This window comes from Cohnella sp. AR92, assembly GCF_003990975.1.
Classification (GTDB): Bacteria; Bacillota; Bacilli; order Paenibacillales; family Paenibacillaceae; genus Cohnella.
This window is the reverse complement of sequence record NZ_RZJR01000018.1, coordinates 57,672-106,874: the sequence shown is the minus strand read 5'-3', so window position 1 is coordinate 106,874 and position 49,203 is coordinate 57,672. Positions and strand designations below refer to the sequence as shown.

The 49,203-nt window shown below is 56.0% G+C and carries 41 protein-coding genes, 4 tRNA genes and 1 pseudogene (1 of these 46 cut by a window edge); 37 read left to right on the top strand and 9 right to left on the bottom strand.

Going from position 1 to position 49,203, the window contains the following annotated elements; translation table 11 throughout:
* The first annotated feature begins 480 nt into the window (after positions 1–480).
* The 4 genes from citZ to ELR57_RS24555 all read left to right on the top strand — a co-directional run bounded on the left by citZ (position 481) and on the right by ELR57_RS24555 (position 4,849).
* Positions 481–1,596 carry a citrate synthase gene (citZ, locus tag ELR57_RS24570; RefSeq protein ID WP_126961986.1) on the top strand — a complete coding sequence of 372 codons (1,116 nt, stop codon included), beginning with the start codon at positions 481–483 and terminating at the stop codon, positions 1,594–1,596.
* Positions 1,597–1,716: 120 nt separating this feature from the next.
* A complete protein-coding gene (icd, locus tag ELR57_RS24565) occupies positions 1,717–3,012 on the top strand; it encodes an NADP-dependent isocitrate dehydrogenase (RefSeq protein WP_126961984.1) in 1,296 nt (431 codons plus the stop codon).
* A 275-nt stretch (positions 3,013–3,287) separates the two neighbouring features.
* Positions 3,288–4,232 (top strand): malate dehydrogenase, encoded by a 945-nt coding sequence (gene mdh, locus ELR57_RS24560; protein WP_126961982.1) that lies wholly within the window; start codon positions 3,288–3,290, stop codon positions 4,230–4,232.
* 191 nt (positions 4,233–4,423) lie between these two features.
* Entirely contained in the window at positions 4,424–4,849 is a 426-nt protein-coding gene (locus ELR57_RS24555; RefSeq protein WP_126961981.1) for a hypothetical protein, read from the top strand.
* Between the two features lie 455 nt (positions 4,850–5,304).
* Here the strand turns inward: ELR57_RS24555 and yfbR are convergent, their stop codons facing one another.
* Positions 5,305–5,898 carry a 5'-deoxynucleotidase gene (yfbR, locus tag ELR57_RS24550; RefSeq protein ID WP_126961979.1) on the bottom strand — a complete coding sequence of 198 codons (594 nt, stop codon included), beginning with the start codon at positions 5,896–5,898 and terminating at the stop codon, positions 5,305–5,307.
* Positions 5,899–6,165: 267 nt separating this feature from the next.
* On the opposite strand from yfbR, the gene ELR57_RS24545 reads away from it, so the two are divergent.
* The 4 genes from ELR57_RS24545 to rsgA all read left to right on the top strand — a co-directional run bounded on the left by ELR57_RS24545 (position 6,166) and on the right by rsgA (position 11,968).
* Positions 6,166–7,713 (top strand): fumarate hydratase, encoded by a 1,548-nt coding sequence (locus ELR57_RS24545; RefSeq protein ID WP_126961977.1) that lies wholly within the window; start codon positions 6,166–6,168, stop codon positions 7,711–7,713.
* A gap of 53 nt (positions 7,714–7,766) precedes the next feature.
* A complete protein-coding gene (gene pnpS / locus ELR57_RS24540) occupies positions 7,767–9,566 on the top strand; it encodes a two-component system histidine kinase PnpS (protein ID WP_126961975.1) in 1,800 nt (599 codons plus the stop codon).
* A 152-nt stretch (positions 9,567–9,718) separates the two neighbouring features.
* A complete protein-coding gene (locus tag ELR57_RS24535) occupies positions 9,719–10,450 on the top strand; it encodes a response regulator transcription factor (RefSeq protein ID WP_126961973.1) in 732 nt (243 codons plus the stop codon).
* Positions 10,451–10,846: 396 nt separating this feature from the next.
* On the top strand, positions 10,847–11,968 hold the full coding sequence (gene rsgA / locus ELR57_RS24530; RefSeq protein ID WP_126961971.1) for a ribosome small subunit-dependent GTPase A: 1,122 nt from the start codon (positions 10,847–10,849) through the stop codon (positions 11,966–11,968).
* A 108-nt stretch (positions 11,969–12,076) separates the two neighbouring features.
* Here rsgA and ELR57_RS24525 read toward each other — a convergent pair whose 3' ends face one another.
* The 3 genes from ELR57_RS24525 to ELR57_RS24515 all read right to left on the bottom strand — a co-directional run bounded on the left by ELR57_RS24525 (position 12,077) and on the right by ELR57_RS24515 (position 15,348).
* Positions 12,077–12,799 carry an amino acid ABC transporter ATP-binding protein gene (locus ELR57_RS24525; RefSeq protein WP_126961969.1) on the bottom strand — a complete coding sequence of 241 codons (723 nt, stop codon included), beginning with the start codon at positions 12,797–12,799 and terminating at the stop codon, positions 12,077–12,079.
* On the bottom strand, positions 12,792–14,264 hold the full coding sequence (locus ELR57_RS24520; protein ID WP_238162677.1) for an ABC transporter permease subunit: 1,473 nt from the start codon (positions 14,262–14,264) through the stop codon (positions 12,792–12,794). The genes ELR57_RS24525 and ELR57_RS24520 overlap by 8 nt, the downstream gene beginning before the upstream one ends.
* Before the next feature lie 214 nt (positions 14,265–14,478).
* Positions 14,479–15,348: an AraC family transcriptional regulator gene (locus ELR57_RS24515; protein WP_126961967.1), complete on the bottom strand. Its 870-nt coding sequence runs from the start codon at positions 15,346–15,348 to the stop codon at positions 14,479–14,481.
* 151 nt (positions 15,349–15,499) lie between these two features.
* On the opposite strand from ELR57_RS24515, the gene ELR57_RS24510 reads away from it, so the two are divergent.
* The 3 genes from ELR57_RS24510 (at position 15,500) to ELR57_RS24500 (ending at position 18,805) form a co-directional block, all read left to right on the top strand.
* The gene (locus ELR57_RS24510) at positions 15,500–16,549 is read left to right on the top strand and encodes a Gfo/Idh/MocA family protein (RefSeq protein WP_126961996.1); all 1,050 of its coding nucleotides are present in this window, start codon (positions 15,500–15,502) and stop codon (positions 16,547–16,549) included.
* Positions 16,550–16,685: 136 nt separating this feature from the next.
* Positions 16,686–17,648 (top strand): sugar phosphate isomerase/epimerase family protein, encoded by a 963-nt coding sequence (locus ELR57_RS24505; protein ID WP_126961965.1) that lies wholly within the window; start codon positions 16,686–16,688, stop codon positions 17,646–17,648.
* A gap of 20 nt (positions 17,649–17,668) precedes the next feature.
* Positions 17,669–18,805, top strand: coding sequence for a Gfo/Idh/MocA family protein (locus tag ELR57_RS24500; protein ID WP_126961994.1), 1,137 nt, complete (start codon positions 17,669–17,671; stop codon positions 18,803–18,805).
* Between the two features lie 102 nt (positions 18,806–18,907).
* On the opposite strand, the pseudogene ELR57_RS24495 reads toward ELR57_RS24500, so the two are convergent.
* Both ELR57_RS24495 and ELR57_RS24490 read right to left on the bottom strand, forming a co-directional pair.
* Positions 18,908–19,438 (bottom strand): annotated as a pseudogene (locus tag ELR57_RS24495) (transposase); the annotation flags it as partial.
* An 860-nt stretch (positions 19,439–20,298) separates the two neighbouring features.
* Positions 20,299–20,706: a cupredoxin domain-containing protein gene (locus tag ELR57_RS24490; RefSeq protein WP_126961963.1), complete on the bottom strand. Its 408-nt coding sequence runs from the start codon at positions 20,704–20,706 to the stop codon at positions 20,299–20,301.
* Positions 20,707–21,176: 470 nt separating this feature from the next.
* On the opposite strand from ELR57_RS24490, the gene ELR57_RS24485 reads away from it, so the two are divergent.
* From ELR57_RS24485 to ELR57_RS24390, 20 genes are all read left to right on the top strand, one after another.
* The gene (locus tag ELR57_RS24485; protein WP_158630154.1) at positions 21,177–22,925 is read left to right on the top strand and encodes a pyrroloquinoline quinone-dependent dehydrogenase; all 1,749 of its coding nucleotides are present in this window, start codon (positions 21,177–21,179) and stop codon (positions 22,923–22,925) included.
* 76 nt (positions 22,926–23,001) lie between these two features.
* A complete protein-coding gene (locus tag ELR57_RS24480; protein WP_158630153.1) occupies positions 23,002–24,174 on the top strand; it encodes a carboxypeptidase-like regulatory domain-containing protein in 1,173 nt (390 codons plus the stop codon).
* A gap of 232 nt (positions 24,175–24,406) precedes the next feature.
* Positions 24,407–25,639, top strand: a complete 1,233-nt coding sequence (locus ELR57_RS24475; RefSeq protein ID WP_158630152.1) for a methyl-accepting chemotaxis protein — start codon at positions 24,407–24,409, stop codon at positions 25,637–25,639.
* A 197-nt stretch (positions 25,640–25,836) separates the two neighbouring features.
* Positions 25,837–26,769 carry a phosphate ABC transporter substrate-binding protein gene (locus ELR57_RS24470; protein WP_126961955.1) on the top strand — a complete coding sequence of 311 codons (933 nt, stop codon included), beginning with the start codon at positions 25,837–25,839 and terminating at the stop codon, positions 26,767–26,769.
* Positions 26,770–26,875: 106 nt separating this feature from the next.
* On the top strand, positions 26,876–27,805 hold the full coding sequence (gene pstC, locus ELR57_RS24465; protein ID WP_126961953.1) for a phosphate ABC transporter permease subunit PstC: 930 nt from the start codon (positions 26,876–26,878) through the stop codon (positions 27,803–27,805).
* On the top strand, positions 27,802–28,689 hold the full coding sequence (gene pstA / locus ELR57_RS24460) for a phosphate ABC transporter permease PstA (RefSeq protein ID WP_126961951.1): 888 nt from the start codon (positions 27,802–27,804) through the stop codon (positions 28,687–28,689). The genes pstC and pstA overlap by 4 nt, the downstream gene beginning before the upstream one ends.
* Positions 28,690–28,700: 11 nt before the next feature.
* A complete protein-coding gene (gene pstB / locus ELR57_RS24455; protein ID WP_126961949.1) occupies positions 28,701–29,459 on the top strand; it encodes a phosphate ABC transporter ATP-binding protein PstB in 759 nt (252 codons plus the stop codon).
* Positions 29,460–29,479: 20 nt separating this feature from the next.
* Positions 29,480–30,229, top strand: coding sequence for a phosphate ABC transporter ATP-binding protein PstB (pstB, locus tag ELR57_RS24450; RefSeq protein ID WP_126961947.1), 750 nt, complete (start codon positions 29,480–29,482; stop codon positions 30,227–30,229).
* A gap of 16 nt (positions 30,230–30,245) precedes the next feature.
* Entirely contained in the window at positions 30,246–30,905 is a 660-nt protein-coding gene (gene phoU, locus ELR57_RS24445) for a phosphate signaling complex protein PhoU (protein WP_126961945.1), read from the top strand.
* A gap of 305 nt (positions 30,906–31,210) precedes the next feature.
* Positions 31,211–32,050, top strand: coding sequence for a TerC family protein (locus tag ELR57_RS24440; protein ID WP_192896613.1), 840 nt, complete (start codon positions 31,211–31,213; stop codon positions 32,048–32,050).
* Between the two features lie 216 nt (positions 32,051–32,266).
* Entirely contained in the window at positions 32,267–33,607 is a 1,341-nt protein-coding gene (locus ELR57_RS24435; RefSeq protein ID WP_158630151.1) for a sugar ABC transporter substrate-binding protein, read from the top strand.
* 141 nt (positions 33,608–33,748) lie between these two features.
* A complete protein-coding gene (locus tag ELR57_RS24430) occupies positions 33,749–34,987 on the top strand; it encodes a carbohydrate ABC transporter permease (protein ID WP_202866428.1) in 1,239 nt (412 codons plus the stop codon).
* A 3-nt stretch (positions 34,988–34,990) separates the two neighbouring features.
* Complete coding sequence (locus ELR57_RS24425) at positions 34,991–35,836, top strand: sugar ABC transporter permease (protein WP_126961941.1); 846 nt, start codon at positions 34,991–34,993, stop codon at positions 35,834–35,836.
* 15 nt (positions 35,837–35,851) lie between these two features.
* Positions 35,852–36,985, top strand: a complete 1,134-nt coding sequence (locus ELR57_RS24420; protein ID WP_126961939.1) for a glycoside hydrolase family 53 protein — start codon at positions 35,852–35,854, stop codon at positions 36,983–36,985.
* Between the two features lie 213 nt (positions 36,986–37,198).
* Positions 37,199–38,056 carry an AraC family transcriptional regulator gene (locus tag ELR57_RS24415; RefSeq protein WP_126961937.1) on the top strand — a complete coding sequence of 286 codons (858 nt, stop codon included), beginning with the start codon at positions 37,199–37,201 and terminating at the stop codon, positions 38,054–38,056.
* Between the two features lie 148 nt (positions 38,057–38,204).
* Positions 38,205–40,871, top strand: a complete 2,667-nt coding sequence (gene polA / locus ELR57_RS24410) for a DNA polymerase I (protein WP_126961935.1) — start codon at positions 38,205–38,207, stop codon at positions 40,869–40,871.
* 94 nt (positions 40,872–40,965) lie between these two features.
* Complete coding sequence (mutM, locus tag ELR57_RS24405) at positions 40,966–41,910, top strand: DNA-formamidopyrimidine glycosylase (RefSeq protein WP_126961933.1); 945 nt, start codon at positions 40,966–40,968, stop codon at positions 41,908–41,910.
* 103 nt (positions 41,911–42,013) lie between these two features.
* On the top strand, positions 42,014–42,703 hold the full coding sequence (ytaF, locus tag ELR57_RS24400; protein ID WP_126961931.1) for a sporulation membrane protein YtaF: 690 nt from the start codon (positions 42,014–42,016) through the stop codon (positions 42,701–42,703).
* Positions 42,704–42,723: 20 nt separating this feature from the next.
* Entirely contained in the window at positions 42,724–43,320 is a 597-nt protein-coding gene (gene coaE / locus ELR57_RS24395; protein ID WP_126961929.1) for a dephospho-CoA kinase, read from the top strand.
* Positions 43,317–43,898, top strand: a complete 582-nt coding sequence (locus ELR57_RS24390) for a lytic transglycosylase domain-containing protein (RefSeq protein ID WP_126961927.1) — start codon at positions 43,317–43,319, stop codon at positions 43,896–43,898. The genes coaE and ELR57_RS24390 overlap by 4 nt, the downstream gene beginning before the upstream one ends.
* A 66-nt stretch (positions 43,899–43,964) precedes the next feature.
* Here the strand turns inward: ELR57_RS24390 and ELR57_RS24385 are convergent, their stop codons facing one another.
* Entirely contained in the window at positions 43,965–44,183 is a 219-nt protein-coding gene (locus ELR57_RS24385; protein WP_126961925.1) for an alpha/beta-type small acid-soluble spore protein, read from the bottom strand.
* Between the two features lie 147 nt (positions 44,184–44,330).
* On the opposite strand from ELR57_RS24385, the gene nrdR reads away from it, so the two are divergent.
* From nrdR to ELR57_RS24360, 5 genes are all read left to right on the top strand, one after another.
* Positions 44,331–44,792: a transcriptional regulator NrdR gene (gene nrdR / locus ELR57_RS24380; RefSeq protein ID WP_126961923.1), complete on the top strand. Its 462-nt coding sequence runs from the start codon at positions 44,331–44,333 to the stop codon at positions 44,790–44,792.
* A gap of 199 nt (positions 44,793–44,991) precedes the next feature.
* Positions 44,992–45,067: transfer RNA gene (locus ELR57_RS24375), tRNA-Ala, on the top strand.
* 8 nt (positions 45,068–45,075) lie between these two features.
* Positions 45,076–45,151: transfer RNA gene (locus ELR57_RS24370), tRNA-Lys, on the top strand.
* Between the two features lie 37 nt (positions 45,152–45,188).
* Positions 45,189–45,264 (top strand) — tRNA-Lys (locus ELR57_RS24365).
* A 32-nt stretch (positions 45,265–45,296) separates the two neighbouring features.
* Positions 45,297–45,372 (top strand) — tRNA-Lys (locus tag ELR57_RS24360).
* Between the two features lie 148 nt (positions 45,373–45,520).
* On the opposite strand, the gene ELR57_RS24355 is transcribed toward ELR57_RS24360, so the two are convergent.
* On the bottom strand, positions 45,521–46,936 hold the full coding sequence (locus ELR57_RS24355) for a sensor histidine kinase (protein ID WP_126961921.1): 1,416 nt from the start codon (positions 46,934–46,936) through the stop codon (positions 45,521–45,523).
* Entirely contained in the window at positions 46,933–47,619 is a 687-nt protein-coding gene (locus ELR57_RS24350) for a response regulator transcription factor (protein ID WP_126961919.1), read from the bottom strand. Before ELR57_RS24350 ends, ELR57_RS24355 begins: the two co-directional genes overlap by 4 nt.
* 176 nt (positions 47,620–47,795) lie before the next feature.
* Between ELR57_RS24350 and ELR57_RS24345 the strand changes: the two genes are divergently transcribed.
* A protein-coding gene (locus ELR57_RS24345) for an immunoglobulin-like domain-containing protein (protein WP_126961917.1) crosses the window boundary here: on the top strand, positions 47,796–49,203 show its 5' portion. The gene runs 2,885 nt beyond the window's last position; 1,408 of the gene's 4,293 nt are visible here — the first part of the coding sequence; the start codon lies at positions 47,796–47,798; the stop codon falls past the right edge of the window.

Below are 49,203 nucleotides of genomic sequence, written 5' to 3'. Positions count from 1 at the left end.
CATTAAAAGATATGCCGTGGTAGAGATCGCTTACCGTGAAGGTTTCAAAGATGGGTTGTCATTCAAATAAGGTTGAAATCAGAAAGCCCCAGTTAATTCCTGGGGCTTATTTTTATGCGACCACGTTTGACCACATATTGACCACATCGGAGTGTTAAAGATGTTCGGCATGTTATGAATTAAAACGAGTGCGCTAGTAAATAATGACGTATGTTTGTCAAATTACATATCAAAAATCGAAAATGAGAGCTTATTCTTATACCTTCGATAAAGCATTTTTATGTCTCGTTTTGTTCCAATCGAAGTTGAAATCGTTTATCATTGATTATGACTTGAATTCGTAACATTTTTCGATTTCAGCTTAAAAATAGGCAAAAACAGCTCTAAAGTTTGACGAAGTCGGGAATATTGCGATCATTCCAGCGGATTACGCTTTTTTTGAGTGATTTCTTAACCATTACGAACAAAGGAGAGATATCCATGACAGCAACAAAAGGCCTGGAAGGCATCGTAGCTGCGACGTCATCGATCAGCTCTATCATCGACGGCGTGCTCACGTACCGCGGCTATAACATTGACGAACTAGCAGAGAAAGCGACTTTCGAAGAAGTGGCTTATCTGCTCTGGCACGGCAAGCTGCCGAATTCGTCCGAGCTTGCTTCGCTCAAGGCTCAACTGGATGAATACGCGCAGGTTCCGGAAGCGGTTATCGCCGGCCTTCGTTTGTATCCTTCCGGCAGCAACTCGATGGCGGCTCTCCGCACGGCGATCTCCAGCTTGGCACTGTACGACGACGAGGCTCAAGACATGAGCCGCGAGGCTAACTTCCGCAAGGCCGTTAAGCTTCAAGCTCAGCTTCCTGCGGTCGTAGCCGCATTCGCCCGCATCCGCGAAGGCAAAGAGCCTATCGCTCCGAAGAAGGGCGCAAGCGTCGCTTACAACTTCCTCTACATGCTGTCGGGCGAAGAGCCTGCAGCCATCGCGGTAGAAGCTTTGGACAAGGCTCTTGTCCTGCACGCCGACCATGAGCTGAACGCTTCCACGTTCGCCGCTCGCGTCACGGTGGGCACTCTGTCCGATATCTATTCCGGCGTAACCTCCGCTATCGGAGCCCTTAAGGGCCCTCTGCACGGCGGCGCCAACGAAGCGGTCATGGTCATGCTTGACGAGATCGCTACCCTCGAGAACGTCGAGCCTTACGTGCAAGCCAAGTTCGACAAGAAAGAGAAGATCATGGGCTTCGGCCACCGCGTTTACAAGAACGGCGACCCTCGCGCGAAGCATCTTCAAGCGATGTCGAAGTCTCTCGGCGAGCTGAAGGGCGACATGAGGCTGTACGAGATGTCCGTCAAGATCGAATCGATGGTTGTCGGACAGAAGGGCCTTCGTCCGAATGTCGACTTCTATTCCGCTTCTTGCTACACTATGCTGGGTATCCCGCGCGACCTGTTCACTCCGCTCTTCGCGATCAGCCGCGTCTCCGGCTGGACGGCTCACATCCTCGAGCAATACGAGGATAACCGCTTGATCCGCCCTCGCGCCGAGTACGTCGGTCCGGTCGGCCAGAGCTACGCGGCGATCGAAGATCGCGCATAAGAACGAGTCGGTTATTTGCCGGCGGTCCGTCCTCTTCCCCGCATCTGTGGGCGGGGGAGGACGAGCGCCGGTTTCTTGCGGTAAAATACACATAGACGATATTTAGGAGGAGAATCATTCATGGCACAACTCGAGAAATTCGCGGCGCCGACTTCCGGCGAAGCCATTACCGTACAGAACGGCGTTCTGAACGTACCTAACAACCCAATCATTCCGTTCATCGAAGGCGACGGCACGGGCCGCGACATCTGGCGCGCTTCCCAGCGCGTTCTGGACGCAGCCGTAGAGAAAGCCTACAAGGGCGAGAAGAAGATCGCTTGGTACGAAGTGTTCGCAGGCGAGAAAGCATTCAATACTTACGGCGAGTGGCTGCCGGCTGACACGCTGACGGCTATCCGCGAATACATCATCGCGATCAAGGGTCCTCTGACCACTCCGATCGGCGGCGGCATCCGTTCCCTGAACGTTGCTCTTCGCCAAGAGCTGGACCTGTACGTTTGCTTGCGTCCGGTTCGTTACTTCAACGGCGTTCCATCCCCGGTTAAGCGTCCTGAGCTCGTTGACATGGTTATCTTCCGCGAGAACACGGAGGACATCTATGCCGGTATCGAGTATCAAGCAGAGACGGCTGACGCCAAGAAGGTAATCGAGTTCCTGCAGAAGGAAATGGGCGTTAACAAGATCCGCTTCCCTGAAACGTCCGGCATCGGCATCAAGCCGGTATCGTCCGACGGCTCGAAGCGTCTCGTTCGCGCGGCGATCGAATACGCGATCAAGCACAAGCGCAAGTCCGTTACCCTCGTTCACAAGGGCAATATCATGAAGTTCACGGAAGGCGCGTTCAAGAACTGGGGCTACGAAGTAGCGGAAACCGAATTCGCCGGCCAAACCTTCACGTGGGGCCAATACGACAAGATCAAGGCCGAGCAAGGCGAAGAAGCGGCTAACGCGGCGCAGAAGGCTGCTCTTGCCGAAGGCAAGATCCTCGTAAAGGATGCTATCGCCGACATCGCGCTTCAGCAAGTTCTGACTCGTCCGACGGACTTCGACGTTATCGCGACGTTGAACCTGAACGGCGACTACCTGTCCGACGCGCTGGCTGCGCAAGTAGGCGGCATCGGTATCGCTCCGGGAGCGAACATCAACTACCTGACGGGCCACGCGATCTTCGAAGCGACTCACGGCACGGCTCCGAAGTATGCGGACAAGGACGTTGTTAACCCGGGTTCCGTTATCCTGTCCGGCGTTATGCTCTTCGAGCACCTCGGCTGGCAAGAAGCGGCTGACCTCATCTACAAGGGCCTTGAAGATTCCATTAACGAGAAGGTCGTCACGTATGACTTCGCTCGTCTGATGGAGGGCGCTACGGAAGTGAAGTGCTCGGAGTTCGCGGACCAAATCATCAAGAACATGTAAGGGCGGTCCCCTACGATTCCCTATAAACCGTATTAAATAAATTCATGCCAAACAGCTCATTTCAATTCCGAACCCCCTCACTCCCCCTTCCAAGGGGGACTCCGAGGGCTGGGTTCATGCTCCCGAAGATGGTTTCCTGACGGAAACCTGTACCTCTGGACACCCGAACGAATAACGTCTGGGAGACAGAAGCGCAGGGAACAATAGGATTGGAGAAGAGAGTTTGGCATGTTTTTTTATTACCTAAATAAGCGAATCAGGAGGGAGTTCTTGACATGGCGATCAAACGAGCGAAAATAACGGTAATCGGGGCGGGGTTCACGGGAGCGACGACGGCGCTTATGCTGGCTCAGAAGGAGCTGGGGGACGTCGTTCTGTTGGATATTCCTCAGCTGGAGAATCCAACGAAGGGCAAGGCGCTGGACATGCTGGAATCGACTCCGGTGCAAGGGATCGATTCGCGCATTACGGGGACGGCCGATTATGCCGATTCGGCCGGTTCCGACGTCGTGATCATCACGGCGGGGATCGCCCGCAAGCCGGGGATGAGCCGGGACGACCTCGTAAACACGAATGCCGGCATCATGAAGGCCGTATGCGAGAACGTGAAGGCTACGAGCCCGAACGCCTACGTCATCATCCTCTCGAACCCGGTCGACGCGATGACTTACGTGGCCTACAAGACCCTTGGCTTCCCGAAGAATCGCGTCATCGGCCAATCCGGCGTCTTGGATACGGCCCGCTACAACACGTTTCTGGCGGAAGCTCTTAACGTATCGGTCGAAGACGTTCGCGGCGTCGTGCTCGGAGGCCATGGGGACGACATGGTTCCGCTCGTCCGTTATACGACGATCGGGGGCATGCCGGTCGAGAAGCTGCTCCCCAAGGAGCAGATAGACGCCATCGTCGCGCGCACCCGCGTCGGCGGCGGAGAGATCGTGAACCTGCTCGGCAACGGCAGCGCGTATTATGCTCCTGCTGCTTCTCTTGTTCAGATGACCGAAGCCGTCCTTAAGGACAAGAAGCGGATCCTTCCGGTTATCGCTCTGCTGGAAGGCGAGTATGGCTACAGCAACCTGTTCATCGGCGTCTTGGCGGTTCTCGGCGGGGACGGCATCGAGAAGATCTTCGAGCTGGAGCTGACGGCGGAAGAGAAGGCGGCGCTGGACAGATCCGCGAATTCTGTCCGAAGCGTTATCCAAGTCGTCGAGAACGGCTGAGCTTATTCCCGCGGAACTTAGCAGCCCTCGCATTCAGGCGATTCGGCCGAATGCGAGGGCTTTAATATGCGATTTGTCACCGTTTGTTCAGAAGTCGGCGAATCGTTGGAAGCGTTTTGTTTTGTTTGCCGCGAGAATTGTGTATACTGGACTTGGAATGTTGTATATTCTGCCAAAGGGGACTAGTGATCATGAATACGGTTATGTTGTTTCTGCACGTCGTCGGCGCCGTCGGGATGGGGATTTATGCGATTCTGCCCTTCCTGGTAGGCAAGTTCAAGCAGCTCTCGACTCCGGCCCAGGAAGGCCTTGCGAGCGGACTTCTGACGGCTGGCCGCGTCGGCCAATTCTCGCTGGTGCTGCAATTGCTGACGGGAGGCTATCTGATCTCCCAGGCTGACTATAAGACCGCATGGATGATCGTCATCATCGTACTGTTCGTCGCCATCGGAGCGATGGCCGGCATGGTTCAAGGACCGTTGAAGCGGATTCGCGCGGCTGCCGCCGGCAATCAGGATATCTCCGGCAACGTGTCCAAAGCCCGCACGTTCAGCGCGATCGCGTTCATTCTGTTTCTGGTCATTATCTGGTTGATGCAAGATCCGTGGTATGCGTAAAAGAGTACTTGCTTTAGCGGAACGAGAAAACAAAGGAGGCGCAGGGGGGGACCCCTGCGCCTCCTTTGTCGTTGACATGCGCGCCCGCGTTTGCCATATATATGAATTTTCGAATATAAATTTGCATAATCAAGCAAAATCGACAGATATATATGAAAAATCATATAGATTCTCTCATAAATATCCCTACACCATCGATTATATATGATTTTTCGAATATATTCTCCGGAACGACCAAAAGACGGGAAATTGTATTCGCATTTTCATATAGATTGAAGTCACACACCCACACACCCGCACACCCAAGCGGTCATCGGGCGGGGGTAGAGGTCAAGCAGTCAAGGTCAAGCGGTCAAGGTCAAGCAGTCAAGGTCATGCGGTCAAGGTCAAGCAGTCAAGGTCAAGCGGTCAAGGTCAAGCAGTCAAGGTCATGCGGTCGTGGGCTAAGGTCAAGGTCAGGCCTCGTCCTCCGCCAACTCGTCCAACGTTCTCTCGAAGCTGGAGGCGAGGCGGTCGAGGAACCATTCGACTTCGGGCAGATTCATGTCCCGCAGCCTTGCTTCCATCTGTCGGCGGGCCGTCGCGAACTCGCGGTTGCCCGCGGACATCTCGCTGACGCACTTAAGATAAGCGTCGAGCACGTCGGCCGCTTTGACCAGCTTGGCCAGCTCGGGCGATTCGGGGCCCCTGTGGAGCAGGGGGTGATAGACCTCTTGAAGCTCCTTCGGCACGGTGGCCAGGAGACGATCGGCCGCGATCGCTTCGATCTGCCGGAAGTTCGCGAGAATGTCCGGATTGTGATGCTTGACCGGAGTCGGAATATCTCCCGTAAACACTTCCGCGGTATCATGGAATAACGCATAGGATGCGGCTTCATCCGGGTTCACGTCCTTCCCGAACACATGCTTGGAGATGCTGCCGAGCAAGTGGGCGATAAGAGCCGCGTGGTAGGAGTGCTCCGCGACGTTCTCTCCGGATGTCTTGCGCATCAGGCTCCAACGTTCGATATACTGAAGCCGGTAAAGATAAGCGAGGAATGGACTGGACATGGGAGCCCCTTTCTCAATGACCGTCGATAGGAAATTATAAGAGATTATACCATATCGGATTGGCTCACTATCGAGGAATGTGGAAAGAACGCCGGCCGTTTTTTTCCAAACAGGTCATTGCGGGCAATTCTCTATAGGAATGGTTAGCGGACGAATTGTTCTCATTCCGTGAAGGATTTAGCTCCCTTTATGCATCGATGAATGGAAAAGCGTATGCTATTATATAGAAGTTGAGGATATGCGAAACGAGAGGAGCTTCGTGCTATTATGTCTAACTTTGAAGAGAGCATTTATAAGCTGGTCGTGGAGACTTCTACCAATCTTCCGGCGGACGTGCGCAGAACGATCGCCGCTGCCAAGGCGGCGGAAGACAGCGCTACTCGCGCGGGTCTGTCCTTGTCAACGATCGTCCAAAATATCGAGATGGCGGAGTGCAACGTTTCTCCGATCTGCCAGGATACGGGCATGCCTACTTTTATCGTTCATACGCCCGTCGGCGCTAATCAAATCATTATGAGAAGAGAGATTCAGCAGGCGGTTGCCCGCGCGACCAAGGACGGCAAGCTGCGCACCAACTCCGTCGATTCCTTGACCGGAGCGAATACCGGGGACAATCTCGGACCGGGAACCCCCGTTATTCACTTCGAGCAATGGGAGAAGGACGAGGTCGACGTTCGCCTTATTCTGAAAGGCGGCGGCTGCGAGAACAAGAACATTCAATACAGCCTTCCGATGGAGATCGAAGGACTCGGCAAGGCCGGACGCGACCTGGACGGCATCCGCAAGTGCATCATGCACGCGGTCTACCAGGCGCAAGGCCAAGGCTGCAGCGCGGGCTTCATCGGCGTCGGCATCGGCGGCGACCGCACGAGCGGTTATGAGTTGGCGAAGCAGCAGCTGTTCCGCCATGTCGAAGACGTGAATCCGATTCCGGAATTGGCCAAGCTGGAGGATTACGTGCTTGAGAACGCGAATAAGCTCGGCATCGGCACGATGGGCTTCGGCGGCAACGTCACGCTGCTCGGATGCAAAGTCGGCGTCATGAACCGCCTGCCGGCAAGCTTCTTCGTCTCGGTCGCCTACAACTGCTGGGCTTATCGCCGCCAAGGCGTACTGCTGGACGGCTCCAGCCACGAGATCAAGGAATGGATCTACGAGAGCGGCTCGAACCATCCGATGAACGCTTTCGAAGAGACCGCTTCGGCCGCCGCGGAGAAAGCGATCGGAGAAGGACGCCGCGAGGTCGTTCTGACGGCTCCGGTGACCGAGGAGCAGATCCGTTCGCTGCGCGTTGGCGACGTGGTTATCCTGAACGGCGAGATGCATACGGGCCGCGACGCGCTGCACAAGCACTTGATGGACCATGACGCGCCGATCGACCTGAATGGCGGGGTTATCTACCACTGCGGTCCGGTTATGCTGAAGGATGAAGAGGGCTGGCACGTCAAGGCGTTCGGTCCGACGACAAGCATTCGCGAGGAGCCTTACCAAGGCGAGATCATGAAGAAGTTCGGCATTCGCGCCGTTATCGGCAAGGGCGGCATGGGTCCGAAGACGCTGGCCGCGCTCAAGGAGCATGGCGGCGTCTATCTGAACGCCGTCGGCGGGGCCGCTCAATACTATGCGGAATGCGTCAAGAAGGTAAATGGCGTGGACCTGCTGGAGTTCGGCATTCCGGAGGCGATGTGGCATCTTCAGGTCGAAGGCTTCGCGGCCGTCGTCACGATGGATTCCCACGGCAACAGCCTGCATGCCGAAGTCGAGCGGGATTCCAAGGAGAAGCTGACTCAATTCAAAGATCCCGTGTTCGCGTAAAAATGGCAATGGTGCAAGCCCATCCGTTCCGATGCTGAGGAGCTCATTCGCGCATGCATAAATTTCGATTTAAACTGACGGCGTTGTTTATGCTGTTGATCGGACTTACCGTGCTGGCCGCGGGGGTTCTCATGAGTCATTCCTACAAGAAGAATCACCTGAGCTCGCTTGAGGATCACATGCTGTCGGAGATTCGCGTGCTGAACGAAGCCGTTCCTTGGCCTGCCGGCCAGACGCAGGAGCAGCAGACTGCTTATCTTCAAGAGGCGGCGAAGCATTATAAAGATATCGCCGACATGCGCATTACTTATATCCGTCCGGACGGCGTCGTGCTCGGCGATTCCGATCATGACCCCGGGACGATGGAGAACCATGCGAATCGCGAGGAAGTGAAGGAAGCGCTGGCTTCGGGCTTCGGAAGCAGCGTTCGCCACAGCTCGACCCTGAATCAGAACATGCTGTACGTCGCGATGAAGGTTCCGGCTGACGGGGAGCCGGAAGGCATCGTTCGCTTGGCGGTCAGCCTGAAGGATGTCGAGAGATCGCTAGGGAACATGTGGCTAGCGCTTGTCGTAGGGCTGCTCATTCTCTTCCTCGCGGCGACGGCGATCAGCTATCGGATTGCGCTCAGTGTCACGCGTCCATTGGAGAAAATGACGGGCGCAGCCAAGCGGATGGCGGATATGGATTACAAGCTGCGGATTCCGGACGGCGGCAAGGACGAGGTCAGCGAACTGGCTCGGGCTCTTAACGCGATGGCGAACAGCCTTCAGCAGCAAGTGAACGAGATCCGGCAGAACGAAGTGCGGCTTCAATCCGTTCTGGACAATATGACGAGCGGCGTCATCATGATCGGAGCGGACGGTCGGATCCGTCTCTACAACCGCGGGGCGGAACAGCTGCTCGGAAGTACCGCGAGGGAACGGACGGGGCGCAGCTTCGGCGAGATCAAGCAGCAGTACGAGCTAGTGCAGCTTATTCGCGAAGCGCTTCAGGTTCATGAACCGATTCATGAGGAGCTGACGGTGTATTACCCGGAGGAGAAGCTGTTGGAGCTGAATGCCATTCCGATGCGCATGAGTGAAGAGGAAGAGCAAGGGCTGCTGCTTGTCCTGCAGGACGTTACCGCCATTCGGCGGTTGGAGCGGATGCGCAGCGAGTTCGTCGCCAACGTGTCCCATGAATTGAAGACCCCGGTGGCGGCCGTCAAGGGCTTCGCGGAGACGCTCATGAACGGAGCGATGGAGGACAAGGAGACGGCCCAATCGTTCCTCAAGATCATTCATGACGAGAGCGACCGGCTGAACCGGCTGATCGGCGATATTCTGGAGCTGTCCAAGATCGAATCCCGGCGTTCTCCGCTTCAGTTCTCTCCCGTGGATCTGTATGCGTTCCTGGAGCGAATCACGGAATTCATGTCCACGGAAGCCTCCAAGAAAAGCATCGATCTGGAGCTTCAGGCGGAAGAAGAATTGTTCATCGAAGCCGACGAGGATCGTCTGGGCCAGATCCTGCTGAACCTGCTGCAGAACGGGATCAACTATACCCCCGAAGGGGGCAAGGTGAAGGTCAAAGCCGAGTTCGTCGAAGGCAAGGATTCGGAAGGCTTGGAAGACCGGGTGCGAATCACGGTATCGGATACCGGGATCGGCATTCCCAAGAAGGACCTGCCGCGCATCTTCGAGAGGTTCTATCGGGTGGACAAGGCTCGTTCCAGAAGTTCGGGAGGGACGGGGCTCGGCCTGTCGATCGTGAAGCATCTGGCGGAGCTTCATCATGGCACGATTCGGGTAGAGAGCACGGTCGGAGTCGGATCCCAATTCATTCTGGAGCTGCCGCTGCTTCAGCCTTAGGGCTGCCGTTTCCGTCTCTAATGCGAATGTCATCAATGCCGCTATTTTACGCACAGTTAACAAAAGGTTAACTTATGATTAACAGTGGCATGATATATTGTCATAGAGAGCACGAGCACAATGCGGCTGCAGCAGCCGGAGCGGAGGTACCCATGTCGGACAAAGTGCTAATCATTGAAGATGAGCCGACCATCGCGCGACTCGTAACTTATAACCTCTCCCTCGAAGGCTATGAGACGGAAGTCGTCGGCAACGGCGCGGAAGGCCTTCACAATGCCATTCACGAGGATTACGCGATTATTTTCCTCGATCTGATGCTTCCGGGGATGAACGGATTCGAAGTTCTTCAGAAGCTGAGACAGAACGGCATCAAGACTCCCGTTATCATCCTGACGGCCCGCAACGCGGAAGAAGAGGTCGTGCAAGGATTAAAGCTCGGAGCGGACGACTATATTACCAAGCCGTTCGGAGTCGCGGAGCTGCTCGCGAGAACCTCGGCGGTTCTCAGGCGCTCCCGCAACGACGGCGAAGCGGAGACGCCCCGCGGGACAAGCGGAGACAAGGTTCTGGCGCTTGGCGATCTGCAGATCTACCCGGATAAATACGAGGTTCTGCTGAACGGTCAGTGGATCTCGCTTCGGCCCAAGGAATTCGAGGTTCTGCTGTACCTGGCGGAGCGTCCCGGCATCGTCATTACGCGGGACGACCTGATGAACGTCGTCTGGGGCTTCGACTACATCGGCGGCCAGCGGACCGTGGACGTACACGTCAGCTCGCTTCGCAAGAAGCTCGAGCTCAACCAGCAGACCGTTCAGATCGAATCGATCCGCGGCGTCGGCTACAAACTGATCGTCAACCGCAAAGCAAGCTTATCCGGCAAGTAACCGGATAAGCTTTTTGCTTTTTCGGAGATCTTGGTCTTGACAAACGCTGCAAGAAATTTCTATAATGACAACAACTATCTGACAAGGAGGCTGATGAATATGCGGAATGCGACGAAGAAGGTCATGGGAACAGCAGCATATGCATCGGTCTCTACGGAATGCGAGGGGAGAGCAAGCTAACCGGTAAGGTTGGTTTGTTCGGGAGCCGCAAGAGACCTACGGGTTTCTTGCGGTTTTTTTCTTGCGGCCGCGGGGTTTCCCGCGGCCTATTTTGCGTTTGGCGTGCCCATGCGGCTGGCCTAATGGACGAAGCAAATGAACAAATCAAATGAACAAGATGAAATCAAATGAACAAGAACAAATCAAATGACAAATGAACCTTAAAGGAGCAATCGGATGAACGAAAAGAAGAAGGATACCAACCTCGTAAGCTGGGGGTGGAATGAAGCTTGGCAAGACCAATTCGAGCAGCTTGCCACAGCGGGAAGCAAAAAGGTAGAGCCCGCCAGGGTTACGGCTCAATACTCGAGAATCTATCAGATCGTCTCGGAATCCGGGGAGCTGTCGGCGGAAGTATCCGGGAGGTTTGAATTCGCGGCGGTGTCGCCGGGAGATTATCCCGCAGTAGGCGACTGGGTGGCGATCGAGCCTCTGGAAGGCGAAGGAAGGGCTATCATCCATGCCGTCTTGAAACGCCGCTCCGCGATGATTCGCAAGACGGCGGGAAGTACGCTGGATGAACAGGTCGTCGGCACGAATCTCGATACCGTGTTTATCGTCCAATCCCTAAATCAGGATTGGAACGCGAGGCGCTTGGAACGGTACTTGATCGCGGTAAGGGACAGCGGGAGCCAGCCGGTTGTTCTGTTCACCAAGTCGGATTTATGCGACGACCCGACGCCTTACCTCTCGGAAGCCGAACGGATCGCGCCGGGGGTTCCGGTCTTTGCCGTCAGCGCGATAACGGATCAGGGCCGAAAGGGACTCGCTCCGTATTTAAAGCCGGGACATACCGTTGCGGCCGTAGGCTCCTCGGGTGTCGGCAAGTCTTCTCTGCTGAACTGGCTGGCGGGGGACGATCTGCAGGAGGTCCAGCGAATCCGCGAGGATGACGCGCGAGGCCGCCATACGACGACTCACCGCGAACTGTTCCGATTGCCGGAAGGCGCGATCTGGCTTGATACGCCCGGCATGAGGGAGCTGCAGATGTGGGATTCGCAGCACGGCTGGCAAGCAACGTTCACGGACGTCGAGGAGCTGGCGGCGAGCTGCCGATTCCGCGATTGCCAGCATGAGAAGGAGAGCGGCTGCGCCGTTCGGGCCGCCTTGGAGGACGGTTCGCTGGACGCCAGCCGATATGCGAACTACCGGAAGACGGAGCGCGAGATCGCCCGCATCGCCCGCAAGGAGCAATTCGCCGCCAACCGTCTGAAGAAGAAAGGCGGCTCCCGAGACTCCGAATCGGGGAGAAAGCAGAAGCATCGCGCGAACGGAGCCGGCTTCTACGATGCGGAATAAAGCTGTGCATGGCTAGTGAGAATACAGCATCGAAAAAGCGAGGGAAGGCGGTTAACCCAGAGGTTACCCCTTCCCGCGCTTTTGTATCTTATACCGTTTGTGTTGTTGCTAAAGCACTTGCTCCAGGAAGCGACGGGCGCGTTCCGTCTGCGGATTCGCGAAAAATTGCTCCGGCGACGAGCGCTCGAGCAGCCGGCCGGCGTCCAGGAAGTAGATCGTATCGGCGGCTTCGCGGGCGAACTTCATCTCATGGGTGACGATCAGCATCGTCAAGCCGGAATGGGCAAGGCCGCGAATAACCGCCAGAACCTCCTTGACCATCTCCGGATCCAGCGCCGAGGTCGGCTCGTCGAATAGGATAACGTCGGGATCCATCATGAGGCATCGCGCGATCGCCACGCGCTGCTTCTGGCCGCCCGACAGCTTCGAAGGGTACACGTCGGCTTTGTCGGCCAGACCGACTCGCTCCAGCAGAGACAAGCCTTTGGCTCTGGCCGCCGATTTATCCATGCCTTTCACTCTGGTGGGAGCGAAGATCAGATTGTCCATAACCGTCAAATGGGGGAACAGGTGAAAATGCTGGAACACCATGCCGATCCGCTGCCGAATGCGGGTGATATCGGTCTTCGGGTCGGTCAGCTCGGCGCCGTCCACGACGATCGTTCCGCCGGTCGGCACCTCGAGCAGGTTCAGGCATCGCAAGAAAGTGGATTTCCCGGAACCGGAAGGTCCGATAATGGCCACGACCTCCCCGCGTTCGACGGACGTCGAGATCCCGTTCAACACGTCCAGCTTGCCGAAAGACTTGGTTAGATTCTCTACTTTAATCACTGCGGCGCATTCTCCTTTCAAGCAGTCTGGCGACCGAAGTGAGCGCGAGCACCAGCACGTAGTAGATGGCTCCGACGACGAGCAGCGGCTCGAACGCCAAGAACGTATTCGCCTGCACGACGTTCGCTCTTCTCATCAGGTCCGCCACGCCGATGACCGATACGAGGGAGGATTCCTTCACGAGAGCGACGCACTCGTTGACGAGCGCGGGCAGGATGTTCTTGACCGCTTGCGGCATGATGATGCTGAACATCATCGTCCGATAGGGGATGCCGAGCGACAAGGCCGCTTCTCGCTGTCCCTTGTCGACGGCCATGATGCCGCCGCGGATCGTCTCGGACAAGTAAGCGGCGGAATTCAAGCCGAAGGCCAAGCCGGCGGCAAGAAGCGCCGGAATGTTGTAGCCCGTCAGCTGCGGAATGGCATAATAGATCAATGCCAGCTGCAGCAGAAGAGGCGTTCCGCGGAACACCGACGTATAGACGGTCGAGAAGCCTCGGAGCACGGCAACCTTGGATAGCTTGAACAAGGACAGGATGCCGCCCCAGACGAAGCCGAACGCCGCGGAGACTAGCGTGAATAGCAGCGTGACGTAGATGCCCCGGAGCAGATAGCCCATGTAGCTCCCGATCCGGTCGAAATGCAGCCAGCCGCCGCCGACTTTGCTACCGACGGTGGACTTCGTGCCGAACCACTTGTCGATCATCTGCCGGAGAGAACCGTCGTTCTTCATCTCCTGCAGGGCTTCGTTAAACGGCGCGCTCAGTTCGGACCCTTTGGGGAAGGCGATCGCGTACCCTTCGCCGCTGTCTCCCGCAGGAATCATGGCGATGTTCAGGTCGTTGTTGGACTGGGCATACCCGGCGGCAACGGCGTCTTCGACGATAACGGCATCGACTCGATTCGCCTTCAGCGCTTGAATCAGATCGGGAATCTTGTTCAGCTTCAAGACCGTCGGATTCTCGATCTCCGAGACGACCTTCTCTTGGGTGGAACCGAGCTGAACGCCGACTTTCTTGCCGGCCAAATCCTCTAACGTATTGAGCCCGGAGTCTTGCCTGGACACGATCGTGTTGCTCGCCACGTAATACGTGTCGGAGAAATCGACGCTCTTCTTCCGTTCCTCGGTGACGGACATGCCCGACATGACGAAGTCGACCCGCTTGGATTGAAGCGCGGCGATCAGCCCGTCGAAGTCGGAAGGAGCGATCTTCAGCTCATAGCCGAGCTTGTCCGCGATCGCTTGTGCGATATCGATATCCAGACCGACGATCTTGCCCCCGGCCGCGGCATCCACATTCTCATAGGGAGGATAGTCCGGCGAGGTTCCCATCGTGATCGTCTTCGCCGCCGCATTCGCGGTGGGCGGGACAGAAGCGCCCGGAACGACCAAACAGCCTGCGAGAACAAGAAGGCAGGCAAGGGCGGTAAGCGCCCGGCGTATGGAATCATGCTTTAATGTCAACTTTCAAACCCACTTCCAGCTTGCGATTTAGCCGACTGCCGTGGCAGGCGACTAAATTAATATACCCAGAAGCCAACATTGGGCTCAATGATGAAAATAATCCAGTATTGGAAAGAAGAAGCAGAACGGAACGGTTCCATTAAAAAAACGATATAGAGACAGCCAAGGAGCTGTTTCTATATCGTTCCGAATGTTTCCTGCTTCCGCTTCCGGCTCATTGGCGACCCCAAGCGAGCATCTTCTTCTGGAATTCCTTGGGCGAGCACTGGTTAAAGCGCTTGAACATCTTGTAGAAGTGAGCCATGTTCGGCATGCCGGTCAGATCGCCAACCTCGCTGATGCTTAAGTCCCTCGTCAACAGGAGCTGCTCCGCCCGTTTTATTTTGCGAAAATTAACGTACTCCGTGAAGGATAACCCCATGTTCTTCTTGAAAAATTTAACGAAATAATAATAGCTCATATTGGCGAGACGGCATGCGTCCTCCACGCTGACGCGATCGCCGATGCTGTCTTCCACGTAATCGAGCACCGGCTTCAGGCGAATCCGTTCGACCCGGTCCTGATTGGCGAGCAGCCCTTGACTATCGCTGCGGATCAGCACGAGAAGGATTTTCTTGATCAGCAGGTTGACGGCCAGCTCGTAGCCGCTGTCCTTGCGAAGCGTCTCCCGGTGAATCTCCTCTATGCATTCGGAGACCTCCCGCCTGGCGGAAGGGTTCTCGCGGAAAATATAATTCATCGTGCTGAGCGGAACCTTGGTCTCGTTGAAGTATTGCAGGTACGGAATCGTGCTCTGGTCGAAGAACGTCTGGAGATCGAACTGAAGAACGATATATTGCGCTTTGTCTTCCTGGCTTCGATCCCGATGCAGTTGGGAGCTTCCGAGAACGATGACGTCACCCGGAGTCAGCGGATGAAGCTCGCCGGCAACCTCGACGTCCAGCCGTCCGCTCTGGATCAACAGCAGCTCGCATTCCGGATGATGATGCCAGTCGAAGAGAACGTGCGGAGCCCTGGTCGCTTCCCAGACTTTAATGGAGAGGAGCGGGTTCTCGTAATTGATCTTTTCCTGTACGGCCTGCATGTCGAATGTTGCCCTCCCTAATGACAAAATAGCATAATGCAGTCCCATCATAAGCAATGGGAATCCCTCATAAAGTTGCTATACTTGAATTGTAGAAGAGAACAAGCATACTTGCAAGGAGGACAAAAAAGTGAGCGTAGTTCATGTAGGCATGATCGGTTGCGGAGGTATCGCATATGGCAAGCATTTTCCATCGCTGGCCAAAATCCCAGAAGTTCGGTTGAAGGCGTTCTTCGACGTATCCGCAGATAGAGCCGCCGACGCCAAAGAGAAGTTCGGCACTCCCGATGCCAAGGTTTATACCAGCGTGCAGGAGCTTCTGAACGACCCGGATATCCAAGTGGTTCACGTGTGTACCCCGAACGATACGCATGCGGAGATCTCGATCGCGGCGATGGAAGCGGGCAAGCACGTTCTCTGCGAGAAGCCGATGGCCAAGACGTCCGAGGACGCGCGCCGGATGCTGGAGACAGCCGAGAGAACGGGCCGCAAGCTGAGCATCGCGTACCAGAACCGATTCCGCGCCGACAGCCGCTGGTTGAAGGAAGCGTGCCGCCAGGGACAGCTTGGCGAGATCTACATGGCCAAAGCCCATGCCGTTCGCCGTCGCGCCGTTCCGACTTGGGGAGTGTTCCTGGATAAAGAGAAGCAAGGCGGAGGTCCGCTGATCGATATCGGAACGCATGCGCTCGATCTAGCGCTATGGATGATGGACAATTACGAGCCGAAGCATGTATTGGGCACGACTTACCGCAAGCTGGCGGAGCAGGGCAGTCCGGCCAACGCTTGGGGCAACTGGGATCCGGCCAAGTTCACCGTCGAGGATTCCGCGTTCGCGATGATCACGATGAAGAACGGCGCATCGATCTGGCTCGAATCGAGCTGGGCGCTCAATACGCTGGATGTGGACGAGGCGAAGGTTACGCTGAGCGGAACCAAGGCGGGAGCCGACATGAAGAACGGCTTGCGAATCAACGGGGAAGAGCACGGCCACTTGTACACGAAGGAGATCGTCCTTGGCGACCAGTGGAACAGCGAGGCTCCGAACGATTCCGCGGAGCGCGAGGCGCGCGCCTGGATTGATTCGATCCTGAACGATACGGACCCGGTCGTCACGGCGAAGCAAGCGTTGGTCGTGCAAGAAATTCTGGAAGCCGTCTATGAGTCCTCGGCCAAGGGCCAAGCCGTTTCGTTCGTCTGACATTGCCCGGGCAATGATGACAGGATCGGACAGGCGGGTTAGGTCGGAAGGATAGATGACAGAGCTTAATACTCATAGTAAACTAGGCTTGTTGCCATAAAGAACCACATTATTTCCGAAGGGCAAGGTGATCTTGATGAAGCTTGGCGTTTTCTTGGTTTTGTTCGGAGAGCAATCGTTGGAGCAGGCTCTGGATACCGCGAAGTCGGCCGGGATCCAGGCCGTCGAGTTGGGTACGGGAGGCTTCCCGGGAACCGCGCATGTGAATGCGGCTGCCATTTTGAACGATGAAGCTCAAATCAAGCGCATTAAAGAAGCCGTCGAATCCCGCGGCTTGACGATCAGCGCGCTCAGCTGCCACGGCAATCCGCTGCACCCGGATGAAAGCGTAGCCAAAAAACACCACGACGACTTCGTCGCAACGGTTCAGCTCGCGGAGAAGCTTGGAGTCGACACGGTGATTACGTTCTCGGGATGCCCGGGAGAATCGCCGAATTCGAAGTACCCTTCGTGGGTAACGTGCCCATGGCCGGAGGACTTCCTCAAGGTGCTCGAATGGCAATGGAACGAAGTCGCCATCCCTTATTGGAAGGAACAGTCCGCTTTCTGCCGCAAGCATGGGGTGAAGGTCGCGATCGAATCGCATCCCGGCTTCCTCGTCTATAATACGGAGACGGCTCTAAGGCTGCGCCGCGAAGCCGGCGACAATATCGGCGTCAACTTCGATCCGTCCCACTTGTTCTGGCAGGGCATGGACCCGATCGAGTGCGTGAAGGCGCTTGGAGATTCCATCTATCACGTGCATGCCAAGGATACGAAGATCGATGCCCGCAACACGGCCCTGAACGGAGTGCTCGATACGAAGCATTACGGCGATATCCTGAATCGTTCCTTCGTGTTCCGCACGGTCGGTTACGGGCATGACGACGAGTTCTGGAAGTCTCTTGTCAGCACGCTTCGCGTGATCGGCTATGACGGAGCAATCAGCATCGAGCACGAGGACGGATTGATGAGCGTAAACGAAGGCTTCACGAAAGCGGCAAGCTTCCTGAACGGACTTATCCTCAAAGAAAGCGCTGGTGAGATGTGGTGGGCGTAAGCAAGAAAGTGAACGTCGGAATGGTCGGCTATAAATTCATGGGCAAAGCCCATAGCAACGCTTATAAGCAAGTGAACATGTTCTTCGAGCCGGATGCGGAGGTCGTCATGAAGGCGATCTGCGGCCGGGACGAGGAGGGCGTCAAAGCCGCGGCGGACAAGTTCGGCTGGGAAGGCTACGAGACGGATTGGCGCAAGCTGGTCAAACGCGACGATATCGACTTCATCGATATCAACGCGCCGAGCGATGCGCACAAGGAGATCACGCTTGCCGCTATCGCCGAAGGCAAGCACGTCTTCTGCGAGAAGCCGCTCGCGCTGAATCTATCGGACGCCCGCGAGATGCTTCAAGCGGCGGAGCAAGCGGGAGTGAAGCACGGCATCTGCTTCAACTATCGCTTCCTGCCGGCGGTTCAGCTCGCGAAGAAGATTATCGACAGCGGCAAGCTGGGCGAGATTCATCATTATCGCGCGACCTACCTTCAGGATTGGCTCGTCGATCCGGAGACGCCGCTCGCTTGGCGTTTGAAGAAGGAGATCGCCGGCTCCGGCGCGCACGGCGACATCAACGCGCACAGCATTGACCTCGCGCGCTTCCTGATCGGCGAGTTCGACCGGGTCATCGGCCACAACCGCACGTTCGTCAAGGAGCGTCCGGTCCTCGTCAACTCCGCCGGCTTGTCGGGAACGGCATCTTCGACCGAGAAGGGCGAAGTGACGGTAGACGACGCGACGGCCTTCCTGGCGGACTTCAAGAACGGCGCCATGGGCATCTTCGTGGCGAGCCGCTTCGCGACGGGCCGCAAGAACCACAACACTTTCGAGATCCATGGCAGCAAGGGAACGATTCGTTGGGATCTGGAGAACTTGAACGAGCTCCAAGTGTACTTCCGCGAGGATGAGCCGGAGCTGGCAGGTTTCCGCCGCGTGCTGGCAACCGAGCCGGAGCACAAGTATGCCGGCAACTGGTGGCCGACCGGGCACATCATCGGCTATGAGCACGGCTTCGTGCACATCGCGTACGAATTCGTGCAGCATCTGGCGAACGGAACGCCATTCACTCCGACTTTCGCGGACGGAGTCCGTTGCCAAGAGGTTCTGGAAGCGGTCGATCTGTCCATCGAACGCGGAACTTGGGTAAGCGTGGAAGAGGTATAAGAGCAAAGAAGAGGCTGTCTCAAAAGTAAGTCCTAGCGCACTTTGAGAACAGCTTGCTTTAGAAAAATGGATTAAAATCAACAATGACAGCCCAAGGGAGACTTATCCCTGCGCTGTCATTGTTCGTTTTCCGTCAAATGCCGCTTTCTTGAGCAGATTATGGGCAAGCGAAAGCCACCCGACCTCTAAGCTCACTTTTGGCAAGTCGCGAAGCAGGAAGCGCCGGAATCCCCGATTATTCTTTATTTGTCCAAACACGCTCTCCGGTTCAATCATCCGCTTGACGGCTAGCGCATACCCTTCTTCGCTCCGGAGTTTCTCCTTCGCTTGCTGCTTGTACTGCAGATATTGGTAGGTGCTGCACTTGACCACGCTTTCGATCTGCTCGCCTTCCAGATAAGCGTAGTTTTCTTCTCCGCCATATCCAGCGTCTGCAATGACCGTTCCCGGCAGCTTAACAAGAGCGGTTTGAGGGATGAGGCAGCGCGTGTCTGTTGGACGTTGATGCAGGCTGTATCCGATAATGAACTGCTCTTCCGTCCCGATTTGCACGTAGTAGCCCGGCTTGAGCTGGCCGTTTCGCATGTGATCCTCTTTCATGCGCATGAACGTCGCATCCGGATCGGTCTTGCTGATCGTCCAGACGATTGACCGCTTCGTTGACGACACGAACAAGATGGTGAGGAGGGATGTCTTCCTCAAGGTCCATTGGCAGGCAAAGTTGGTCCATGGTATAGTGAATGTACAAAGAAACCGTTCCTTTCGTAAATGGTTGGGTGGTACCTCCATTTTACCAAAGAACGGTTTCTTTGCGTCTTGGGGAACGTTTTTTTCTTAAATAAGCGATACAAAGAAGAGGGCATGTGTCTCCTAGAGGAGCGAAGCGATTGCTTTTGCCGACGTGAAATTCCCTTGTTACGGGGTTACCCAATCCGATTTCACGGCGGCACCAGCAACCGGCAGGAGACACATCCCTCCAAAATCTAAATCGCTAACCTTAAGACAGGGCTGTCCATAAGTCTATGAATTATGGGACGGCCTCTTCTTTGCGTAAAAGCTAACCCCGGTTCGACTAGGGGGCTAGGGAATTATGGATATTCCGAATCGTAACGGAAATTTGAGACCGTTACAGGCCCAGATTGGTGCCTTCTGAATTCTAAGGGAAGCCAGAGCCTTTATTTTGACGATAACTACACTTATCGAGGCTAAAATGCATTCTAAGCGTCGCATATTTCCGTTAGAATTTAAAGAGCTCTATTTTGGGCATGTAAGGGGCTGCTATTTCCGTTAGACGTTAGCCGGTAGCGGTTAGCCGTGTCGTTCAATGAGCAGAACGAGTAAGAGCGATCGGCACCGATCGAAGAAATAAGTAGATATTGATGAAGCCCCATAGGTAAGCATAAGAGACCGCCAAACGGATGATTGAAATAACAAAAACCGGCATAAGGGGAGTTCCCTTATGCCGGTTTTCTATCCCATCATCAAGATATCGATTAGGATACCGTGATCGTGCCCGTCATGTTGTCATGACCGGAACCGCATTGGATGGAGCAGTTGAAATCATACTTGCCAGCCTTGTCAACCGTGAAGGTCTTGGACTCGCCGTTCTTCAGGTTAATGCCCAGATCCGGAATAGCAACGCCGTGGTTGCCTTCGGTGTTCTTGAACGTCAGAGTTACCGTGTCGCCAACATGCAATTGAATATCTTGTTGATCGAATTCAAAGCTCTTAGCGCTAAGCGTGATTTCCTTAGCTTCGCCGCCTGCTGCCGGAGCGCTGGCGCTAGCCGAAGGGGAGCCGGAAGCGTTGGAGTTATTGTTGTTGTTGTTGCCGCATGCGCTCAGCGCGATAACGGCTGCGATCGCGACTAGCGCGAGAAAGAGATAAGACTTCTTGTTCATGATGTTGATCCTCCCTGTTTGTCTGTAGGTATTATCTTACTAGCAAGCTTGTCCTGTCGACTGTCGATTATACGCCTATCCTTATTCGATCGTCAATGTTTAAGTTTCCCTTAATTCAATTATTTCATTCTTTCTAAGTAAAAAAACATTATTTCGTCACCAAAATGCAAATTTCGACAGATTTTCTGCCGAATAGAATGGGGATATTGTCAAATTTTCGACAAAAAAGGGTTGACGGAACAAAAATGGAGGAGTAACATTCAACTTGCTTGTGAACGTCTTAGTAGTGAGCTTTCCTGTCGCAAGAGGTAACATGCAAGTCCGCAACATGCAATTAAAAGGAATGGGTCATTCCATGCAAGTCCGCTGCTGTTCGGTAGCGGGTATTTGTTTCGCGCTCTTGCTTAAGGAGGACTTAAGTAGGGGGAAGGCAATACGCACATCATCTATCATACTAGGAGGAATTGCCTGTGAAGAGAACTTCTTTCGCGGTTATCGGCGGCGTTTTGGCAGCCAGCCTCGCGCTTACGGCGTGCAGCAACAACAATAATAATAATTCCGCACCGAGCGCATCGGCTTCGGCCTCTCCGTCGGCATCGGCTTCCGCATCGGCATCGGCTTCCGCCGGCGCTACGGTTACGGGAACCAACTTTGAGAACTGGGGTTCGTTCGGCTATACGCTCGCGGGCAATCGTCATGTGCCGTTCTCCGAGATTACGGCTGACAACGTTAACGACCTTGGCGTCGTATGGTCCGCGGATCTGAAGACGTTGGACGCTGACGTCAAGAACGGCAACCAATCGTTCCCGGTCGTTATCGACGGCGTTATCTACATCACGACTTCCGGCAACCAAGTATTCGCTTTCGATGCCGTTACCGGCAATCAAATCTGGCACTGGAAGCCGCCGGCAGAAGAAGCGGCTAACTACAGCAAAGCCGGCATTATCGCGAACCGCGGCGTAGCGGTAGGCGATGGCAAGGTATTCATGCTGACGATCGATTGCCAGATCGTAGCGCTTGACCAGAAGACCGGCGAATTGGTGAAGAAGGTTAAGATAAGCGACTACTATCCGGACGTTACGATCGAGAACGGATATTATGAAACGACCGCGCCGGTGTTCTACAACGGCAACATCTATGTCGGCAGCAGCGGCGGCGACAACGGCGTTCGCGGCTTCGAAGCGGCATTCAAGGCAAGCGACCTGACACCGGCTTGGGACAGCCCGTTCTGGACCGTTCCTCCGAAGGGCCAAGGCTGGCTCGCGAACAGCATCTTCCAAGGCGGCGGCGCCGTCTGGTGCCCTCCGGTTATCGACGAAGAGACCGGCATCATGTACTTCGCAGTCGGCAACCCGGCTCCTGACTTCTACGGCGAGTCCCGTCCTGGCGACAACCCTTACACCGACTCGGTCGTAGCGGTTAAGGCGGATACAGGCGAGCTCGTTTGGGCGAAGCAAGAAGTCAGCCACGACCTGTGGGACTACGATGCTGCGGCTTCCCCGATGATCCTGAACGCTACCGTAAACGGCAAGCAACAGAAGATCGTCGTCGAAGGCGGCAAATCCGGACAATGGTTCGCATGGGATGCGGCTACCGGCGATGTCGTGTGGGACGGAGTTCCGTTCACGAGAATCTCGCACCCGACTCCGACTCCGGAAGGCGTAACGGTATATCCGGGCGTTCTCGGCGGCGAGAACTACGCTCCGGAAACCTATGATCCGGCTACGAACTACGTTCTTATCCCTGCAGTAGAGCAAGGCGTCGTCGTCAAATCCGCTACGAGCCAAGAAGGGTCGAAGACGGAATTCCCGGGCGCAATGGCATTCGGTACCGGCTATGAAGCAGCCGAGAACGAAGAAACCGGCTACGGCACGGTTACCGCTATCGACGTCAACACCGGTAAGCAAGCTTACCAGATCAAGACGACGAGCCCGCAACGCGGCGGCCTGAGCAGCACAGATACCGGCCTGGCGTTCTTCGGCGAGCTGGAAGGCAAGATCAATGCCCTGGATATCAAGACAGGCAAGATTCTGTGGACCTTCCAAGTTGCCGGCGACAACATTCAAGCCGCTCCGGCTATCTTCACGGTAGACGGCAAGGAATACATCACCTTCACTTCCGGCGGCACGAAGCCGAAGATTTACGTCTTCGGGCTCGGCGGCGATAAGACTCAAGGCGCAGCAGGAACGGCAGACACCGGCAGCGCTCACTCCAAATAATCGATAGAATAAGCATTCGGGAGCAGGCTCCGTCATGGAGCCTGCCCCTTCTTGCATATTCGGAAGGAGCGGTTACATGAAGAAGTGGTCCATCATCTCGACAATGATTCTGCTCGCGGCAGCGCTGGCAGGATGCTCCGACAATTCGAACGAAGCGGCGCCTTCCGCATCGGGATCGGCTAGCTCTTCGCCGATCGCTTCCGCCACGGCAAGCGTTGCCGTCGGCGGAGATATTAATCTGAATATTAGCCAAACCTCCTTCGACTTGAAGCAATGGGAGGAGGACGGCTCTCATAATACGACGGTCCAAGGCAAGCTTGTCGTCGGAGGCTCCCCCGTACAGAACGCGGTTCTTCACGCGGGAACGAGCAAGAAGGATATCGTGACGGATGAGTCGGGTTCCTTCCAGATAATCATCGACCAGAGCTTGCTGATGGATACGGAAGTCAAGGTCGTATCGCTCGACAATGCGACGATCGGCGGAAGCCCTGTCGATCAATCGCTCTCCGCGGAATTGCTGAAGACGTCGACCTTTATCACCGTAAACTATCCGATCGAGGTCAAGGACGTCCAGCCTTCCGCCGATGACGCCGGCAAGGTTGTCGTCAACGCGAGAATCAAGTCCCAGGAAGGCGATGTCATCTCCTTCTTCCAGGTGGATAAATATAGAATCGGCGGCGTTGTCAAAGACGCGGACGGCAACCCGGTGAAGGACGCCGTAGTGTGGATCGACCGCGACGAAGGCGAAGGCTTCGGCAAGTCGACTCCGACGGACGAGAACGGCACGTACCAATTGTTCTACCTGCCGGAATCGGACGAAGGAACGAACCTCACGGTCACGATCGGCACGACCCGATACACCCTTCCCAAAGGAAAGGTGTTCCACATTCCGGACGATACGAGCGTCTTGATCAACATCACGCTTCCGAAGGAAGGGACGGAGATTGTCGATAAGCCGCCTACCTTGGAAGCCATCACGTCCAACGGCGCGATGTACACGGGAATTCTGGCCGGTCTTAACGTACCTTCCGATGTCGCGTATACGGTGACGATTCCGGACAAGGAAGGGAACTTCACCCTGACCGTCGACAAGGCCGTATGGGAACAGAACCCTGCCTTCTTCGAGACGAAGCTGACCAAGTTCGTGGAAGACCGGGATTTGACTTGGGGCGATACGCTCGAATCCAGCTTCGTGCAGCCGGGAGCGAACGACCCGAAGCGGATCTCTCCAATCTCCCAGGGGGCATAGGCAACTCCCCCGACTTTTCTACTATATATAATAGAAGAAACAACTCGAAACGAGGCGATGCAGGACATTCCTGCATCGCCTTTTTGTCATGCGCGAATAGGGCTTAAAGACTAAAGTTTACATAGATGGAACAATGCTCGTACGGACGGTTGACAAGCCGATGCTAGTATCAAACCATAGACTCTCGCCCGCGGACCGTTCGCGGGACGGGAATACCTGGAGGGATACAAAGATGAGTCTGTTATTGGACAAACCGACTGCCGGCATGCCGGAGAGCTTGATCGCCGCCGACATGCCGAAGATACAGCCAAGCCCTGCCGTTTCCAATTCTCAAGCTGCGCTTGAGCCGGACGCCAAATTAGCGGAGTCCTCGATGCCCTCGCTTCATCTGGAAGAGTGGATTCGGAGCTGCCCGGTCATTCCCCACAGCCAGAGCTGCGGGCAGGTCGAGATGCTGTTCCGCGAGCGCAGGGATCTGGAGTGCGTGGTGGTCTGCGATACTAAGCAGCGCCCGACGGGACTGATGATGAAGCATAAATTTTTCCGAATGCTCAGCTCCCGTTTCGGTCCGTCCTTGTTCGGCGATAAGCCGATCTCCAAGCTAATGGACGAAGCCCCGATGATCGCCGAATCGGATGCGCTCCCTCAGGAGCTGATCGACGGCGCGATGTCGCGAAGCGAGGAGACTCTGTATGACGCCGTCATCATGACTCGCCAAGGCAAGGCGATCGGCATTCTGACCGTCAGCGACCTGCTTCAGCTCTCCAGGCTTCTGCAGCGCGAAGCTTCCGATCGGCAGATCCGAACCGTCCGCAGCACGGAGAGGATGATCGCGGACATTCATCATGCGGTCGTGAAGGTAACGGAGACTTCCCAGCATTCGAGGGAGAGCAGCGATCGAATCGCGGAGATGACGGAGCGCGGGAGGCAAGACCTGAAGAAGACGCTCGATCTGTTCCGGCTGTGGAACGAATCGGCGATTCGCCAGGAAGAGTCGGTAGCCATGCTGCTGGACCGGACCGCGGCGGCGTTCGGGATTACCAAATTGATCTCCGAGCTAGCGGATCGCTGCAATCTGCTGGCGCTTAATTCCCAGATCGAGGCCGCCAGAGCCGGGGAGCACGGGCGGGGCTTCGCCGTAGTCGCCCAAGAGGTTCGCGAGCTGGCGAACCAAACGAAGCAATCCACGGAGCAAATCAACCGCCAGCTGGCCAATATCGTCGAAGCGGCCGAAGCGACGGCGGCGGATGTCCGCGAGGGCCGGAAAGGCGCCGTAGAAGGGGTCCGCAGCGTCCAGAGCACGGAGATGACGTTCGGCGAGCTATGGGAGATCAGCTCGAACCACCTTGCGGATACCGTCAAGCTGACGGACGCCTCCAACGAGGCAAGCGGCATCACCGAGCAGATTCGGCAGCAAATGCTGAGGCTAGTCTCGCAACTAAACGGCAGGAGCCGTTCATTTTGATTGTTAATGGATTTGATATTTTACATTGAGTTTACAAAACGAAAACATAGCATTTACTCAGGGCAGTTAGAATCATAAACGTAAGCCAAACAGACAAGTCAATACGAGTCATTGACGAGTCGATGTCGCCCTGTCGCATTAGCCGGAATCATACTCTCAAAAAAATAGGTTGGCATGAAGGAAAGGGGATTTAACAAATGAAATTCAAGAAAACATTGCTTACGAGCCTTACACTGGTGTTCGCCCTCTCGCTCGCGGCTTGCGGCAACAACAATAACAATAGCTCCAACTCGGGTTCTTCTCCTTCCGGATCGGCTCCGGCAGCCGAAGCCGTCAGCGGTTCGGTTCTCGCGGTAGGCTCCTCGGCGCTTCAACCTCTGGCGCAAGGCGTAGCGGACACGTTCATGACTCTTGACGCATACAAGAAAGTCTCCGTAACGATCCAAGCCGGCGGCAGCGGCACGGGCCTCTCCCAAGTATCCGACGGCCAAGCGGATATCGGCAACTCGGACATCTTCGCCGAAGAGAAGCTCGACGCCGATAAGGCAGCGGAACTCGTCGACCATAAAGTAGCGGTTGTCGCTATGGCGGCAGTCGCCAACAAGGACGCCGGCGTAGACAACCTGACGAAGCAGCAACTGGTCGACATCTTCACGGGCAAGGTAACGAACTGGAAGGATGTCGGCGGCGCAGACGAGAAGATCACGATCGTTAACCGTCCTTCGAGCTCCGGTACCCGCGCTACGTTCGAGAAGTTCGCTCTCGGCACGAAGACGGAAGACCTGCAAGGCTCCATCCAAGAAGATTCCTCCGGTACGGTTAAGAAGCTTGTAGCGGAAACTCCTGGAGCGATCGGCTACCTTGCTCTCTCTTACCTGGACGATTCCATTGTCGCTCTGAAGTATGAAGGCGTAGAACCTACGGCGGACAACGTCACGACGAACGCTTATCCGGTATGGGCATACGAGCACATGTACACGAAGGGCGACGCTAAGCCCGCTTCCCAAGCTTACATCGACTACATCCTGAGCGATGAAGTTCAGAACGGCGAAGTGGTTACGCAAGGGTTCGTTCCGGTATCCGCGATGAAAGTTGAGCGCGACGCTGCCGGCACCGTAACCCAGAAGTAAGCCGACAACGAACCAATCGAATAACAACCCTGAAGATCAAACGATCTACTGCGGCGAGAGGCGGACGTCAAGTGCGCCTCTCCTTGCCGTTAAAGGAGAGGCATGCATGAATTTACCAGCAACGAAAAGCCAGAACGGTTCTCCGAATAAGCCGAAAAAGTGGAGAAAGCACATTCTTGAGGAAGCGCGCGGCAAGGTGTTCGTTTATTTCTGCGTCTTCCTGCTCGTCGTAACGATTTTCTCCATCGTATACTTCATTGCTTCTAGAGGATTGGCTCCATTCATCTCGCAGGGAGTAAGCCTTAAGGACATGCTGTTCGGCCTCAAATGGAAGCCGGAAGGCGAGCCTCCGCTGTTCGGAGCGTTGCCGTTCCTGTTCGGTTCCTTCACGACGTCCGTTCTTGCCGCCTTGATCGCCGCACCGCTCGGCTTCTGCGCATCCGTCTTCATGACGGAGATCATGCCGAAATTCGGCAGGACGGTTCTTCAACCGGCCATCGAGCTGCTGGCGGGTATCCCGTCCGTCGTTTACGGCTTCGTCGGCTTGTCGGTCGTCGTACCTTTCCTCCGGGATACATTCCCAGGGCAAGGGATCGGCATTCTAGCCGGCGCCATCGTCCTGTCGATCATGATTCTGCCGACCGTGACCACGATCGGCACGGACGCGCTCCGCAGCCTGCCGAACGGGCTGAAGGAAGGGTCTTACGCCCTTGGCGCAACCCGCTGGCAGACGATCTACCGGATGATTCTGCCGACAACGCTGCCTTCGCTGCTGACGGGGATCGTGCTCGGCATTGCCCGCGCCTTCGGCGAAGCCCTCGCCGTCCAGATGGTTATCGGCAACGCGCCTCACATCCCGCACTCTCTCTTCGAGTCGGCTACGACGCTGACCAGCATCATCACGCTGGAGATGGGGAACACGACAAGCGGTTCGCTGCACAATAACGCGCTGTGGAGTCTTGCGCTTATTCTGCTTCTGATGACCTTCCTGTTCGTCTTTATCGTCCGCATGCTTGAGAGGAGGGTCAAACGATGAAAGCCAAGACTGCCGACCGAATCGCGACCGCCGTTATTGTCTGCGTCGCAGGCCTTATTATTCTTGTGCTCGCCGCCCTGCTGGGTTACTTGCTCGTTCGCGGGCTCGGCCATATCAGCTGGCACTTCCTGACCTCGGCGCCTCAGGCGATCAAGGCAGGGGGAGGAATCGGGCCTCAGCTCTTCAACTCGTTGTTCCTGCTGGTCCTGACCATGATCATTACGATTCCTCTCGGGATCGGAGCGGGCATCTACATGAGCGAATACGCGAAGGACAACAAGCTGACCGCCTTCATCCGCTTGGTCGTCGAAGTGCTGTCCTCCTTCCCGTCCATCGTTATCGGCCTTTTCGGCCTGCTCGTTATCGTCAACACGTTCGGCTTCGGGTATTCCTTGCTGTCCGGCGCGCTTGCGCTGACGGTATTCAATCTTCCGATGATGGTTCGCCTGACGGAGCAATCGCTGCGCAGCGTTCCGAAGGAACAGAAGGAAGCGGGCCTTGCGCTCGGACTCTCCCGCTGGAAGACGATCACCTCGGTCATGATGCCGGTCGCTCTTCCGTCGATCGTAACCGGTTCGATCCTGGCTTCCGGACGCGTCTTCGGCGAAGCGGCGGCGCTGCTGTTCACGGCGGGCATGAGCTCTCCTCGCCTGGACTTCTCCGACTGGAACCCGCTGAGCCCGACCTCTCCGCTGAATCCGATGCGGCCCGCGGAGACGCTCGCCGTTCATATCTGGAAGATCAACAGCGAAGGGCTTGCGCCCGATGCTCCCGAGATCGCGGCCGGAGCATCCGCGGTCCTCGTCATCATGGTTCTCTTGTTCAACCTTGGCGCCCGTTGGTTCGGACGCGTGCTGTACCGCAAGCTGACCGCTAGCAAGTAGGAGGGATACGAATGTCTGCACAAAGTTTCTATACCAAAGAATTGTCCGTCTACTACGGCGAGAAGCATGCGGTCAAGAGGGTTAGCATGGATTTTCCGGAGCGGCAGGTCGTGGCCTTGATCGGACCTTCCGGCTGCGGCAAGTCGACCTTCCTTCGGTCGCTTAACCGAATGAACGACTTGATCTCCGGCGCCCGCATCGAGGGCAAGGTCTGGATCGGGGATCAGAACATCATCGATCCGAGCACGGACGTCGTTCAGCTCCGCCAGCGCATCGGCATGGTGTGGCAGCGGCCGAACCCGTTCCACAAGTCGATCTACGAGAACATCGCCTTCGGCCCTCGCTATCACGGGGTTCGCAACCGCAAGGAGCTGGACGAGATCGTCGAGACTTGCCTGCGAAAGACCGCGCTCTGGGACGAAGTGAAGGACCGCCTGAACCAATCGGGCTTGGCGCTTTCGGGCGGACAGCAGCAGCGGCTCTGCATCGCGAGGTCTCTTGCCGTACAGCCGAGCATTCTGCTGATGGATGAACCGGCTTCCGCGCTGGATCCGGTATCGACCGCCAAGATCGAGGAATTGATCTCGGAGCTCAAGCAGGAATACACCATCGTTATCGTCACGCACAACATGCAGCAAGCCGCCCGCGTCTCCGACCGCACCGCTTTCTTTTTCCTAGGGGACCTGGTGGAATACGACGATACGCAGAAAATGTTCACGAATCCGAGCAAGAAGTCGACCGACGATTACATCTCGGGACGCTTCGGTTAAGCGCGGGAAGGAGGATCCCCATGATCATCGAGATTGAGAAGCTGCACTTGTATTACACGGATTTCCACGCGCTTAAGGACGTGAACCTGTCGATCCCCGAGAAGAGCATCACGGCTTTTATCGGCCCCTCTGGCTGCGGCAAGTCGACGCTCCTCCGCACGCTGAACCGGATGAACGACACGATTCCGGGGGTGCGGATCGAGGGCAGAGTCGATATCCAGGGCAAGGATATTTATTCCTCGGACATGGAAGTCGAATTCCTGCGCAAGCGGGTCGGGATGGTGTTCCAGCAGCCGAATCCGTTCCCGAAGTCGATCTATGACAACGTGGCTTACGGCCCCCGACTCCATGGCATAACGAAGAAGGCGGAGCTGGACGCGATCGTCGAGAAGAGCTTGCGCTCGGCATCGCTCTGGAACGAAGTGAAGGACGTCCTGAAGAAGTCGGCCTGGAGCCTGTCCGGCGGCCAGCAGCAGCGGCTCTGCATCGCTCGCGCTCTCGCGATCGAGCCCGACATTCTGCTCATGGACGAGTCCACGTCGGCTCTGGACCCGATCTCGACGACGAAGATCGAGGAGCTCACGCGCGAGCTGTGCCGGAACTACACGATCGTCATGGTCACGCACAACATGCATCAGGCAGCCAGAATCTCCGATCGGACGGTGTTTTTCCTGAACGGCGAGGTGGTGGAGGCATCGGATACGCAGTCCCTGTTCTCCAACCCGGTCGATCAGCGCACGGAAGATTATATCTCGGGAAGATTCGGTTAAGGAGGATGCTGGGAAAATGGTGACTCGCAGAGAATTCGACATTGGGCTTGAACAGCTTCGCAACATGCTGGTGGAGATGGGAACGAAGGTCGAGCGCGCGCTGGCGGAATCGATGAACGCGCTGGAGAACCTGGACGTGGAAGCGGCGAGAGCGATCGTGAAGGACGACCCGGAGATCAATCGGATCGAGGAGACCATCTCGGATCTTGGCGCCAAGCTTATCGCGACCCAACAGCCGGTGGCCAAGGATCTGCGCAGGATTCTTGTCGCGCTGAAAATTTCCTCCGATCTGGAACGCATGGGGGATCTGTCCGTAGATATAGCGAAGGTCGTTATTCGACTGGAAGGCCAGGCGCTTCTGCGGCCGATCGGGGATCTTCCGCAGATCGCGATGATCGTGCGGACGATGATCATCGAATCGATCCAGTCGTACATCGACGAGAACGTCGATCTGGCTTATAAGATGGCCAAGGACGACGATCAAGTGGACGCGATGTATTCCCAATTCCTTCGCGAGACGTTCACCTACATGGCGGACAATCCGAAGTCGGTCGCGCAGACGATGCACATGAGCTTCGTCGGCCGGTACATCGAGCGCATCGCCGACCACGCCACCAATATCGGCGAGAGCGTCGTCTTCCTCGTCGTCGGGAAGCGCCCGGATCTGAACCAATAGAAGTCCGATCGGATCCCGATGAATTTAGATTGACAAGCATGCGGTTATCTTTTATGATTCCGTTAGAGTCTGGAAGCTGCTAAGCTTCCGCCCGACAACCGAATACCCTTAAAGGGGAGTAGCTGTTACAATAAAGTCGTCATTACGAGACGTTCGTCTCCGGCTTTATTGGCAAATCACTTTGTTAGCGAGACCTTTACCATGGAAGGCTAGGCGCCTGCTTCTGAGCGCGCTTGGCTTCTATGGTAAAGGTCTTTTTGCATAGATAAGCGTTCGCTACGCAAGATACAGAAGGAGGAATTCGAATGGATATGTCATTATTCTTGGAGTATGCTTGGGTACTGGTCGTTCTGGTCGCCCTTGAAGGCTTGCTCGCGGCCGACAATGCGCTCGTGCTGGCGGTCATGGTCAAGCACCTGGACGAGAAAAAACGCAAGAAGGCCCTGTTCTACGGGTTGGCGGGGGCATTCGTCTTCCGGCTGGCTTCGCTCTTCATTATCTCCTTCCTCGTCGATGTGTGGCAGGTTCAAGCGCTCGGGGCGCTGTATCTGCTCTACATCGCCGTCAGCAACCTGGTGAAATTCGCCCGCAGGAGAGGCAAGCCGGAGGATGCTGAAGCCGCGGACGCCAAGAAGGCCAAGAAAGGCGGCTTCTGGGCAACCGTCATTAAGGTCGAAGTGGCGGACATCGCCTTCGCCATCGACTCGATTCTCGCGGCCGTCGCGCTCGCGGTCGCGCTTCCGCCGAGCGGGATCCGCTCCATCGGCGGCATGGACGGCGGACAATTCATCGTCGTCTTCCTTGGGGGCTTCATCGGCCTCGTCCTGATGCGATTCGCCGCCAACTTCTTCGTGAAGCTGCTTCACTCCCGTCCTTCGCTGGAGGCGGCAGCCTTCGTCATCGTCGGCTGGGTCGGCGTCAAGCTGGCGGTCCACACGTTGGCTCACGAGAACGTTCACGTCCTCTCGCACGAATTCGCCGAGAGCGGCGCCTGGAAGGCGACGTTCTACATCGTGCTCGTCCTCATCGCCGCCTTGGGCTGGTTCCTGTCGAATCCGAAGAAGGAGTCCGGCGGAACGGCCGGGGATTCTGCCGAGGATAAGCAAGAACGGCAGCTGGAGAAGCGCGGCAAAGCAAAAGCTTAACCGCTTGTAGCAATAGGAAGCCATATAAAGATATTTAAAGGACAGCCCCCTGCGAGGGGCTGTCTTTTTTTGGAGTCCGAAGGCGTTTAAACTTGCGTAATATTCTTATACTCCAGACCGTCCGTTTATTATATATAAAACGATTTGGTAACGCTTTATAATTCAATTTGTCGACAGACTCATGGGGATTAGTTATCAAATCGGGGGGACTAAAAAATGAAAAAAATAGGTTTGCTTAGCGTTTCATGCATACTCGCGTCGATGCTTGCCCTGACCGGCTGCGGCGGGGAATCGGGCAACACGGCTTCAACCGCTCCGAATTCGGGAACGGAAGACAGCGGCGGACTGAAGTGGGATTCGGCAACGAACGAGTATGAGATGGAGCCGGAGATCGCCTCAGGCGAACAGCCTTTGAAAATTTGGGTGGAGTACGAGGATTACGCGAAGGCGCTGATCAAGGCTTTCCAAGCCAAGTACCCCAACGTGAAAGTAGAATACGAGGTCGTCGCGAAGGTAGAGAGCGCCGAACGGATGTCGCTTGACGGAGAAGCGGGCAAGGGCGCCGACGTCTTCATGACCAACTACGACGAGATGGCGCAGGCGATCGATAGCGCGATTGCGGCTCCGATCGGGCAATATGACGAGGCCCTCAAGGATAGAGTGCCGGAGACATTCCTCAATATCGTCAGCAAGGATAACCAGATGTACGGCGTTCCGATCTCGTCCGAATCCATCGCGCTCTTCTACAACAAAACGTTGCTCAAAGAGCTGACCGGCAGCGACAAGCCCGCCGCCACCTGGGAAGAGGTAACGGAGCTTGCCAAGAAGTATAACGACAAGAAAGCTAACCAGTGGACGATCCGCTTCCTTGCCGGCCAAATCTATTACGCTTATCCGGTGCTCTCCTCCATGGGCTGGCACCTCTATCCAGACAACGACCTCGACAAGCCGGACTTTACCTCCGACAAGCTGACCCAAGGCTTGGAGTATTACAAGTCGCTGCGCGCCATCTGGGACGTGAATTCCGCCGACGCGAATTGGGACTCCATCGAGAGCGAATTCGTCAAGGGCAAAACCCCTTATATCATTACAGGGCCTTGGGTGTTCAAGGATTTCGATAAGGCCGCCGCCGACAACAAGTTCGAGTATGGCGTAACAACGCTGCCGAAGGCTTCGTCCGGCGATGCCGCCGGTTCCCTTACGGGCGTATCGGTAGCCGTCGTATCCGGCTACACCAAGTATCCGGCAGCCTCTCGCGTGTTCGCGAACTTCATGGCGTCCGACGAAGGCGCGGCTGCCCTGTACCAATCGATTGGAGCCATTCCGGCGCTGAAGTCGGACAAGATCCAGAATGTCGAAGGCATCAGCGGGAACGAGCATGTCGCCGGCATCATCGCCCAATCGGAGAACGCGGATCTGACCCCGCAAATTCCGGATTACCTGTATACGGCCGGCAACGATCTCGTCGTTAACGTGTGGGACAACCTGATGGGAGTCAGCGAAGCGCAGCAGAAGGCCGAGAAGGATTACGCCGATCTGAGAGCGCTCGGCAATTAAACCGGCATGAGAGAATTCCGTTCGAGACCTAGACCGGCCTGGGTGGCCGGGTGCTTATCCGCTATTGTTTGGGGGGCCGGCCAAGGGTTCAATCGCCAGTACTTGAAGGGCCTCCTCTTCTTCCTAGTCGGAGCCGGCAGCGTGCTGATCGAGCTTGCGACCGGCCATTACGGGAACCTGGGCGGCGGCTTCCGATTCCGCGAGAACGGAGGCTTCTTCCTGAAGGGCATCTGGGGACTGATTACCCTAGGCACGCAACCGAGGAAAATGGGACTGTCGGGACTGACGGCCGGCGATCATTCCATCGTGCTGATGGCCAACGGGATCATCGCGCTGTTCGTCCTCCTCATCCTCCTGTTTTTCTACATCTGGAACATTCGGGATGCGGTTAAGGCAAGGCGCCGGTTGAACAACACGGCCGCCTTGCACAGCTCGCTTCAAGATCTCCGCAAGCTGTGGGAGTCGATGTACGCTTACATCATTCTCTCGCCTGCGGCTCTCCTTACGCTGTTCGTTTGCTTGCTGCCCATCGTATTCGGCGTGCTTATCGCCTTTACGGACTATAGCCGCAGCAATACGCCGCCTACCAAGCTTGTCCACTGGGTCGGCTTCGACAACTTCGCGACGGTCGCGCAGGTGTTCTCGTGGATGCACACGTTCCTGGGCGTGCTTCTCTGGACATTCGCTTGGGCGATCCTCGCGACGATTACCACCTACTTCTTCGGGTTCTTCCAAGCGGTGCTGCTGAACAACTCGGCCATCCGATTCAAGCGGCTGTGGCGAAGCATATACATCCTGCCTTGGGCGGTTCCGGCGATGATCTCGGCGCTCGTGTTCAAGTCGATGTTCAACGGCCAGTTCGGACCGATCAGCCAGTTCCTGCTGGATCTCGGCATCACCGAAGACCGGGTGTACTGGTTTACGGACCCCAGCCATACTTACCTGGCAAGGATCCTGGCGCTCTTGATCAATTTATGGCTCGGCTTCCCGTACTTTATGGCTCTAATCGGCGGTACGCTGACGACGGTGTCAGACAGCTACTACGAAGCGGCAAGAATGGATGGGGCGGGTTCGAGGCAGATGTTCTGGAGAATCACCTTCCCGATCGTCTATAAAGCGACGGCGCCTCTGCTGATGCTGTCCTTCGTCAGCAACTTCAATAACTTCGGCGTAATTTACTTCCTCACCGAAGGCGGGTCGGCGAACCCGAATTACAATTTTGCAGGCAACACCGATCTGTTGATTACCTGGCTTTATAAGCTGACGCTCGACAACCGGCTCTACAACATGGGGGCGGTCATGTCCATTATCGTCTTCCTGATCGTAGCGAGCTTCTCCTTGCTCAACTTACGGAAGTCGAAATCGTTCGAGGAGCTTTGATCGATGAACCGAACAAGAAGGAATCCCGCCGGCAAAATGAAGCTGTTGTTGATCTACATCGAGCTCATCGTCGTAGCGCTTATCGTGATTTATCCGCTCATCTGGATTTTCGGCTCCTCTCTCGGGAGCACCAAGGGGCTTGCCAATGCATCCGCGATTCCGGCTCACGCGACTCTGGACAACTACAAGAAGCTGTTCCAGAACACGGACTTTCCGTTGTGGTATATGAACACGTTGAAGGTAGCGGCCGCGAACATGTTCTTCGGCGTCTTGCTGTCCACTCTGGGCGCATATGCATTCTCCCGATTTAAGTTCAAGGGCAAGAAAGCGAGCCTGCTGACCATTCTGATCTTGCAGATGTTCCCGGCTTTCCTGACCGCCATTGCCGTCTATATGCTGTTCTTGAACTTCGGGCTGCTGGACAGCTTGACCGGCCTGGTCATCGTCGGCGTCGCCGCGCAGCTGCCGTATAACATCTGGCTGCTCAAAGGATACCTCGACAACATCTCGACCAGCTTCGACGAAGCGGCGCTCATCGACGGGGCCTCCCGCACGCAGATCTTCTTCCGGATTATCGTTCCGCTGGCGGTCCCGATGCTGACTTTCGTGGCGGTGCTGCAATTCGCGGCGCCTTGGATGGACTTCATTCTCCCGCGGCTGCTGATCTCCAGCGAGGAGAAAAAGACGGTCGCCATCGGACTTTTCTCCATGATCAGCGACCCGACGAGGAACGATTTTACGCTTTTTGCGGCCGGATCCGTGCTGGTAGCCGTTCCGATCGCGATTCTATACATCGTGCTGCAGAGATTCCTGATCAATGGGCTTACCGCAGGCGGAGACAAAGGATAGGAAGGATAGATAGAGATGAACCGGACTTTTATGAAGGGCGCAGATATCTCCATACTGAAAGAAATCGAATCGCTGGGCGGGAAGTATTATGTCGGCGAGGAGCGCAAGGACTTGTTTGAGATCCTGCGAATCAAAGGCTTGAATACCGTTCGCCTTCGCCTCTGGGTAAACCCTCATGACGAAGAGGGACAGCCGTATCTCGGCGGCACGAACGACCTGGAGACGACAATCGAGCTGGCAAGGAGGGCCAAGGATCACGGGCTGCGATTCATGCTGAACATTCATTACAGCGACTTCTGGGCCGATCCCAAGAAGCAGCGTAAGCCGAAGTCTTGGGAGTCCTTGACCGGAACGGAGCTGGAAGAAGAAGTTTATCGCTACACGATCGAGGTTCTGAACGTATGCAAGGCGTGCGACGTATTGCCGGATTTCGTGCAGATCGGCAACGAGACGACGAACGGCATGCTCTGGCCGGACGGCCGGACGCCGAAGTACGACTTCGAAGCCCGAAGCTTCGAAGCGGCGGAGCCCGAAGAATGGGAGGGTTCGTTCGATCGTCTGGCGGCCTTGCTGCAAGCGGGAGTCCGGGCGGCAAGGGAGACCGGGCCGATGGAGGTCATCCTGCATCTGGACGCCGGCGGCCATCACGGCCTCTATCGAACTTGGTTCGACGAGATGCAGGCTCGGAAAGTCGATTACGACATCATCGGCTTGTCCTACTACCCGATCTGGCACGGAAGCTTGGAAGAGCTTCGCTTCAATATGGAGGAGATCAGCGCCCGCTACGGCAAGGAAGTGCTCGTCGTGGAGACGGCCTACGGCCATACGGCCGACAGCCCGTCCGGAGCGGATATTTTTACCGCGGAGCTGGCCAAGGTCGGCGGTTATCCGCCAACCGTCGAAGGCCAGGCCCGGTTCCTGCACGACTTGATGACCGCCGTCCGCCAGGTTCCGAACGGACGCGGCCGCGGAATCGTGTACTGGGAGCCCGCCTGGCTGCCGGTGGAAGGAACGAGCTGGGCGAGCCTCGCGGGAATGCTGTACGGCAACGATGTCGCTCCTATGGGGAATCACTGGTCCAACCAAGGATTGTTCGATTTTCAAGGAAAGGCTCTGGACTCTATGAACGTCTTTCTAAAATTCGATTAGAAGGGCAATCGGGCGGAGCGGAGTAAACGCAAAGCTCCTCGGGGCAGACAGCGAAGATGGCTCATGTCATGATGAACGTCTCGCTGACTCCCGGAGGGGCTTTTTTGTTCGATCTAGAGAGGGGTTCTGACGAATGGCGTCGAAAATAATGGGTGTCGTGAAAATAACGAATATCGTTAGACAAAATCGTGCTTCTGACAGGTGAGGAACAAAATGAACTGGGGCGACGAGAACATCCGATGCGTATTCAACTCCGTGGAACGTTCTCTTCCGCTATATATCGAGACGATTGGGTATAGCGCCTGGGAGAGAATCTTCAATCGGCCGGACGGCTACCCTTATTATCATTGGCTTTATACGATGGAAGGGGCAGGGAGCTTCGAGATGGGGGGAGAGAGCATCCTGCTGACGGCTGGCCAGGGCGTGCTGGTCGCGCCATTCGCTCCCCATTATTACGCGCCGGTATCGGACCGCTGGACGACTTTGTATTTGACGTTCGGAGGCGCGGCGGCCGGCGCTATCCTGGACTCGCTCGAGATGAACGTCTCCGCTGTCTATACGGCCGCGGAGGAGCGACGGGACTCTTTCGCGAAAGTGATAGGGGACATGCTCGGGAAGGAGGATTGGGATGCCGACTTCACCGGGATGGAATCGTCCACCGCGCTGTATCGTTTCATCATGCAGCTCCGGAATTTCGGCATGCGCAACAACCAGCCTTCCTTATCCCAATATTACGATAAGCTTCGCCCCGTCGTGCAATGGATGGAGAACAATTGCTCGTCCAACGTCGGCCTGCCGGAGATCGTCGAGCAAGCCAATATGAGCGTGTCGTACCTGAACGAGCTGTTCCGCGACGCGTTCGGCATGAGCCCTTATTCTTATCTGATCCAGATGCGGCTGCGGCAAGCCAAGAAGCTGATGGTCATGAATCCGGACATGGCCCTGAAGGAAGTGTCCGCGCTGGCGGGCTTCAACGACGTGAGCCACTTCGTGGCGACTTTCCGCAAGAAGGAAGGAATCACTCCCGCCAAGTACCGGGAGCTTCATCTCTCCGCCGATACGCCGGAATGACGTGACTAGGAATTAATCCGAAGGACTCCAAGTACGACAGCCTTTCGCCATTCGGCCGTCTTCTCCCCATCGCCGAATCGCCTCTCTCCCTTCATTGTGGTATGATAACACTGGAAAAAAGTTGCCGGACAAGGGTGGTCGTTGAGATATGGGAACCGAAAAGCAGAAAGTGCTGCTCATCGATGGGAACAGCATCGTGAATCGCGCGTTCTATGCCATGCCTCCGCTGACGAACAGCAGCGGCTTGCATACGAATGCGGTCTTCGGCTTCACGACGATGCTGCTGAAGGTGCTGGAGGAAGAGAAGCCGACTCATCTCCTGGTCGCCTTCGATGCCGGCAAGGTAACGTTCCGTCACGAAGGTTATTCGGAATACAAAGGCGGGCGCCAGAAGACCCCTCCGGAGCTGTCGGAGCAATTCCCGCTGCTCAAGGAGCTGATCGGCGCTTTCTCGATCCAGCAATTCGAGCTTCCCGGCTATGAAGCCGATGATATTATAGGCACGCTGGCCAAGCTGGCGGAAGAGCAAGGGCAGCAAGCCGTTATCGTCTCCGGGGACAAGGATATGCTTCAACTGGCCTCCGACGATGTGACCGTGCTTCTGACCCGCAAAGGCGTCAGCGAGGTCGAGCGATACACGCCCGAAGAGATCGCCAGCCGCTACGGGCTGACTCCCGCCCAGATCATCGATCTGAAAGGGCTTATGGGCGATACCTCCGACAACATTCCGGGTATTCCGGGAGTCGGGGAGAAGACGGCTTTGAAGCTGCTTGCCGACTACGGTACGGTGGAGAACGTTCTTGAGCATCAGGACGAGATCAAAGGCAAGCTGGGCGAGAACGTGCGGGGCAACGCGGACTCCGCGCGGATGAGCAAGAAGCTGGCGACGATCTTCCGCGAGGTCCCGATGGATTGGAATTGGGACCAATTGGAATGGAACGGCTACGAGGCAAGCAAGCTGGAGGCCGGACTGCGCAAGCTGGAATTCAAATCGCTTATCGAGCGGCTGGATCTGTATGCCGCCGGAGCGGGAGGCGCTGCGCCGGAGGCGAAGGCGGTCTCGTACCGGGGCGTGAACGGCGCGGACGACTGGTCCGCTCTGAACGAGGATCTGAAGCATGCCGATCTCGTAATGATCGAGTCGCACGGCGACAATCCCCATCAGAGCGAAGGGATCGGACTGGCGGTCGCAACGCCGGATCGGATCTATACTCTTTCATATGAACAGCTCTTGACGAAGGAAGCGGCCAAGCTCGTCGAATGGCTTGCCGACGAGAAGGCGGTCAAGACCGGCTACGATCTGCATCGGGCGGAGCTGGTGCTAGACCGTGCGGGGGTTGCGCTGCGCGGGCAAGTCTTCGATGTGCAGCTTGCCGCCTATCTGCTCGATCCGACGGAAGCGGATCCTTCGCTTGCCGGGCTGCTGCAGCGGCACGGTCTGAGCACGATCGCTTCCGACGAAGCGGTCTATGGCAAGGGAGCGAGGTTCAAGCTGCCGGAGCGGGAAGCGCTGTTCGCGCATCTGGCCGCGAAGGCCGACGCCGTTCGGCGCCTCTCGGCTCCGCTGGCCAAGGAATTGGACGAGAGCGGCATGCGGACGCTCTATTACGAGCTGGAGCAGCCGCTGTCCCTTATTCTCGCGGGAATGGAGAAGCTGGGAATCACGGCGAAGGCGGAATCGCTGGAGGAGCTGGGTAAGGAGTTCCAGACCGGCATCGACAGCATGATGACGAGCATTCACCGTCTGGCGGGAATGGAGTTCAACATCGGCTCCACCAAGCAGTTGGGCGAAGTGCTGTTCGACAAGCTCGGCCTCCCGTCCGGCCGGAAGACCAAGACGGGGTACTCGACCGACGCCGAAGTGCTGGAGCGTCTGGCCCCGTATCACGAGATCGTGCAGCTCATCCTGAACTACCGGACCTTGACTAAGCTTCAGTCGACCTATATCGAAGGCTTGCTTAAGGAAATCCGTCCGGAAGACGGGAAGATTCATACGTACTTCCGCCAGACGATCGCCGCAACGGGACGGCTCAGCAGCCAGTACCCGAACCTGCAGAACATCCCGATCCGTCTGGAGGAAGGCCGGCAGATCCGCAAGGCGTTCGTGCCTTCGGAAGAGGGCTGGTCGATCCTGGCGGCGGACTATTCCCAGATCGAGCTGCGCGTGCTGGCTCACATCTCGGGAGACGAAGGGCTGAAGGAAGCGTTCCATCAAGAGATGGACATCCATACGAAGACGGCGATGGACGTGTTCGGGGTATCGGCCGATCAAGTGGATTCGAACATGCGCCGCCAGGCGAAAGCGGTCAACTTCGGCATCGTCTACGGAATCAGCGATTACGGGTTATCGCAGAACTTGAACATTACGCGGAAAGAAGCGGGAGACTTCATCGAACAATACCTCAGCGCGTTCCCCGGGGTTCGAAGATACATGGACGACGTCAAGGAGCAGGCGAGGAAGGACGGTTACGTCTCCACGCTGCTGGGTAGACGGCGTTACCTGCCGGATATCAAAGCCTCGAACTTCAATATTCGTTCCTTCGCGGAGCGAACGGCGATGAACACGCCGATCCAAGGGACGGCGGCCGACATCATCAAGTTCGCGATGGTGCGCATGGACGAAGCTCTCAAGGAACGCGGCTTGCGCAGCCGAATGCTGCTGCAGGTGCATGACGAACTTGTGTTCGAGGTGCCGCCGGAGGAGCTGGAGACGATGAAGGAGCTCGTCCCCGCCATCATGGCGAAGGCGTTCCCGCTCGATGTTCCGCTCAAGGCGGACGTGAACGTAGGCATAAACTGGTACGAAGCCAAATGAGCAGAAGCGGCCTGAACCGGGTGGTTCAGGCCGCTTCTATGCGATATAATTGAAAAGAAACAAAAAGTCAAGTCAAGCGAGAGGGGGAAGCCTAATGCCTGAATTGCCGGAAGTCGAGACGGTATGCCGCACCTTGAACAGCCTTATCGCCGGGAAGACGATCAAGCAAGTCACGGTCAGCTTGCCCCGCATCATTCAGAAGCCCGATGATCCTCAGTTGTTCTCCGCCTTGTTGGAAGGGCATACGTTCCAACGGGTAGAACGGCGGGGCAAGTTCATTCGAATGCTTCTGGACGGAATCGTGCTCGTGTCCCATCTTCGGATGGAAGGCCGTTACGGCCTGTACCGGGAGGAAGAGCCCGTCGAGACCCATACGCACGTGATCTTCCACTTCTCGGACGGCACGGCATTGCGATACAAGGATGTTCGACAATTCGGAACGATGCATCTGTTCGAGCCGGGCACGGAGTTCCAAGCGCCCCCGCTTAAGAAGCTGGGCATCGAACCGCTCGAAGAGGATTTTACTTTGGACGCCTTCAACCGGGCGTTAGGAAGCCGAACGACGAAGATCAAGCCGCTTCTTCTGAACCAGGAGGTCATCGTCGGCTTGGGCAATATTTATGTCGACGAAGCGTTGCATGCGGCGGGAGTTCATCCCGAACGGACGGCGGACAGCCTCACCCGGCTCGAGAAGCAGCGGCTTCATGAGGCGATCGTCTCCACGCTGCGGTCCGCCGTCGAAGCCGGAGGGTCCTCCGTCAAGTCTTATGTGAACGGACAGGGCGAGATGGGCATGTTCCAGCATAAGCTAAGAGCATACGGGCGTACCGGCGAAGCTTGCCCCGGGTGCGGCGGCGAGATCGTGAAGTTCGTCGTCGGCGGACGCGGCACCCATGTCTGCTTGCGCTGCCAGAAGCCGCCTAAGGCAAGCTCGAACGCAGCCGCCAAGAAGAGCGGCTCCGGAAGCCATGCGGTCAAACGCAGGCTGGACGGCAAAGACACGAAAGGGCGGAAGTCGGCCGAAGGGCAAGCCAAGTAACGAATTCGGGGGCATTCCCGTCGAAGCTGCATAGGATGAAAAAGAGTCGATACGGCTGTTCGGCCGCGATCGCTCAGGTTTCGCATATGCAGGAGGAACAGCGATGCACCCTTACGGCTTGCTTTCACTTCTTTTGCTCTCCATGGCGGTCAGCCTGGACGGCTTCGGAGTCGGAATTACGTACGGCTTGCGCAAGATTAGGATTCCCGTCGTCTCGGTTCTCATTATCTCGATCTGTTCGGGATTGATCATTCTGCTGTCGATGCTGGTCGGAGTCGCTTTATCCTCATGGCTGTCGCCGGACGGGGCATCCGCCCTGGGCGCCGTCATCCTGATCGGAATCGGGATCTGGGCCATCATCCGATTCGTCCAGAACCGCCGGAAGGATAACGAAGAGCAAGCGAATGAGAAACAGTCGGTTACGGGAGTGTCTGACGCCCCCCCGCAGAAAAAGGCGGTTATCACGTTAGAGCTCAGAAGGATGGGCATCATCATTCAGATCCTTCGCACGCCGTCCGCCGCCGACGTCGACCGTTCGGGAATCATTACGACCGGCGAAGCGTTCCTGCTCGGAATCGCTCTCTCCCTTGACGCATTCGGAGCCGGGATCGGAGCCGCCCTTGTCGGTTATCCGCCGTTTCTGACCGCGATCCTGATCGCGGCTTCCAGCGGGGTGTTCCTCTGGTGCGGAATGAGGTTGGGATTCCTGGTCGCAGGGCTAAGCTGGGTACGGAGATTAAGCATTCTCCCTGGCATTATCCTCATCGTAATGGGAATCATGAAGCTGTTATAGACAAAGTTGAGGTGCCTAGCATGAATATGGGATTGACCGGAGGGATCGCTACCGGCAAGAGCACCGTCAGCCGGCTGCTCACGGAATGCGGCGCCGCTCTCGTGGATGCAGACCGGATTGCCCGGGAGGTCGTTGAGCCCGGGCAGGCTTCTCTGCGGCTCATTGCCGAGAGGTTCGGACAAGCCGTGCTGCTGGAGAACGGAGCGCTGAATCGCAAGAAGCTGGGCGAGATCGTGTTCGCCGACCCCGCGGAACGCGAGGCTCTGGAACGGATCACGCATCCCGCGATCCGGGCGGTAATGAAGGAACGGATGGCCCGACTGGAGCGGGAGGATCCGAGTCGGCTCGTCGTGGTGGATGTTCCTCTTCTGTACGAGTCGGAGCTCAGCTCTCTTTTCCAGAAAGTCATGGTCGTCTACGTTCCTCGCGAGGTCCAACTGGAGCGATTAATGGAGCGAGACGGCCTTAGCCGGGAAGCGGCGGAGCGTCGGCTTCACGCCCAGATGGACATCGAGGAGAAAAGAAAACGGGCCGACTTCGTCATCGATAATCGAGGCAGCCTCGAGGAGACGACGCGTCTCGTTGAATCCTTCTGGCGAGAGAACGGTCGCTTATGAAGAAGGGCAAAGCGGGCAAACGGAGAAGAAGGCTCGTCCTGCTGCTTTTTATCATCGTCGTCGGATTGCTGTTCTTCCAGTCGGAATGGCTTGGCAGAACGATCTATCCGATATACTATAAGGATGAAATAGCGCGCAACGCGGAGCTTTACGATATGGATCCGCATCTGATCGCGGCCATCATTCGAGTCGAATCCAATTATAAGGCCGGAGCGGTATCCCCGAAGGGAGCGCTCGGCATCATGCAGGTGATGCCGGATACGGCGGAGTGGATTCTGAAGAAGAATGATTTCGGCGCGATTACGGTGGAGGATGTCGGCAGGAATCCCGAGGCGGGCATTCGGATCGGCACGTGGTACATACAGGAGCTGCTTCGCCAGTTCAACGGCAATCTGAACCTCTCGCTTGCCGCCTACAACGCGGGGCCGGGCAAAGTGAGGCAGTGGGTCGACCAGAAAGTTTGGGACGGCTCGGAGAAGAGATTGAGCGATATTCCTTACGGCGAGACCAGGCAATATGTAAAAAAAGTGTTGTACTATTATAATAAGTATCAAGAAGTGCATAAGGACTTATTCTAATTGTGCATGAAGAAAGCCTTGAAGCCGGCATGGCTTCAAGACTTTCCGATAAAGATTGCTTCAGCCTTACTTGTATTGACCGGCAAGTTGCTGCTCGGCGATCTGAACCAGACGTTTGGTGATTTGACCACCGATAGAGCCGGTGTCGCGAGTTACCATGTTGCCATAGTAACCGTCCTGAGGGATGGCGATACCGAGTTCTTGCGCCACTTCATACTTCAGTTGGTCCAGCGCGCCGATCGCTTGAGGGACGACTAGCGTGTTGCTGCGGGATCCTGTACCCATTGTTGTTCACCTCCTTGCGGTTGGTACAAGTATTATGTGCATTAACAATCGCATCATGTAAGATAAACGTTGGCAATTATCGGATAAGGTCGACAAAATGGAAGGTTTATTCCAAAGTTAAGTTGGAGAGGAGATGAATCGATTCGCATGAGATGTCCATTCTGCGATTACAACGGAACCAAGGTATTGGATTCCCGTCCCGCGAACGACAACAAGTCGATCCGCCGCCGCAGGGAGTGCGAGCAATGCAGCAGACGCTTCACCACGTTCGAGATGGTGGAGGAGACGCCTCTGATCGTCATCAAGAAGGACGGAGGCCGAGAGGAGTTCAGCCGGGACAAAGTGTTGAGAGGCCTGCTGCGCTCGTGCGAGAAGCGTCCGGTCTCGATCGAGCAGCTCGAGGTCATCGTCTCCAACGTCGAACGCGAGCTTCGCAATACGGCGAACCCGGAGATCGAGAGCCGTATCATCGGGGAGCTTCTAATGGAGCAGCTTTACGACGTGGACGAGGTCGCTTACGTGCGGTTCGCGTCGGTATACCGCCAGTTTAAGGACATCAATATGTTCCTGAAGGAATTGAATGTGCTCATCAACAAGCATGGCATCTAAGATGGGCATCGTTCTTATATAGGCCAGTCCAGGCAGAGCGCCTTCGACGTCCGGTACGGGCTGCGACAGGCGTTTTGTGCAATTCGAGCCAAATCATCCAGCGGTTAAAAAAGTTCGTTCAAACGAGTAAAATGGCGTTGACACTCCACAGCACGATATGATACACTCATTCTTGTCGTCAAGAGAGGCAACGCTTCTCGGGCCCATAGCTCAGCTGGGAGAGCGCATCGCTGGCAGCGATGAGGTCAGGGGTTCGATCCCCCTTGGGTCCACCATAGAACATGGATTCTTAGCTCAGTTGGTAGAGCAGTTGACTCTTAATCAATTGGTCCAGGGTTCGAGTCCCTGAGAATCCACCATTCTTTTTCTCTCTTGAATGGTCAACGTAAATAATGTGGGCTCTTAGCTCAGTTGGTAGAGCAGTTGACTCTTAATCAATTGGTCCAGGGTTCGAGTCCCTGAGAGCCCACCATTATTACTCTCGATCGGACAACTTCATAATATGGATTCTTAGCTCAGTTGGTAGAGCAGTTGACTCTTAATCAATTGGTCCAGGGTTCGAGTCCCTGAGAATCCACCATCTTATGAAACAGAAACGGCAGAAATGCCGTTTTTTTGTTTTGTCTATTCCCGTTCCCGATGAGCAACGGATGTCGGCTGGATCGATCAAGGGGGCGATGCTGCCCCCACTTATATTGAATCGCTCGTTACCAGCTTCGGTTAAAAGGTTAAACGGCTGTTTCCCGCGGCAGCTTGATCCTAAACGCCGTTTCCACGTTCGGCGTGCTGCTCATCTCCACATCCCCTTGGTGGGCTTGGACGATGTCTTTGACGATCGCTAGGCCGATTCCCAGCCCTTCGCCCTTTCTTCCGCTATCCGCGCGGTAGAAGCGTTCGAAGACGCGTGCCTGATGCTCAACGGGAATCCCTCTCCCCCTATCCTTCACGATCAAATTCACGAATGGATCATCCGCCGTCAACTGGATCCCAAGATATCGTCCATCCTTGCCGTATCGGATCGCATTGTCGAGAAGATTGCGCAGGGCTCTTTCCATAAGGGAAGCGTCGATAAGGAGATGAATGTCTTCTTCCGGCATATCGACGTCCAGCTCGACTTCATCGCCGTCGAGCGCCATGATATATTCAACCGCCAATTTCCGAACGAGCTCGGACAAATTATGATTCGCCGGACGAAGGGTCAGATCATCGGCATCCGAGCGGGAGATGTCGAGCAATTGGTCTAATAATTTGTCCATATATCGAGAGCGTTGAAGGATGATTTTGGCTCTGGCTTGAAGCTCGGTTTGATCCTTATAGTTCCCGGTGCGTATCATTTCCGCGTATCCCAGCATCGTTGTGAGCGGCGTTCGCAGATCGTGCGACAGATTGGAGAGCAGAAGCTTGCGCCTGGTCTCGAACTGCTGAATATCCGTGAACTGGGACCGAATCCGATGGGCCATCGAATTGTAATGCTGCGCGAGTTGTCCCAGCTCATCCTTGGAGGTGTCGGTCAGATCGACATTGGGCGAATCGCTCTGCACATCCAGCTGATTCAGCGCCGTATTGAGTTTGCGGATTCTCTGATTGAAGGATGAGAACAACCATAAGGCCAGCAAAAAGGGAACCGAGAAGGATAAGAGTAGCGGCAACACCAGCGTGAGCAATGATTTAAGCGTACGAATGAGAAAATAAACCTCGCCCTGCTTCATCGCGGAGGATGGAATGCTCATGAGCAGGTAATACGATCGTCCGTTCAAGGCGGCAGGCGTGAGGATGTGCACATCGGCTTCCGTTAAGTAATTCGTGGGCATGTTCTGCATAAGTTGGGCCAGATCATGGAAGGTATAGTTAGGACTCAGGCCAGCCGTATCATAGAGGGACTGCCCTTGATCGTTCAACCATTCCCAACGAATGGAAGGATTCTCCTCATGCGCGAGATCGAGGGTTCGTTTGATCGTGTCTATTCCGAAATTGGGCTGATCTTCTATCGTTTCGACAACGGATTGCGCAAGAGGATTTAATTCGAATAGCGCGTATCCCTTGTTCGCGACTTTACCCATCCAGACGGTCATAAAGCCGAACAGTACCATGCTCATGGCAGCGCCAAGCACAAGAGACAGCCACAGCTTCGTGCGTAATTTCATAGGCTCGCCCCCGTCAATCGGTATCCGACGCCCCGTACGGTTTGAATCTCCCAAGAGGACTGCGTCCGTTCCAATTGTTTGCGCAGCCGGCTCATATAGACGCTTAGATTATTATCGTCATACCGTTCATGCTGCCAAACTCGTTGATAGATTTCGACCTTCGTCATCACGCGATCGGGATTCTGCATGAAGAGCTGCATAAGGCCGCATTCCAGCATAGTCAAGGGGATCTTCTCGTTATCGATAAGAAGCGTGTAGTTGTCGACATCCAGAATCACATTGCCCAAGCGAACGACAAAGGAAGGCTGCCTCGTTCTAGGGTATCGTCTGCGAAGAACGGCTTGAATCCGGGCCATTAACTCCATCGGACTAAACGGCTTCGTCATATAATCGTCAGCCCCGAGTCCGAGGGTGACGATCTTATCTTGTTCCTGTCTTCTTGCGCTGACTACGATAATCAGAACGTCCAATCTGCGATTGTTCACGTAACGCAGCACTTCGAAACCGTCGCGATCGTCCATCATGAGATCCAGTACAAGGACATCCACATCTTCGGCTTCCAACCGTTCGATCGCTTGCCGCCCGGATTCGGCTTCGATCGCATGCATGCCGGCTTGTTCGATAGGAGCGCGAATCACTTCCCGGATCTGCGGATCATCGTCGACGACGAGGATTGTTTCCATTCTATTACCGTCACCCCAAAATTTCGGATTAGCTCGATCATAGCATGATCATCCGGAATTTGTCGTTACTTTGGCGACGATGTCGAATCTATTAAGATTTCATTAAGAGTTCGGCGCTAGAACGGTTGATATAATTTCCCCTATAGGAAAGCCAATTGTTGGGAGGAAATCGGGGGATGAAAAGGAAAACGAGGCGCAAGACGTACTATGTAAAAGGGTTCAACCTATGGATCGCTATTCTGCTAGTATGGTCTCTTGCTGGCCCATCCGTTGTTTCGGCAAAATCGGCATCGGCGGGCAGCCGGCAAGGGGGAACCATCCAGAAGATTGCCGAAGGAAGCCAGCATACCCTAGCATTGAGATCGGACGGGACCGTCGTCGCTTGGGGATTGAACGGCTACGGTCAAGCGAACGTACCGGCGGGATTGAGCGGGGTCGTCTCTATTGCTTCGGAAGGCGAACATAGCCTCGCTTTGAGATCGGATGGGACCGTCGCCGCTTGGGGCAATAACGATAGCGGTCAAACGAACGTACCTGCGGGACTACGCGATGTCATCGCCATTGCCGGAGGAGGCAACCATTCCTTGGCGCTCAAATCGGACGGGACCGTTGTCGCTTGGGGGTTGAACATCTCTGGTCAGACGTCCGTACCGGCGGGACTCAGCGGTGTCGTCGCCATTGACGGAGGAAAGCAACATTCCTTGGCGCTCAAATCGGACGGGACCGTCGTTGCTTGGGGGAATAATAATGCCGGCCAAACGAATGTGCCGTCCGGGCTCAGCGGCGTCGTTGCCATATCCGCAGGTTACGACCATTCCTTGGCGCTTAGATCGGATGGGACCGTCGTCGCTTGGGGGGGAAATGATGAAGGTCAATCGACCGTACCGGCGGGGCTCGGCGGTGTCGTCGCCATCGCCGCTGGAGACTCCGATTCCTTGGCGCTCAAATCGGACGGGACCGTCGTCGCTTGGGGAATGAACGACTTCGGTCAATCGACCGTACCGGCGGGGCTCGGCGGTGCCGTGGCGATTGCCGCAGGAGGCTACCATTCCTTCGCGCTCAAGTCGGACGGCACCGCCGTCGGTTGGGGAATGAACGGTTTCGGTCAATCGAACGTGCCCGAGGAGCTGACTACCCTTGTGAAGGGCAAAGCGATAGCTGCGGGAGCAGGTTATTCGCTGGCTTTGAAGTCGGACGGCACTGTCGCCGGTTGGGGGAACAATTTGAGCGGTCAGACGAGCGTGCCGGAAGACATGAACGGAGTCGTATCTATCGCCGCTGGAGTGGGTCATTCGCTGGCGCTGCTATCGAATGGTACCGTCGTTGCCTGGGGAGAAGAGAACAGCGAAGGGCAAACGGATGTGCCAGCCGGTTTGAACGGAGTCGTGGCCATCGCCGCGGGATTCGACTATTCGCTTGCGCTGAAAGCGGACGGCACCGTCGTCGGTTGGGGGAATACGAGCGTGCCGGCAGGGCTCAGCGGAGTCGTGGCGATCGCCGCGGGAGCATTCCATTCCTTAGCGTTGAGATCGGACGGGACCGTCGTTGCCTGGGGAGATAATGCTCAGGGACAAACGGAAGTGC

Coding starts and splice junctions, on each gene's coding strand:
- citZ (WP_126961986.1), top strand. CDS start 481: ATGACAGCAACAAAAGGCCTGGAAGGCATCGTAGCTGCGACGTCATCG.
- icd (WP_126961984.1), top strand. CDS start 1,717: ATGGCACAACTCGAGAAATTCGCGGCGCCGACTTCCGGCGAAGCCATT.
- mdh (WP_126961982.1), top strand. CDS start 3,288: ATGGCGATCAAACGAGCGAAAATAACGGTAATCGGGGCGGGGTTCACG.
- ELR57_RS24555 (WP_126961981.1), top strand. CDS start 4,424: ATGAATACGGTTATGTTGTTTCTGCACGTCGTCGGCGCCGTCGGGATG.
- yfbR (WP_126961979.1), bottom strand. CDS start 5,898: ATGTCCAGTCCATTCCTCGCTTATCTTTACCGGCTTCAGTATATCGAA.
- ELR57_RS24545 (WP_126961977.1), top strand. CDS start 6,166: ATGTCTAACTTTGAAGAGAGCATTTATAAGCTGGTCGTGGAGACTTCT.
- pnpS (WP_126961975.1), top strand. CDS start 7,767: ATGCATAAATTTCGATTTAAACTGACGGCGTTGTTTATGCTGTTGATC.
- ELR57_RS24535 (WP_126961973.1), top strand. CDS start 9,719: ATGTCGGACAAAGTGCTAATCATTGAAGATGAGCCGACCATCGCGCGA.
- rsgA (WP_126961971.1), top strand. CDS start 10,847: ATGAACGAAAAGAAGAAGGATACCAACCTCGTAAGCTGGGGGTGGAAT.
- ELR57_RS24515 (WP_126961967.1), bottom strand. CDS start 15,348: ATGCAGGCCGTACAGGAAAAGATCAATTACGAGAACCCGCTCCTCTCC.
- ELR57_RS24510 (WP_126961996.1), top strand. CDS start 15,500: ATGATCGGTTGCGGAGGTATCGCATATGGCAAGCATTTTCCATCGCTG.
- ELR57_RS24505 (WP_126961965.1), top strand. CDS start 16,686: ATGAAGCTTGGCGTTTTCTTGGTTTTGTTCGGAGAGCAATCGTTGGAG.
- ELR57_RS24500 (WP_126961994.1), top strand. CDS start 17,669: ATGGTCGGCTATAAATTCATGGGCAAAGCCCATAGCAACGCTTATAAG.
- ELR57_RS24490 (WP_126961963.1), bottom strand. CDS start 20,706: ATGAACAAGAAGTCTTATCTCTTTCTCGCGCTAGTCGCGATCGCAGCC.
- ELR57_RS24480 (WP_158630153.1), top strand. CDS start 23,002: ATGAAGAAGTGGTCCATCATCTCGACAATGATTCTGCTCGCGGCAGCG.
- ELR57_RS24475 (WP_158630152.1), top strand. CDS start 24,407: ATGAGTCTGTTATTGGACAAACCGACTGCCGGCATGCCGGAGAGCTTG.
- ELR57_RS24470 (WP_126961955.1), top strand. CDS start 25,837: ATGAAATTCAAGAAAACATTGCTTACGAGCCTTACACTGGTGTTCGCC.
- pstC (WP_126961953.1), top strand. CDS start 26,876: ATGAATTTACCAGCAACGAAAAGCCAGAACGGTTCTCCGAATAAGCCG.
- pstA (WP_126961951.1), top strand. CDS start 27,802: ATGAAAGCCAAGACTGCCGACCGAATCGCGACCGCCGTTATTGTCTGC.
- pstB (WP_126961949.1), top strand. CDS start 28,701: ATGTCTGCACAAAGTTTCTATACCAAAGAATTGTCCGTCTACTACGGC.
- pstB (WP_126961947.1), top strand. CDS start 29,480: ATGATCATCGAGATTGAGAAGCTGCACTTGTATTACACGGATTTCCAC.
- phoU (WP_126961945.1), top strand. CDS start 30,246: ATGGTGACTCGCAGAGAATTCGACATTGGGCTTGAACAGCTTCGCAAC.
- ELR57_RS24440 (WP_192896613.1), top strand. CDS start 31,211: ATGGATATGTCATTATTCTTGGAGTATGCTTGGGTACTGGTCGTTCTG.
- ELR57_RS24435 (WP_158630151.1), top strand. CDS start 32,267: ATGAAAAAAATAGGTTTGCTTAGCGTTTCATGCATACTCGCGTCGATG.
- ELR57_RS24425 (WP_126961941.1), top strand. CDS start 34,991: ATGAACCGAACAAGAAGGAATCCCGCCGGCAAAATGAAGCTGTTGTTG.
- ELR57_RS24420 (WP_126961939.1), top strand. CDS start 35,852: ATGAACCGGACTTTTATGAAGGGCGCAGATATCTCCATACTGAAAGAA.
- ELR57_RS24415 (WP_126961937.1), top strand. CDS start 37,199: ATGAACTGGGGCGACGAGAACATCCGATGCGTATTCAACTCCGTGGAA.
- polA (WP_126961935.1), top strand. CDS start 38,205: ATGGGAACCGAAAAGCAGAAAGTGCTGCTCATCGATGGGAACAGCATC.
- mutM (WP_126961933.1), top strand. CDS start 40,966: ATGCCTGAATTGCCGGAAGTCGAGACGGTATGCCGCACCTTGAACAGC.
- ytaF (WP_126961931.1), top strand. CDS start 42,014: ATGCACCCTTACGGCTTGCTTTCACTTCTTTTGCTCTCCATGGCGGTC.
- coaE (WP_126961929.1), top strand. CDS start 42,724: ATGAATATGGGATTGACCGGAGGGATCGCTACCGGCAAGAGCACCGTC.
- ELR57_RS24390 (WP_126961927.1), top strand. CDS start 43,317: ATGAAGAAGGGCAAAGCGGGCAAACGGAGAAGAAGGCTCGTCCTGCTG.
- ELR57_RS24385 (WP_126961925.1), bottom strand. CDS start 44,183: ATGGGTACAGGATCCCGCAGCAACACGCTAGTCGTCCCTCAAGCGATC.
- nrdR (WP_126961923.1), top strand. CDS start 44,331: ATGAGATGTCCATTCTGCGATTACAACGGAACCAAGGTATTGGATTCC.
- ELR57_RS24355 (WP_126961921.1), bottom strand. CDS start 46,936: ATGAAATTACGCACGAAGCTGTGGCTGTCTCTTGTGCTTGGCGCTGCC.
- ELR57_RS24350 (WP_126961919.1), bottom strand. CDS start 47,619: ATGGAAACAATCCTCGTCGTCGACGATGATCCGCAGATCCGGGAAGTG.